This is a genomic window from Thioalkalicoccus limnaeus (genome assembly GCF_041197575.1).
Classification (GTDB): Bacteria; Pseudomonadota; Gammaproteobacteria; order Chromatiales; family Chromatiaceae; genus Thioalkalicoccus; species Thioalkalicoccus limnaeus.
Genome location: NZ_JBDKXB010000024.1, coordinates 1 through 54,115, shown reverse-complemented (window position 1 = coordinate 54,115; position 54,115 = coordinate 1). Strand labels below are relative to the sequence as shown.

Annotated in this window: 54 protein-coding genes and 3 pseudogenes; 32 read left to right on the top strand and 25 right to left on the bottom strand. The window is 63.8% G+C overall.

What is annotated here, in order from left to right; genetic code table 11:
• From ABC977_RS14600 to ABC977_RS14520, 17 genes are all read right to left on the bottom strand, one after another.
• Positions 1 to 249 (bottom strand): AAA family ATPase (locus ABC977_RS14600; protein ID WP_369668004.1); only part of this gene is annotated, 249 nt, incomplete at its 3' end.
• A 586-nt stretch (positions 250 to 835) separates the two neighbouring features.
• The gene (locus ABC977_RS14595; protein WP_369668003.1) at positions 836 to 1,993 is read right to left on the bottom strand and encodes a copper resistance protein NlpE N-terminal domain-containing protein; all 1,158 of its coding nucleotides are present in this window, start codon (positions 1,991 to 1,993) and stop codon (positions 836 to 838) included.
• Positions 1,994 to 2,331: 338 nt separating this feature from the next.
• Positions 2,332 to 3,972: a proton-conducting transporter transmembrane domain-containing protein gene (locus tag ABC977_RS14590; protein ID WP_369668002.1), complete on the bottom strand. Its 1,641-nt coding sequence runs from the start codon at positions 3,970 to 3,972 to the stop codon at positions 2,332 to 2,334.
• Positions 3,973 to 3,994: 22 nt separating this feature from the next.
• Entirely contained in the window at positions 3,995 to 5,506 is a 1,512-nt protein-coding gene (locus tag ABC977_RS14585; RefSeq protein ID WP_369668001.1) for a complex I subunit 5 family protein, read from the bottom strand.
• Positions 5,499 to 5,840: an NADH-quinone oxidoreductase subunit K gene (locus ABC977_RS14580; protein WP_369668007.1), complete on the bottom strand. Its 342-nt coding sequence runs from the start codon at positions 5,838 to 5,840 to the stop codon at positions 5,499 to 5,501. The genes ABC977_RS14585 and ABC977_RS14580 overlap by 8 nt, the downstream gene beginning before the upstream one ends.
• Positions 5,837 to 6,799: a hydrogenase subunit MbhD domain-containing protein gene (locus ABC977_RS14575; protein ID WP_369668000.1), complete on the bottom strand. Its 963-nt coding sequence runs from the start codon at positions 6,797 to 6,799 to the stop codon at positions 5,837 to 5,839. The genes ABC977_RS14580 and ABC977_RS14575 overlap by 4 nt, the downstream gene beginning before the upstream one ends.
• Positions 6,796 to 7,089: a cation:proton antiporter gene (locus ABC977_RS14570; RefSeq protein WP_369667999.1), complete on the bottom strand. Its 294-nt coding sequence runs from the start codon at positions 7,087 to 7,089 to the stop codon at positions 6,796 to 6,798. Before ABC977_RS14570 ends, ABC977_RS14575 begins: the two co-directional genes overlap by 4 nt.
• Entirely contained in the window at positions 7,086 to 7,367 is a 282-nt protein-coding gene (locus tag ABC977_RS14565) for an MrpF/PhaF family protein (RefSeq protein ID WP_369667998.1), read from the bottom strand. Before ABC977_RS14565 ends, ABC977_RS14570 begins: the two co-directional genes overlap by 4 nt.
• Positions 7,360 to 7,923: a Na+/H+ antiporter subunit E gene (locus ABC977_RS14560; protein ID WP_369667997.1), complete on the bottom strand. Its 564-nt coding sequence runs from the start codon at positions 7,921 to 7,923 to the stop codon at positions 7,360 to 7,362. Before ABC977_RS14560 ends, ABC977_RS14565 begins: the two co-directional genes overlap by 8 nt.
• Positions 7,924 to 7,977: 54 nt before the next feature.
• Positions 7,978 to 9,051 (bottom strand): phospholipase A, encoded by a 1,074-nt coding sequence (locus tag ABC977_RS14555; protein WP_369667996.1) that lies wholly within the window; start codon positions 9,049 to 9,051, stop codon positions 7,978 to 7,980.
• Between the two features lie 166 nt (positions 9,052 to 9,217).
• Complete coding sequence (gene gltS / locus ABC977_RS14550) at positions 9,218 to 10,450, bottom strand: sodium/glutamate symporter (protein ID WP_369667995.1); 1,233 nt, start codon at positions 10,448 to 10,450, stop codon at positions 9,218 to 9,220.
• 172 nt (positions 10,451 to 10,622) lie between these two features.
• A complete protein-coding gene (locus ABC977_RS14545) occupies positions 10,623 to 12,077 on the bottom strand; it encodes a GntP family permease (protein WP_369667994.1) in 1,455 nt (484 codons plus the stop codon).
• A gap of 3 nt (positions 12,078 to 12,080) precedes the next feature.
• Positions 12,081 to 13,127 carry a patatin-like phospholipase family protein gene (locus tag ABC977_RS14540; RefSeq protein WP_369667993.1) on the bottom strand — a complete coding sequence of 349 codons (1,047 nt, stop codon included), beginning with the start codon at positions 13,125 to 13,127 and terminating at the stop codon, positions 12,081 to 12,083.
• A 108-nt stretch (positions 13,128 to 13,235) separates the two neighbouring features.
• Positions 13,236 to 13,451, bottom strand: a complete 216-nt coding sequence (locus ABC977_RS14535; RefSeq protein ID WP_439849195.1) for a YMGG-like glycine zipper-containing protein — start codon at positions 13,449 to 13,451, stop codon at positions 13,236 to 13,238.
• Between the two features lie 89 nt (positions 13,452 to 13,540).
• Positions 13,541 to 13,915: a Rap1a/Tai family immunity protein gene (locus ABC977_RS14530; protein WP_369668006.1), complete on the bottom strand. Its 375-nt coding sequence runs from the start codon at positions 13,913 to 13,915 to the stop codon at positions 13,541 to 13,543.
• A 167-nt stretch (positions 13,916 to 14,082) separates the two neighbouring features.
• A complete protein-coding gene (locus ABC977_RS14525; RefSeq protein ID WP_369667991.1) occupies positions 14,083 to 17,211 on the bottom strand; it encodes an efflux RND transporter permease subunit in 3,129 nt (1,042 codons plus the stop codon).
• Positions 17,212 to 17,217: 6 nt separating this feature from the next.
• Positions 17,218 to 18,333 (bottom strand): efflux RND transporter periplasmic adaptor subunit, encoded by a 1,116-nt coding sequence (locus ABC977_RS14520; protein ID WP_369667990.1) that lies wholly within the window; start codon positions 18,331 to 18,333, stop codon positions 17,218 to 17,220.
• A gap of 335 nt (positions 18,334 to 18,668) precedes the next feature.
• Here ABC977_RS14520 and acnA point away from each other — a divergent pair, with 335 nt between their 5' ends.
• The 30 genes and pseudogenes from acnA to ABC977_RS14370 all read left to right on the top strand — a co-directional run bounded on the left by acnA (position 18,669) and on the right by ABC977_RS14370 (position 46,461).
• The gene (acnA, locus tag ABC977_RS14515; protein ID WP_369667989.1) at positions 18,669 to 21,332 is read left to right on the top strand and encodes an aconitate hydratase AcnA; all 2,664 of its coding nucleotides are present in this window, start codon (positions 18,669 to 18,671) and stop codon (positions 21,330 to 21,332) included.
• 30 nt (positions 21,333 to 21,362) lie between these two features.
• A complete protein-coding gene (gene purB, locus ABC977_RS14510) occupies positions 21,363 to 22,730 on the top strand; it encodes an adenylosuccinate lyase (protein WP_369667988.1) in 1,368 nt (455 codons plus the stop codon).
• Positions 22,731 to 22,980: 250 nt separating this feature from the next.
• The gene (locus ABC977_RS14505; protein WP_369667987.1) at positions 22,981 to 23,412 is read left to right on the top strand and encodes a DUF29 domain-containing protein; all 432 of its coding nucleotides are present in this window, start codon (positions 22,981 to 22,983) and stop codon (positions 23,410 to 23,412) included.
• 571 nt (positions 23,413 to 23,983) lie between these two features.
• Positions 23,984 to 24,736: a hypothetical protein gene (locus tag ABC977_RS14500; RefSeq protein WP_369667986.1), complete on the top strand. Its 753-nt coding sequence runs from the start codon at positions 23,984 to 23,986 to the stop codon at positions 24,734 to 24,736.
• A 515-nt stretch (positions 24,737 to 25,251) separates the two neighbouring features.
• Entirely contained in the window at positions 25,252 to 26,079 is an 828-nt protein-coding gene (locus ABC977_RS14495; protein ID WP_369667985.1) for a hypothetical protein, read from the top strand.
• Between the two features lie 175 nt (positions 26,080 to 26,254).
• The gene (locus tag ABC977_RS14490; RefSeq protein WP_369667984.1) at positions 26,255 to 26,854 is read left to right on the top strand and encodes a hypothetical protein; all 600 of its coding nucleotides are present in this window, start codon (positions 26,255 to 26,257) and stop codon (positions 26,852 to 26,854) included.
• Positions 26,851 to 27,363: a hypothetical protein gene (locus ABC977_RS14485; RefSeq protein WP_369667983.1), complete on the top strand. Its 513-nt coding sequence runs from the start codon at positions 26,851 to 26,853 to the stop codon at positions 27,361 to 27,363. The genes ABC977_RS14490 and ABC977_RS14485 overlap by 4 nt, the downstream gene beginning before the upstream one ends.
• A 114-nt stretch (positions 27,364 to 27,477) precedes the next feature.
• Positions 27,478 to 27,570: pseudogene (locus tag ABC977_RS14480) on the top strand (addiction module toxin RelE); the annotation flags it as partial.
• Between the two features lie 177 nt (positions 27,571 to 27,747).
• Positions 27,748 to 27,996, top strand: a complete 249-nt coding sequence (locus tag ABC977_RS14475) for a type II toxin-antitoxin system RelE family toxin (protein WP_369667982.1) — start codon at positions 27,748 to 27,750, stop codon at positions 27,994 to 27,996.
• Between the two features lie 3 nt (positions 27,997 to 27,999).
• Positions 28,000 to 28,203: a type II toxin-antitoxin system Phd/YefM family antitoxin gene (locus tag ABC977_RS14470; RefSeq protein ID WP_369667981.1), complete on the top strand. Its 204-nt coding sequence runs from the start codon at positions 28,000 to 28,002 to the stop codon at positions 28,201 to 28,203.
• 104 nt (positions 28,204 to 28,307) lie between these two features.
• Positions 28,308 to 28,571: pseudogene (locus ABC977_RS14465) on the top strand (transposase); the annotation flags it as partial.
• Between the two features lie 85 nt (positions 28,572 to 28,656).
• Positions 28,657 to 28,890: pseudogene (locus ABC977_RS14460) on the top strand (BrnT family toxin); the annotation flags it as partial.
• A gap of 823 nt (positions 28,891 to 29,713) precedes the next feature.
• Positions 29,714 to 29,980, top strand: a complete 267-nt coding sequence (locus ABC977_RS14455; RefSeq protein ID WP_369667979.1) for a type II toxin-antitoxin system Phd/YefM family antitoxin — start codon at positions 29,714 to 29,716, stop codon at positions 29,978 to 29,980.
• Positions 29,977 to 30,417 (top strand): type II toxin-antitoxin system VapC family toxin, encoded by a 441-nt coding sequence (locus tag ABC977_RS14450; RefSeq protein WP_369667978.1) that lies wholly within the window; start codon positions 29,977 to 29,979, stop codon positions 30,415 to 30,417. The genes ABC977_RS14455 and ABC977_RS14450 overlap by 4 nt, the downstream gene beginning before the upstream one ends.
• A gap of 349 nt (positions 30,418 to 30,766) precedes the next feature.
• The gene (locus ABC977_RS14445) at positions 30,767 to 30,955 is read left to right on the top strand and encodes a DUF4258 domain-containing protein (RefSeq protein ID WP_369667977.1); all 189 of its coding nucleotides are present in this window, start codon (positions 30,767 to 30,769) and stop codon (positions 30,953 to 30,955) included.
• A gap of 58 nt (positions 30,956 to 31,013) precedes the next feature.
• Positions 31,014 to 31,202 (top strand): DUF2283 domain-containing protein, encoded by a 189-nt coding sequence (locus ABC977_RS14440; protein ID WP_369667976.1) that lies wholly within the window; start codon positions 31,014 to 31,016, stop codon positions 31,200 to 31,202.
• A 184-nt stretch (positions 31,203 to 31,386) separates the two neighbouring features.
• Entirely contained in the window at positions 31,387 to 31,629 is a 243-nt protein-coding gene (locus tag ABC977_RS14435) for a BrnT family toxin (RefSeq protein WP_369667975.1), read from the top strand.
• Positions 31,619 to 31,927 (top strand): BrnA antitoxin family protein, encoded by a 309-nt coding sequence (locus tag ABC977_RS14430; protein WP_369667974.1) that lies wholly within the window; start codon positions 31,619 to 31,621, stop codon positions 31,925 to 31,927. The genes ABC977_RS14435 and ABC977_RS14430 overlap by 11 nt, the downstream gene beginning before the upstream one ends.
• The gene (locus tag ABC977_RS14425; protein ID WP_369667973.1) at positions 31,908 to 32,432 is read left to right on the top strand and encodes a transposase; all 525 of its coding nucleotides are present in this window, start codon (positions 31,908 to 31,910) and stop codon (positions 32,430 to 32,432) included. Before ABC977_RS14430 ends, ABC977_RS14425 begins: the two co-directional genes overlap by 20 nt.
• Positions 32,433 to 32,612: 180 nt before the next feature.
• Entirely contained in the window at positions 32,613 to 34,010 is a 1,398-nt protein-coding gene (gene sthA / locus ABC977_RS14420; RefSeq protein WP_369667972.1) for a Si-specific NAD(P)(+) transhydrogenase, read from the top strand.
• 141 nt (positions 34,011 to 34,151) lie between these two features.
• On the top strand, positions 34,152 to 36,281 hold the full coding sequence (locus ABC977_RS14415) for a type I restriction-modification system subunit M (protein WP_369667971.1): 2,130 nt from the start codon (positions 34,152 to 34,154) through the stop codon (positions 36,279 to 36,281).
• Positions 36,278 to 37,747 carry an ATP-binding protein gene (locus tag ABC977_RS14410; RefSeq protein ID WP_369667970.1) on the top strand — a complete coding sequence of 490 codons (1,470 nt, stop codon included), beginning with the start codon at positions 36,278 to 36,280 and terminating at the stop codon, positions 37,745 to 37,747. Before ABC977_RS14415 ends, ABC977_RS14410 begins: the two co-directional genes overlap by 4 nt.
• Positions 37,748 to 37,931: 184 nt before the next feature.
• On the top strand, positions 37,932 to 39,215 hold the full coding sequence (locus ABC977_RS14405) for a restriction endonuclease subunit S (protein ID WP_369667969.1): 1,284 nt from the start codon (positions 37,932 to 37,934) through the stop codon (positions 39,213 to 39,215).
• The gene (locus ABC977_RS14400; RefSeq protein WP_369667968.1) at positions 39,212 to 40,345 is read left to right on the top strand and encodes a Fic family protein; all 1,134 of its coding nucleotides are present in this window, start codon (positions 39,212 to 39,214) and stop codon (positions 40,343 to 40,345) included. The genes ABC977_RS14405 and ABC977_RS14400 overlap by 4 nt, the downstream gene beginning before the upstream one ends.
• 51 nt (positions 40,346 to 40,396) lie before the next feature.
• Complete coding sequence (locus ABC977_RS14395) at positions 40,397 to 40,699, top strand: hypothetical protein (protein WP_369667967.1); 303 nt, start codon at positions 40,397 to 40,399, stop codon at positions 40,697 to 40,699.
• A gap of 4 nt (positions 40,700 to 40,703) precedes the next feature.
• On the top strand, positions 40,704 to 41,279 hold the full coding sequence (locus ABC977_RS14390) for an ATPase (RefSeq protein WP_369667966.1): 576 nt from the start codon (positions 40,704 to 40,706) through the stop codon (positions 41,277 to 41,279).
• A complete protein-coding gene (locus ABC977_RS14385) occupies positions 41,276 to 41,470 on the top strand; it encodes a hypothetical protein (protein WP_369667965.1) in 195 nt (64 codons plus the stop codon). The genes ABC977_RS14390 and ABC977_RS14385 overlap by 4 nt, the downstream gene beginning before the upstream one ends.
• A complete protein-coding gene (locus tag ABC977_RS14380) occupies positions 41,467 to 43,053 on the top strand; it encodes an RNA/DNA-binding domain-containing protein (RefSeq protein WP_369667964.1) in 1,587 nt (528 codons plus the stop codon). Before ABC977_RS14385 ends, ABC977_RS14380 begins: the two co-directional genes overlap by 4 nt.
• A gap of 82 nt (positions 43,054 to 43,135) precedes the next feature.
• Positions 43,136 to 43,351, top strand: coding sequence for a Fic family protein (locus tag ABC977_RS14375; protein ID WP_369667963.1), 216 nt, complete (start codon positions 43,136 to 43,138; stop codon positions 43,349 to 43,351).
• A 32-nt stretch (positions 43,352 to 43,383) separates the two neighbouring features.
• Positions 43,384 to 46,461 (top strand): type I restriction endonuclease subunit R, encoded by a 3,078-nt coding sequence (locus tag ABC977_RS14370; RefSeq protein WP_369667962.1) that lies wholly within the window; start codon positions 43,384 to 43,386, stop codon positions 46,459 to 46,461.
• Between the two features lie 191 nt (positions 46,462 to 46,652).
• Here the strand turns inward: ABC977_RS14370 and frdD are convergent, their stop codons facing one another.
• The 7 genes from frdD to ABC977_RS14335 all read right to left on the bottom strand — a co-directional run bounded on the left by frdD (position 46,653) and on the right by ABC977_RS14335 (position 51,650).
• A complete protein-coding gene (frdD, locus tag ABC977_RS14365) occupies positions 46,653 to 47,006 on the bottom strand; it encodes a fumarate reductase subunit FrdD (protein ID WP_369667961.1) in 354 nt (117 codons plus the stop codon).
• A 70-nt stretch (positions 47,007 to 47,076) separates the two neighbouring features.
• On the bottom strand, positions 47,077 to 47,472 hold the full coding sequence (locus ABC977_RS14360; RefSeq protein WP_369667960.1) for a fumarate reductase subunit C: 396 nt from the start codon (positions 47,470 to 47,472) through the stop codon (positions 47,077 to 47,079).
• Positions 47,469 to 48,245: a succinate dehydrogenase/fumarate reductase iron-sulfur subunit gene (locus tag ABC977_RS14355; protein ID WP_369667959.1), complete on the bottom strand. Its 777-nt coding sequence runs from the start codon at positions 48,243 to 48,245 to the stop codon at positions 47,469 to 47,471. Before ABC977_RS14355 ends, ABC977_RS14360 begins: the two co-directional genes overlap by 4 nt.
• On the bottom strand, positions 48,242 to 50,017 hold the full coding sequence (frdA, locus tag ABC977_RS14350; RefSeq protein WP_369667958.1) for a fumarate reductase (quinol) flavoprotein subunit: 1,776 nt from the start codon (positions 50,015 to 50,017) through the stop codon (positions 48,242 to 48,244). The genes ABC977_RS14355 and frdA overlap by 4 nt, the downstream gene beginning before the upstream one ends.
• Before the next feature lie 571 nt (positions 50,018 to 50,588).
• The gene (locus ABC977_RS14345) at positions 50,589 to 50,753 is read right to left on the bottom strand and encodes a DUF1328 domain-containing protein (protein WP_369667957.1); all 165 of its coding nucleotides are present in this window, start codon (positions 50,751 to 50,753) and stop codon (positions 50,589 to 50,591) included.
• Between the two features lie 151 nt (positions 50,754 to 50,904).
• Positions 50,905 to 51,072: a sll1863 family stress response protein gene (locus ABC977_RS14340; RefSeq protein WP_369667956.1), complete on the bottom strand. Its 168-nt coding sequence runs from the start codon at positions 51,070 to 51,072 to the stop codon at positions 50,905 to 50,907.
• 155 nt (positions 51,073 to 51,227) lie between these two features.
• The gene (locus tag ABC977_RS14335) at positions 51,228 to 51,650 is read right to left on the bottom strand and encodes a BON domain-containing protein (RefSeq protein WP_369667955.1); all 423 of its coding nucleotides are present in this window, start codon (positions 51,648 to 51,650) and stop codon (positions 51,228 to 51,230) included.
• Positions 51,651 to 52,234: 584 nt separating this feature from the next.
• On the opposite strand from ABC977_RS14335, the gene ABC977_RS14330 reads away from it, so the two are divergent.
• Positions 52,235 to 52,444 carry a hypothetical protein gene (locus ABC977_RS14330; RefSeq protein ID WP_369667954.1) on the top strand — a complete coding sequence of 70 codons (210 nt, stop codon included), beginning with the start codon at positions 52,235 to 52,237 and terminating at the stop codon, positions 52,442 to 52,444.
• On the opposite strand, the gene ABC977_RS14325 is transcribed toward ABC977_RS14330, so the two are convergent.
• Positions 52,422 to 52,967: a hypothetical protein gene (locus ABC977_RS14325; RefSeq protein ID WP_369667953.1), complete on the bottom strand. Its 546-nt coding sequence runs from the start codon at positions 52,965 to 52,967 to the stop codon at positions 52,422 to 52,424. The two genes, ABC977_RS14330 and ABC977_RS14325, sit on opposite strands and share 23 nt — an antisense overlap.
• 384 nt (positions 52,968 to 53,351) lie before the next feature.
• Between ABC977_RS14325 and rsxA the strand changes: the two genes are divergently transcribed.
• Positions 53,352 to 53,933, top strand: coding sequence for an electron transport complex subunit RsxA (rsxA, locus tag ABC977_RS14320; RefSeq protein ID WP_369668005.1), 582 nt, complete (start codon positions 53,352 to 53,354; stop codon positions 53,931 to 53,933).
• The last annotated feature ends 182 nt before the right edge of the window (positions 53,934 to 54,115 follow it).

The window sequence follows — 54,115 nt, the reverse complement described above, 5'->3', positions numbered from 1 at the left end:
GGAGAAGAGATCCGGCGCTCGCTGTGCCTCGTCGAGCACCGCCCCGGCAGGACAACGCGCCAGGAAGGCACGGGGATCGTCGACGGCAAGCCGGCGAACATCCGGATCTTCGAGAGAGAGATAGGGCCGGTCCGACAGGATGTGGCGGGACAGCGTGGTCTTGCCGGATTGCCGAGGCCCGGTCAAGGTGACGATGGGAAAGCCTCGCAGAAGGCTATGAACGAGTGATTCTGCGGCACGAGGGATCATGAAACGGAACCATGGTCTTCTATGTTATTTGTAAATTACATTTACAATCTGCATAAGTCCAGGCTGTGCGCTCGACCCGAGCCTCAGCATCCGCGCGTGCGGGGACATCGCCATTTTCGCCTATCCCGACTCGCGGATTCCGTACAACGACCACCGCTGGGCCTGTACTCTGCTGCGCATCGAGGGACTGAACCACCCGCGCCGCTCGCGCCCCGACTGGTCAGGTTTCAGCCGCCGGAATTCGCGGCCTTTGGAGCTTTGATCGCGCTGCTTTAGGCTCCGGTGCTGATCCTCGCCCTGTTGTTCCGGCAACGCATATCAATCGTCCCGAAAGTCATCGGAGGCAGGTCGCGGCGACCGTCGGCGGGAGGGATCCCGCCGTCGAGCTGACACGGACGTCCTTGCCGCGTGTCGCAACGAGCCGTCTGCGATGACTTCTGCAACCCTCGATATCGGACTCGCCGTCCACGGGCACGCGCGTCGGCTGAGCAGTTCGCACGCGCGGAACGCCCTCACCTCCGGGGGCGGGGACAGGTTGATCGATCTGTCCCCGCATGCACCCGTTAGCATCAACGGGCGTAATACGTCACTGAGGTACCACCTCCGATTCGACCACAAGATCCAGAACGTAGATCGGCCCCTCCGGCACGTTTGGACCCGCCGGCGGATCGAAACGCTCGAGGCGCAACACATTCCGGATGCCGGGTTGGTGCTGGTAACCCTCGATGATGCTGGTGAAGGCCTGCCATTCGTCGGGAGTACCCACCCGCAGTCCCTGCTCGTCGAAGCGGATCTCGCGTACCTGCAGGCAGCGGCCATCCTCCAGCAGCGCTGCTTCGCATTCCACGGTCTGCGCGGCGACCTCCATGAACACCCTGGTCGGGGCCCCAAAACGGGCCTCCGGTGTGAGCTCTCCCGTCAGAACCAGGGCATCGCCGGCCGTTGTGAGAAGCACCAGTCTGGGCTCGAGACCCCGGATCAGGACCGTCTCCAACGGTTCGGCCATCAGCGCCGAGAGGGCCGCATCCGCCTCCATCAGCGGGGCCTCACAGGCCATCATCGTGCTCGCCCTGCCCGTCACCTCGAGCATGCCGTCGGCGTCGAATCCGTACGCACCCCGCAACCCGTTGCAACCGCCCTGAACGTGCAGACGCGAGTCAACCAAGTGGAACACGAACGATCGCTCGGCGTTCGGGAACAGGGTGTCGATGCGCCGATTGGCCGCATCGGTCGCATCGACGAGCAACCAGCGATGGTCCACGAGCATGTCGCCCAGATCCTGCCGCGTATCGCGCTGCGCGGGAGACGACTGCGCGAGCGTAGCGTCCGCCCTGCCCCAAGCCGGCTGCGTCTGCCCGGCATCCACCAGCACGAGACGCCCCTCGCCCACGGTAAAGCGCTGCCCGTCTCCATCGGCATCGAGCACGATGCTATTGTCGCCCGGCTCCCATTCGAACTTTCCCTGCGCCGAGGACGGCTCGGCCCCTCGGACCAGTCGCCTGGTCACGATCTCGAAGCGGCCATCCGGTTCGAGGGTCAACTGCGTATGGATGCCCGCGCAATCCGAGCAGCCGAGCAACCCTTCATAGAGACCCGCCCAATCGAGGGCAATGCGGCTGGTGTGCATATCAACGACCGGATCCGTGGCCAGCTCTGGGGGCTGGATTTCCATGGCATCGGCGCTCTTGTCAGGTTGCCAACCCCCAAGGGCGACTGCGAGCAGGGCGAGAGGCAGGTATCGCATGTTGTTTCTCTCCTTAATCCGCGATCCACGGTCTGTTTTTCATGACATTCGGTCCCGGTGAGGCTGTTGATCGGTGACGAAGCGCGGGTGAGTTGGCGTGGGGGTCTTCTCAGAGAAGCCACCGGCTCGCAGTCAGGGCGCCGATCCCACACAATCGACCAACCCTTCATCAACTACGAGGGGTCCGCCACGGCGGTGGCCGATGGCGCGGTCGCCTCGCATCAGCGCGAGGGCCCCACACCACCTCCGCCAACTCCCATCGCGCGACGGGATGGAGCAACCGTCGAATCCGCTGACCGCACTCACCCGATTTCGCTGATCGGCTGGTACGCCGACCATCACGGACCGCCCAGCATGGAAAGCCCGAGCAGCAGCGCGAGAGTGAGCAGGGCCAGGCCCGCCGCCGGCCATTGACGCAGGACGGCATCGAGACGCGCAAGCGGCCGGCCCCAGGCGAAGGTCGCGCGCACGGCCCGCTCGCCCCACACCCCGACATCGCCTTCGGGGATCGGCGGCAGGCGGTTCCCCCACCGTACGAGGATCAGGCCCAGCGCCAGGCCCGCGAGCACGGGTCCGGCCGCCGCCAAGAGGTAGGCCATCGTCAGAACTTCGGTCGGGTCTGCGGCCGCCAGCACCCGCGCATAGAGCACCCAGGGCACGAACAAGGCAGCGACCGCGAGCCCGGCCCAAGGCAGGATCAGCCCGAGCGGCGCCCGGTTCATGGGTTCCACGGCCAGGTTGGCAAGCAGGCGCCGCAGGAAGTGCACCATCAGCATCGTCGTGGCGACCGCCGACAGGGTTGCGACGAGTCCGACGAGGCCCTCGTCGAGCCAGGGCTTGGCCACCAGCTTTGCGAGGAAGCCGCCGGTCAGCGGGAGACCACCGAGGCCGAGCGCCAGGACCGCGGTCGGCAGCAGCACCGGCCACAGGCGACGCCGGCCGGTCGCGGCGACCACGCCAACGGCGAGGAAAAGCGCGCCCTTCACCAGCACGTGGTGAGCCGCGTAAAAGGCCGCTACCAACACCGCGGCCGCCTCGCCCAGCGCCAGCCCCATGCCGAGGATCGCTGTCGCGACACCCATCTGGCTGATGCTCGAATAGGCCAGCACCGTCTTCGGATTGGCCTGGAAGAGACCGATCAAGGCGCCGTACAGGGCCGTGACCAGGCCGACGGTGGTCAACCCCCAGGCCCAGCCGGGGAGTTCGGCGCCGAACGGCAGGAAAATCATCAGCCCGAACAGCCCGGTCTTGATGATGGCGCCACTGAGCACCGCGGAGGCCGGCATCGGCGCGGCCGGATGCGCCAAAGGCAGCCACAGGTGCAGCGGCAGAAGCCCGGCCTTGAGTCCGAATCCGAGCAGCAGGAAGGCCAGGGTCTGGTCGCGCAGCGGCGAACTCGGCAGCGCTGCCACGACATCGCGGATCAGCAGACTCTCGCCTGGCGTCGCCGCGGCCAGCAACACGAAGGCGAGCAGCAGGCAGGCCTCGCCGAAGACGGCCAGCGCGATGTAGACCACCGCCGCATGGCGCGCGCGCGGCGTCCCATCGTGGACCACCAAGCCATAGGCCGCGAGGCTGACGAGCCCGAAGAAGAGGTAGAAGCTGACCAGATCCGCGGCGAGGAAGACGCCGAGACAGCCGGTCAGCGACAGCAACCAGTAGACGACGAAGCGGCCCTCGCTCGAATCGCCGCGCAGGTACCGCCAGGCATAGGCACCCGCAGCGCTCCAGAGCAGGGCCGCGACGCCGAGCAACAGCGCGCCGGGCTGGTCGAGCGCAAGCCCGATCTTTAGACCGGCCTCGTCCAGCACCAGCGGCGGGGCCTCGACCACCAGCAGCGCCGCCGCCAAGGCCGGCAGCGGGGCCACGACGAGCCAGGCGGACAGATGCCGTCGCCACCCCGGGACCAGGCCGGCGATCAGCATGGCCAGCGGCAACGCCAAACTCGCGACGAGCAACCAGGCGTTATCCTCGTTCATCGGTGGAGGCATCCATCTCGATTCAGGGGCGACCGATCGGCACCAGATCGACCGGGGCGAACGCGACGAGACCAAGCAGCACCGAACAGACCGCGAGCACCAAGGGCACGAGCTCTCGCCACCGCGCTATCGGCCTGTACCGGATCGCTGGCTCGGGCGCGGCGGCCAAGGCCGCGACCAGGACCCGATACAGGTAGGCCCCGGTGAGCAGGCCACCGGCCAGCATCACCAAGGCCCACCACCACTGGCCGGCGACGATCGCCGCCGTCAGCAGCAGCCACTTCGCCAGAAAACCACCGCTCGGCGGCAAACCCATCAGCGACAGGCCCGCCAGCGCGAAGGTCGCCAGCGTCAGCGGAAGCGCCCGACCGAGACCGCCGAGGCCAGCGATTCGGTCGTGGCCGAGCGCCTCGGCCATCAGTCCCGCGGCCAGGAACATCGCCGCCTTGGCCAGCGCGTGCGAGACGATCTGGAGGGTGCCGCCGGTCAAGGCGTCGGCGCCGCCGAGACCGGCCATCGCCGGGGCCGCGACCAGCGGAAACATCAGAAACAGGTACCCGATCTGGGCCACCGTCGAATAGGCGATCAGCATCTTGAGCCGCGCCTGGCGCAAGGCCAGGACGCTGCCGAACAGGATCGCCGCGGCCCCGAGCGCCGCAAGGAGTTGCGCCCCCCAGGTCGTCGCCAACCCCGGCAGCAGATCCAACCAAAGCCGCATGACGATGAACAGCGAGGCCTTGACGACCAGGCCCGACAGCACGGCGCTCGCCGCAGCCGGGGCACCGGCATGGGCCGGCGGCAACCAGAGGTAGAGCGGGAACAGCGCAGTCTTCGCGAGCAGCCCGACCGTCATCAGCGCGATCGCGATCAGCGCGGTCGGCTCGGTGCCGATCCGCCCGGCCAGCAGCACGATGTCGAGGGTGCCATAGGCGCCATAGAGCAGCGCCGTTCCGAGCAGGTAGAGCGCCGATCCGACCAGGGCGAAAAGCAGGTAGCGCAGGGCCGCCCCCAGGGTCTCGGCGCGACCGTCGAGGCAGACCAGCGGGATCGCGGTGAAAGTCAACAGCTCCAGGGCCACGTACAGGCTGAACAGGTCATTGCTCAGGAAGACCGCGTTCAACCCACCCCACAGGGCCGGCAGCAGGGTCCAGAAGGCCAATGGCGCGCGGGCCTCCTTGGTGCCGGTCGGCGTGGCAAAGGCGGGCCGCGCATAGAGCCCGATCATCCCGATCACCAGCGCCGAGGTCAGCAACAGCGCCGCCGACAGGCCATCGGCCCGCAGGGCTACACCGAGTGGCGGCGCCCAGCCCCCCAGCAGGTAGAGGAGCGCCGCGTCCGCGCGGACGACGGCGACGACGATGCCGACTGCGACCAGGAGGCCCGCCGGGATCAGCAATAGGAACAGATCCGCCGCCCGCCGGCCGCCGACCAGCGGTGCCGCCACGGCCACGACGACCGGCAGAACCAGCGCCAGCACCAGCAGGTAGCCGTCGGCCGTCGTCGCCATCGTCAGCGTCGGGCCGGGGTCAATCATCGCTGGCCTGGGATTGGTCAGGCGCCGACTCGTCGGGCCGCAAGCTGATCCGTCCCGACGTCTCGAACAGCCGCAGCAGCAATGCGACCGCCAGGGCCGTGGCCGCGAAGGCGACGACAAGCCCCGTGATGACCAGGGCCTGGGGCACCGGATCGCTCCCGAGGCCAGCCCCAGCCCCGCGGCGGGCGATGACGCCAAAGAGCAGGAAGACGCCGCTGCCGAGCAGGTTGAAGGCCAGGATCTTGCGCAGCGGGTGGGGATGGATGATGAGGCCGTACAGACCGAAGCCGACCAACCCCGCCCCGCAGAGGCCAAAGAGGGTCGCCGCGCTCAGGACGGCGGCCCCGGCTGCGGTGGCCCGGCGATCAGCAACGCCAGGGTCGCGGCGATCGACAGCGTCAGCGCCGTCTCGATGATGAGGATCAGCGGTTTGGCTAGGGCTGGCGGATAACCGAGGAAGGCCCCGGCGATCGCGAAGCCCAGAAGCGCGATACCGAGGAACACCGCGGGACCGGCAATCACCAGCCATCGCAGCCAGCGGGCGTCGATCGTCGGCGCCCGCGCGAGACCCGCCAGCATCACGAGCAGCCACATCGCAGCCAGGATGGTGCCGCCCTGGAAGGCGCCGCCGGGCGCGTTGGCCCCGTTCCAGAACAGATAGAGGCCGACGACGATGCCGAACGGCGGCAGCAATTGGGCGAGCAGCGTCAGGGCACCGCCCCGTTCCGGGTGCCACAGCCGCGGGCGACCGCCCCAGGCCCGGTCCGGCGCCAACGACCAGACGGCCACCAGGGCCAGCAGCAGGACCAGGGTCTCGAGCAGCGTATCGAGCGCGCGATAGGCCAGGAGCACACCCGTGACGGCATTGCCCAGTCCCGTCTGCGGCAGGTTGGCTACGGCCTCGGGGGCCAGCGACGGCGCGGGCTCCGGCAGGGTCAGCACGACGCCCGCCAACGCCAACGCGACCAACGCGCTGAACAACGCAGCGAGCCAGTGCTGGGCGCGCGGCGGACGTTCCGGCGGCACGTCGAAGGCCGCCTCGGTCCCTCGCAGTCGCCTGGCCGCACCGAGCAGCAGCAGGCCGGTCAGGCCACTACCGATCGCCGCCTCGGTCAACGCGACATCGGGCGCCGCCAGACGCACCCAGACCAACGCCAACAGCAGACCGTAGGCGACGAAGCCGACGATGGCGGCCTCGCTGCGACCTGTGCCGATGACCCAGGCAGCCAGGCCGAGGGCCGCCAGGGTCAAGCCCAGATCGACCGCGAGCGCCAGGGTCAGACCTTGGTTCATCGGTCGGGTCCACCGCGGCGCATGGCGCGACCCATCAGTTGCGCGACCGTGGCCGCGGCGAGCAGGGCCAACAGCCAGATGGCGACGAGTTGCATCGCGCCGAGGGGCCAGGACACCTGAACCATCAGGCCCGCCACCACCAGGCCCAAGCCGAGGCTGTCGGCCTTGGTCAGTGCATGCAAGCGGCAGAGCGGATCGGGAAAGCGCAGTAGGCCGATGGTCCCGGCCAAGAAGAAGAAGGCCCCGGCGCTGACGGTCAGGATCGTGAACAGGTCGAGCAGGAGCCTCATCGGGCCTCGCCCTCCTCCGGGTCGCGATCGCGCGCCGCCATCTTGACGAAGCCGACGGCGGCAAAGGCCGCGAGCAGGGCCAGCGTCAGCGCGACATCGAGCGCCGCCCGCTGGTCGGTCGCGACCCCGAGCAGCAACAAGGCCGCGATGCCCCCGGTACCAAGCAGTTGCGCGGCCATCATCCGGTCGACGGCGCCGGGACCGCGCAGAACGCGGACCAGGCCCACGGCCACCGCCAGCAGCACGACGCCGGCCGCGCCGAGCAGGAACTCAGTCATCGTCGTCGGACTCGCCCAGCGCCCGCCGCAACAGCGCCTCGTCGGCGGCCAGTTGCGCCGCGATCGGTTGCGTGACATCGAGGCAATGATAGACAAGCGCGCCATCGGCGTCGGAACCGACCGGCAAGGTACCCGGCAGCAGGCTCGTGATGGCGCCGAAGGTGTCGCGGGCCGGACCCGGTCGCAGCCGCGCCGGGTAGGCGATGAATCCGGGCTGCAACCGCAGGCGCGGTTGCAGCGCGAGCCAAGCGACCTGAACCCCGGCGACGACGGCCTGCCAGGACCAGCGCCCGGCGAGCCGGACCAGCGCGGTCAACCGCCAGCGCCGACCGGGACGCGGCGGCAGCAGCCATAGGCTGGCCCAGGTGGCGGCGAGCGCGGCGGCGAGGCCGGTCGCCAAATCGGCCGGCGCCGCACCGGTGAGTAACAGCCAAAAGCCGAAAAGGCCCAGCGCGCGCAGCGCACCGACCGAGACCAGCGGGCGCAGGCGGACGCGGTCGTCCGGAGCCGAATCGGCGGCCGCACGATGCGGGTCGTGATCAGGCTGATGCTTCATCGCCTCGACCATCTCTCCCGGCCGCGCGACGGCACCCGGTACGGGTACCAAACACTAGAGGACATCGTTGAGCGCAACCCCGATGCCGATCGTGTTTTGCCGCCAGTTGTAGTCGATCATGCTATCGCCATACCCGGAAGAACCCTTCACATAGCCGCGCATGGGGCCGATCAGCGGAGGCGACATCCAGCTGAACTTGACGGTCCCCTTTCCGGTGTCGACATTGCCCCGGCCCATCACGCTGAAGCTGTTGCCGCGCCATCTGTAAAAGGCCGTGATATCCCCGTGGCCATAGTAGTCTTCGATATCCGGATTGTCGTCACCGCCATCGCTGATCACGACCCAGGGCCGGATCAACAGGGCGAAATCACCGCGCTCGATGCCGATCTCGGCGACGATACGATCCCAACTGCGCGAGATCGGGTCGGAGCGGCCATTCGACTGATGGTTATAACCGAGGTTCAGGAGTCCCCAGTGGAACCCGCCGAACGAGAGCCCGGGCTTGAAGCTCAGGATCAGTTCGGGTTGGTAATTGGTTTCGCGGAACGGACGCGACAGGTCGTCGTTGTACACCTGCCATTGATTCTGCTGGGTGTAAGCAGCCCAGATCCCGAAACGGCGGTCGTCGGTGGTCCACAAGCGCGCCTTGAAACTGATCTGGAACTGCGCCTCGGTGGAGTCCAACTTCGCGTCCGGGTTATCCAACGCATTGAAGAGCACGTCGAAGGGGGCCTCGTTGGGGCGATCCGAATACCGGCCTAGCAGCAGGTAGTTGGGCCGATACAGACTGATCGCGTAACGATTGGAGTCCGGTTCGAACCCCCAGGCCCGCTCGATCAGCGTGCCTTCGACAGGCGGCCACGCCCTGACCTCGGCCGGCTCGTCGGCTTCGGGCGGGACCACGGGTACCGTCATCGCGGTGCTCACGGGGCCCGGTTCGAGAGCGGTCGGCGCGAGCCGCGTCGCGGCCTGATCGTAGCAGGCCAGGCGCGCCTGATCGTTCGCGATGGCCGCGCAATCGGCAAGGCTCGCCGGCCCCGCCTGAACGAACGCGGAATGACCCAAGGCGCCGCCCCAAGCCACCAACGCCAAGGCGCCCAGCCGTTTCTGTTTCGAGAAGTTCACCATCTGTTCAATGTGCTCCGTGAGTGAAGGATCCGGGCGGAGTGCTCGCCCGACCGGGTCCGATAGCCAGGATGTCGATCTGTGCCGAGCGCGGGGGGCGGCGCGTTGGCCAGGCGCCCGCCCCCGCCGCGACCCGCTCGTTCAAACCGCGCGCCATTCCCCCGCCTCGTCAGAAGGTGTTGAGGAAGAAGGGAATCACCATCGCATTGGTCAGGTCGATGAAGAACGCCGAGACCAAGGGCACGATGATGAAGGCGCGGTGCGAGGCGCCGAAACGCTGGGTCACGGCGGCCATGTTGGCCATCGCGGTCGGCGTCGAACCCAGCGTGACGCCGCCGAATCCGGCCGAAACCACGGCCGCGTCATAGTTGCGCCCCATCAACGGGAAGAGGATGAAGATGGTCACGGTCACCGCGAGGACGAATTGCGCGGCGAGGATCGTGAAGATGGGTGCGGCCAGATCGATCAGCGTCCAGAGTTGCATGCTCATCAGCGACATCGCCAGGAAGGTCCCGAGCGCGACATCGGCGATCAGGGCCATCGCCGGCGTCCGCGTTGGCCATTTCAGCCCGGTCAGCGTCGACAGGTTTTTCGGCACCAGGTTGGTGATCAGGATGCCGGCGAAGAGGCAGGTGACGAACAGCGGCAACTTGAGTCCGAGATCGGCAATGAGGCCGTTCAACATGAAACCGACGATGATGCACAGGTGGATCGCCAGGATGGCGCCGAGAAAGTCCAAGTGGCCGATGCCAGCCTCGCGCTGACGCTCGGACAGACCGACGTCCTGCACCTCTTCGCGGGTGCCGGTGGCCGGCTCGAGTTTATGACGGTTGATCAGGAATTTCGCGATCGGCCCCCCCATCAGGCTGGCCAGGATCAGACCGAAGGTGGCGCTGGCGATACCGATCTCCATCGCGTTCGCGATCCCATGGCTCTCGGCGATCGACGGTGCCCACGCGATCGTGGTGCCATGGCCGCCGATCAACGACACGCTGCCACCGATGACGCCGACCGCGGCCGGCAGATCGAGCAGCGCCGCGACGCCGATCCCGGTCAGGTTCTGCGCCAGCATGAAACAGATCGTGATGGCCAGCAGGATCAACAGCGGTCGACCGCCGGCCAGCAGATCGCGCGCGCTGGCGTTGATGCCGATCGTCGTGAAGAAGTAGACGAGCAGGATGTCGCGTGCGCGAAGCTCGAACTCGACCTCGTAGCCGGATGCGAAATAGAGCACGCCGAAGAGGACCGAGAACAGCAACCCGCCGGTGACCGGCTCGGGAATGCTGAACTCCCGCAGGAAACGGATCTTGTCGTTCAATCGCTTGCCGATGAACAGGACGACGATGCCGATGGTCACGGCCAGGAACGAATCGATGCGCACAACGCTATCAAGCAACTCCACGCCAGCTCCCCCTGGTTTTTGCTCGGACGGACGTCAGCGGCGTCCCATCCCGTGCCCGTTGCAACAGGTCGAGTGAATGGTGAATCCACCCAGTTTCGACGCAGCCGACGTTGATGGCAGCCATCGGCGGACGCCATCCTGTCCCAGCCGTCTCAGACCGCCTCAGACCGCCTCAGAAGGAACCGAACAGAGTTCCCAGGATGATCACCGCGACCAGCGCGATCAGCGCCCCCACGATCGCGACCATCGCGATATCCAGATAGCTTTCGCGATGCGTCGCACCGCATACCGCGAGCAGCGTCACGACCGCGCCGTTGTGCGGCAGGCTGTCGAGCGTGCCGGCCCCGATCACGGCCACCCGGTGCATCAAGGCCGGATCGATGCCCAGTTCCCCGGCCAGCTGCATATAGGTGGCACCGAGCGCCTCGAGCGCGATCGTCATGCCACCGGAGGCCGAGCCGGTCAGCGCAGCCAACACGTTCGTGGAGACGGCCAACGAGACCAGAGGGCCGCCGTCGATCCCGAGCACCCAGTCGCGCACCATCTCGAAGGCCGGCAAGGCCGCCACGACCGCCCCGAAGCCGACGAGACTCGCGACGCTCAGGGCCGGGAGCACCGATGCATTAGCGCCCGCATCCATGCTTTCTCGCAGGTTCGTCAGGCGTTTCCAGTTGAGTGCGATCAGGACCAGGATCGCCGTCATCAAGGCTACGATGACAGCCCACACGCCGCCGACGGCGCTCAGCGAGGTCGGCCCCCACTGGTCCTCGCCCAGGAAAGCCAGGTCGAGGCGCGGCAATACCAACGCGATCATCGTCAGGTTGACGGCGATGACGACGATCAGCGGCAGCACGGCCGCCCAGATCGGCGGGAGCTCGTCGCTCCGGTGGCCATGGCGCATCTCGGCCGGGTCGAAGGACTGGGCCGTCGCACTGCGCTCGCGCACGTTCGGGTCGTCGGCGGCCTGATCCGGGGCAATGCGCACGGGACCGCCGAAACCGATGCCTCGGCGTCGCGCCGCGGCCTCGGCGCGGCCCAGCCACCAGAGTCCGAACATCAGCATGATGGCCGCGGCAATGAGACCCAGGCCCGGCGCCGCGAACGGCGTGGTACCGAAGAAGGGCATCGGGATCGCATTCTGAATCGCCGGGGTGCCGGGCAGGGCGGACATCGTGAAGGTCGAGGTCCCTAGCACGATCGCGGCCGGCATCAGCCGATGCGGGATGTCCGCGTCGCGAAACAGGGCCTGCGCCATCGGCGCCAGCACGAAAAAGGCAACGAACAGGCTGACGCCGCCATAGGTGACCATGGCACCGGCCAGCACCACCGCCAGCACCGCGTGACGCGGTCCCAGCCGCGTGCTCATGAAGCGGGCGATCGACTGCACCGACCCGCTGTCGTCCATCAGCTTGCCGAACAGGGCGCCCAACAGAAACAGCGGAAAGAATTGGGCGAGAAAGCGCGCCGCACCGCCCATGAAGGTCTCGGTCCAATGCGCCAGCATGGGTTCGCCGGACAGCAGGGCCGCGACCAGGGCCGCGAGCGGCGCCAGCAGCAGCACGCTCCAGCTTCGGTAGGCCAACCCGATCAGGAGCGCGAGCCCCAACAAGATGCCAAGTAATCCCATGATCTACATCCCTTCCAACAGATCATCCAGGTCGAACGTCGGCCTGTGGCCCAGATCCTGGCTATGTCGTTCGAGAAACAGTGCGGCGCAGCGTCGGCCCTCGTCCCGCAACATCGTCAAAAAGTCCCACTCGGCGTTGAGCTTCGAAGAATAACCGAGGTCCAGCATCGCCGGGCTCGCGATCCGGTGCAGGCGCATCGCGGCCCACAGGGCGCCTTCGGAGTGACCCGGGTCCGCGACCTGCCGCAGCAGCGCGATCATGCGCAGCTCCTTCAGCAAGGGCGCATTGAACGCGATCTCGTTCTCGCGGTTGAGGATGTCACGCGCCGAGCGCGGGATACCCGGGCGCTCGACCGGGTTGATCTGGACCAGGATGGTGTCGTCGGCGCTGCATTCGCGAACCAGCGGCGAGATCGTTGGATTGCCGGAGAAACCGCCATCCCAGTAGGCATCACCATCGATCTCGATGGCCTGGAACATCATCGGCAGGCAGGCCGAGGCCAGCAGCGCATCGGGGCTGAGGTCCGCATTGCGGAAGATGCGTGGCCGTCCGGTTCGGACGTTGGTCGCGGTCACGAAGACCTTCACCTCCGAACGCGCCAAGCGCGCGAAATCGATCGATTCGGCGAGAATGTCACGCAATGGGTTGAACGCCATCGGATTGATATCGTAGGGCGAAAACAACCGCGAGGTCATGTCGAAGGCGACGAACGCCGGGGAATGATCCATGGTCCAGCGCCCGAGCAGCACATCGAGGGGCGTGCGCCGCAATGGGCTCATCCGGGCCGCGTCGGAAACCCGTCCCCAAAAGGCCCCGAGCGCAGCACGCGCCCCCGCGGCCCCGCCAGCGGCAAAGCCATCGCTGAGCACGGCCGCGTTCATCGCCCCGGCCGAGGTGCCGGACAGGCCGTCCATTTTGAGCCAGGGCTCCTCGAGCAGCCGGTCGAGTACGCCCCAGGTGAAGGCACCGTGAGCACCACCGCCCTGCAGGGCGAGATCGATGGCGATCGGCGGGGATTCGAGTCCAGGAGACTCGGAACTTTCGATCATCGTGGAGACATCCTTGCGAAATCGCGACAAGCGGGGTCAGCGTGCCCCAAGATCTTCCCGATTCGACCGTGGCGCCGCGGATGCGGCGCTACCGGGAGGGCACCAGAATCAGTCGATGTTGCCCTTCTGGTGCTGATCGAACAGGAAGCCTCCAAGCGCTCCGACACCCGCCCCGATCAGGGCACCTGAGCCCGCGTTCCCGCTGATCGAACCGATCGCGGCACCGCCGGCGGCCCCCATCAGGGCGCCACTTCCGGAGCGGCTGGTGGTGGTCGTTCCACAAGCCGTCAGAGATACCGCGGCTACGATGATCAGGGACATCATGGCGGTCGTCGCTAGTCTTTGCATGGTGGTCACCCGGTTTGGTGGAGTGGTGGTCGAAGCCTCTTCGACCCTTACATCAGAGCGGAAGGTCAGCGGCATGGATAGGCCTTGGCCAGCCCCCTGACCAGACCGACGACCGGCACTTCACTCATCCGCTCCTGATCCTCGGCGTTCGCGCGCGCCCAAGCCAGGAAGGCGGCTCGACCATCGGCAATCTTGGTGCCGGTCGGATAGCAGATCAGGCGTTTGAGGTTGCGACGATCGGTCACCGCGTCATGATACTGCACGGTAGCGGTGATGAAGGCGTGGCAAGCCAGCCGCGCCTGCGCGTAATTGGCGTCGCCCTCCTCCACCGCGCACACACGATAGAGATCCTCGGTGGTGGCAAAGCCAAAGTTGCTTTCCTGAACCGCCGCCGCGGGCTGGGCGAAGACGGCGACCGAAATCCCAACAGACAGGAACACGGCCAAGGGGAAAAGGGGACGGAGATGTCTCGACACGATAAAGCTCCTCTCTACTCTCTGGGAAGTAACGCAAAGGCCCGGATTCTCGACGGGCCAGCCTGACACTGGGTAACCAGCACCATCACCTACAGGCGTTCGATGGCATCGCGCCGAGACCGCACGCGACGCTATTCCGCAGACTTGTCAAGGGTTGCAGCACCTACTCCACCCTTGACACGCTCGCGCACCCCTTGGACGAACACATAGAGCGGCGGGACCACGATGATGCCGAGGAAGGTCGCCGCGACCATACCGCCCAGGACCACGACGCCGAGCGAGAGCTGACTGGCCGCCCCGGCGCCGGTCGCCAGCACCAGCGGCAACATGCCGAGGATGAAGCTGACCGCCGTCATCAGCACCGCACGAAAACGGATCCGTGCCGCATCGGCCGCCGCCTGCTGGATCGAGCGACCTTCCTCGCGCAGCTGCTTGGCGAACTCGACGATCAGGATCGCGTTCTTGCTCGCAAGCCCGATCAGCATGACCAGGCCGATCTGGGTGTAGACATTGTTGTCGAGCCCAACGAGCCAGGTCGCCGCCAGCCCCCCCGCGCCGGCAATGACCACCGACAGCACGACCGCGCTCGGCACCGACCAGCTTTCGTACTGCGCGACCAGAAACAGGTAGACGAACAGCAGTGCCAGCATCAACACGATGGCGGCCTCGCCGCCGGCCTGCACCTCCTGGAAGGTGGTACCACTCCAGTCGATCGCGAACCCGGGTGGCAAGGTCGTGGACTCGATCTCGCGCAGCGCCTCGATGCCATCGCCGGTGCTGCCGACCGGCGTGACGTTGACGCTGGCGGCACGGAACATATTGAAACGCCGAGTGCTATCCGGCCCGAGGATCGGGGTCACCGTGACCAGCGACTGGACCGGCACCATCTCGCCCATCGCGTTGCGCACATGCAAACGGTTGATGTCATCCGGGGTCATGCGGAAAGGCCCATCGGCCTGCAAGAAGACCCGGAAGGTGCGCCCGAACAGGTTGAAGTCGTTGATGTAAAGCGAACCCAGATTGGCCTGGAGGGTCAGGAACAGATCCGACAACCGCACCCCGAGGGTCTCGGCCTTCTCGCGGTCGATATCGAGGAAGAGCTGCGGCGTATGGGCGCTGAAGGTCGAGAAGGCGCGAGCGATCTCCGGGTGCTCGTTGGTGTTGCGGGTAAAGGCCTGGAGTGCCTGCGCCAATTCATCCGGGGGCCGGCCAGCCAGATCGAGCAACTCCATCTCGATGCCTCCGGCCGTGCCCAGCCCCTGGATCGGCGGGGCCGCGAAGCCGAAGACGGTCGCCTGCGGCACCGCCAGCAGCTTGGGTTGCACTCGCGCGAGCACCGCATCGGAGGTGCTCTGCGGGCCGGGTCGGTCATCCCAGTGCTTGAGCACCGCGATCGCCAGGCCGCCGCTCGATCGAACGCCGGCGAGCAGACTGAAACCCGCCACCGTCAGCACATGGTCGATCTCCTCCTCGGCCGCGAGCAGCTGCTGGACCTCGGCGAGCACGGCTCCGGTGCGCGCCAACGAGGCAGCATCGGGCAGTGCGATGTCGACGAAGAAGTAGCCGGTGTCCTCGTTCGGAATGAATCCGGTCGGTACCTTGTTGAAGAGCCAGACGGTGCCGACCCCGGTGAGCCCGATGATCAGGACCGCGATGAAGGAACGCCGCCCCAGCGAGGTGACGACACGCGAGTAGCCGTCGCGACTCTTGTCGAGGAAGGTGAAGAACCAGCGCAGCGGCCCGCGCGGTTCGCGCGACGGTCGCAGCAGCAGGCCGCACAGCGCCGGGCTCAGCGTCAAGGCGATGATCGAGGACAGGGTGACGGCGACCGAGATGGTCACCGCGAACTGGAGATAGAGCTGACCCGTGATGCCGGGCAGGAAGGCCGTGGGTACGAAGACCGCGTAGAGCACCAGCGTGGTCGCGACGATCGGCCCGGTCACCTGCTGCATGGCCCGTTTCGCCGCTTCCTTGGCCGATAGCTTTTCCTCGTCGATCAGACGCTGGGTGTTCTCGACCACGACGATCGCGTCGTCGACGACGATGCCGATCGCGAGGATCACCGCGAACATCGAGACGGTGTTGATCGAGAGACCAGCGGCCAGCAGGATCGCGAAGGTCCCGATGATCGACCCGGGGATCGCCAGCACCGGGACCATCGTCGCGCGCCAATCGCCGAGAAAGGCGTAGGTCACCAGGATGACCAGGCTCAGGGCCTGCAACAGCGTGATGACCACGTTGCGCATGCTGATGCGCACGAAGTCGGTGGTGTCGTAATAGATATCGTAGACGAGGTCGTCGGGAAAGCGCTCGGCCAAGCGCTCGAGCGTCGCATAGACCTGATCGGCCGTCTCCAGCGCATTGGCGCCGGGCGAAAGATAGATGCCCAACGCGGCCGTCGGTACGCCATCGATCCAGGCATCTGCATCATAGGTCTGGGCACCCAGCTCGAGGCGCGCGATATCGCCCAGACGGATCACCGAGCCATCCGGATTGGTCCGCACCAGGATGCGCTCGAACTCCGCCGGATCCGTCAACCGCCCCTGCGCCTGAAGCGTGTAAGTGAAGGCCCGGGCCTCGTTGTCGGGTGGCGCGCCGAGGCGCCCCGCGGCGGCCTGGAGGTTCTGGCGCCGGATGGCGTCCGCGACCTCGGCCTCGCTGATACCCAGGGCCGTCATGACCTGCGGGTCGAGCCAGATCCGCATCGCGTAATCGAGCGGACCGAACTGGCTCGCGTCGCCGACCCCGGGCAGGCGGGCCAGCGAATCGCGAATATTGATCTCCATGTAGTTGGAGAGGAACAGCCGGTCGAAGGTGCCGTTCGGTGACAGCAGGTTCACCGTGAGCAGCATGTTCGTCGACTGCTTGCGCACCGACACGCCCTGCTGGGTCACCTCGCTCGGCAGCGTCGGCAGGGCCAGCGCCACGCGATTTTGGACGTTGACGGCCGCGATGTCGGGATCCGTGCCGACGGCGAAGGTCACATCGAGCCGGTAGCGTCCGGAGTTGTCGCTGGTCGACGTCATGTAGAGCATGTCGTCGACGCCATTGACCTCGGCCTCGATCGGCGCGGCGACCGTCTCGGCCACGATTTCGGCATTGGCGCCCGGATAGAAGGCCGCCACCGAGACCTGCGGTGGCACGATATCGGGGAACTGAGCGACCGGCAGCGCGCGGATCGCGATCAGGCCAGCGATGATGATGACCAACGAGATCACCATCGCGAACCGGGCGCGAGAGATGAAGAAGGCGGAGAACATGATGCGTTAGCCTCCGTCGTACAGGCTCGACGGGGTCGGCTGCACCACCATGCCGGGCCTGACCTTCTGCATCCCCTCGACGATCACCTTCTCCCCGGCCTGCAGCCCGCCGAGCACGACCCAGTCGGTGTCGATGCGATCCCCCAGTGCGACCCGCGTCACTTGCACCAGATTGTCCGGCGTTACCGTCAGCACCAGGTGGCCGGCCTGATCCTGCTGCACCGCGACCTGCGGGATCACCAGCACGCTTTCGGGCTCGGCCGCACGGATGCTGACCGTCACGAACTGGCCGGGCAGCAGGATCTCGCGCGCGTTCTCGAAGCGGGCCCGGACCCGGACGGTGTCGGTGGTCGTGGCCACCTCGGGGTCGAAGAAATCGAGCGTGCCGGGTTCGGCCAACTGGGTGCCATCGGCAAGCCGCAGGTAAGGACGAAATCCGCTGGCAGGATCCCGGGTCATGCGAAAGGCGAGCATCGCGCGATCCGTGACCGGAATCGTGACGAAGATCGGGTCGAGCCGCACGAGCCGCGCCAGGGGCCCGGCACCGGGACCGACAACCGCCCCCTCGCTGAAATTGACGCGCCCGATCCGCCCGCTGAAGGGGGCGTATATCTCGGTGTAACCCAGATCGATCTCGGCTTGGCGCAGCGCCGCGCGAGCCGCGTCGCGGACCGCCCGCGCCTCGCCCTCGGCGCCGACCAGCTCATCGAGCCGCGCCTCGGGGGCCGTCCTCTGGGCAACCAGCGTCTCCACGCGCTGGCGCTGGAGTGTGGCGTTCGCGAGCGTCGCCTCGGTGCGGGCCAGATCCGCCTGGCGGGCGGCGACCGCGATCTCGTAGGGCTCCGGCTCGATGCGAAAGAGCAGCTGGCCAGCCTCGACCATCGAGCCTTCCCTGAACTCACGCCCAGCGAGGAAACCGCCGACACGCGCGACCAGGTCGACGGCATCAATCGCCTCGACACGGCCAACGAACTCGAGCGAAGGGGTCATGTCACGGTGCATGGCCGTGGCCACGCCGACCCCCGGTGGCGGTCTCTCCGCCTGCGCCACGGGGCCTGTCTGATCGCAGCCGACGAGCCCCACCACCCACAGCAATACGAAAAGGCCAGAGACGCACCGCATGGTCCTATCCTCGGGCAAGATGCACCGCCAGCGGAAAGGATATCCTGCCAGCCTTGGACGGTACACGAGGCTGGATACTAGACCGACTCCCGGCGGACGACAAGCGAAAAAACGGACCGGCACCGACCGATCAGGGCCGTGTCTCGAGAGCCTCCGACCAGGCGCGCGGCGACGCCATGCGAGGGGGTTTGCCGAACGGCGTAACGACCCGGCCTTGCGCCACGGTAGGAATTCGGTGCGGCCACGTCTTTTTGCAGTGCAGCAGGTGCGCCGGACGGCGCATGCCGCTAAAATTCTGACCTTCCCCTACCGGCTCCAACAGCAGGTTCGTCGTCATGTCAGACAGTTTCAACGCCCGTTCCACCCTTTCCGCCGCCGGCCAGGACTATGAGATGTTCCGCCTCGCGGCCGTGCCGAACAGCACCCGCCTGCCCTTCTCGCTGAAGATCCTGCTCGAAAACCTGTTGCGCAACGAAGACGGCGTCACGGTGACCCGCGACGACATCCTGGCGCTCGCGAACTGGGATCCGCAGGCCGAACCGGATCGCGAGATCCAGTTCCGCCCGGCGCGGGTGCTGATGCAGGACTTCACCGGGGTGCCGGCCGTCGTCGACCTCGCCGCGATGCGCGACGCGATGCAGGCCCTCGGCGGCGATCCGAGCAAGATCAATCCGTTGCAGCCGGTCGAGCTGGTCATCGACCATTCGGTGCAGGTCGACTACTTCGGCAGCGACCAGGCCTTCGCGAAGAACGCCGAGATCGAGTTCGCGCGCAATCAAGAGCGCTACCAGTTCCTGAAGTGGGGCCAGAACGCGCTGGAGGGCTTCAAGGTCGTGCCGCCGGACACCGGCATCGTCCATCAGGTCAACATCGAATACCTGTCCCGCGTGGTCTTTCCGAACCCGGTGAACGGCACCACCCAAGCCTACTTCGATACCTGCGTCGGCACCGATTCGCACACGACCATGGTCAACGGCATCGGCGTGCTCGGCTGGGGCGTCGGCGGCATCGAGGCCGAGGCCTCGATGCTCGGCCAACCGGTGTCGATGCTGGTGCCCAAGGTCGTCGGGTTTCGCCTGACCGGGCAATTGCGCGAGGGGGTCACGGCCACCGACCTGGTCCTGACCATCGTCGAGCAACTGCGCCGCCACGGCGTCGTCGGCAAATTCGTCGAGTTCTATGGCCCGGCCATCGCGACTTTGCCGATGGGCGATCGCGCGACCATCGCGAACATGGGTCCCGAGTACGGGGCGACCTGCGGCCTGTTCCCGATCGATCAGGTCACGCTGGAGTATCTCCGCCTGACCGGCCGCACACCGGAGCAGATCGCACTGGTCGAGGCCTATGCCAAAGCCCAGGGCGTCTTCCACAGCGCCGACGCCCCCGAGGCCGACTACTCCGAGACCCTGGAGCTCGACTTGGGCGAGGTGGTGCCATCGCTGGCCGGCCCCAAGCGGCCCCAGGACCGCGTGGCCCTGACCGAGATGGCCGAGCATTTCCCGCGCGCCCTCGCCGATCTCAAGCGCGAGCGCAACATCCCGGACCAGGGCCCGGCCAAGGCCCTGATCGATGGCCAGGAGGTCGAGATCGCCGACGGCTCGATCGTCGTCGCGGCGATCACCTCCTGCACCAACACCTCGAATCCAGGTGTGATGATTGCCGCCGGCCTGGTCGCGCAGAAGGCGGCCGCGCGCGGGCTGCGCTCGGCCCCCTGGGTCAAGACCTCGCTCGGCCCCGGTTCGATGGCGGTGACCCGTTATCTGGAACGGGCCGGCCTGATCGCGCCGCTCAAGCAGCTCGGTTTCCATAACGTCGGCTACGGCTGCACCGTCTGCATCGGCAACACGGGGCCGCTGCCAGAGCCGGTCTCGAAGGCCATCGCCGAGAAGGACCTGTGCGCCGTCTCGATCCTGTCCGGCAACCGCAACTTCGAGGGCCGGGTGCATGCCGAGGTACGGATGAACTACCTCGCGAGCCCGCCCTTAGTCGTCGCCTACGCGATCGCCGGGCGCATCGGCATCGATCCCTATCGCGATCCGCTCGCAACCGACGCCGCCGGGCAACCGGTCTACCTGCGCGACATCTGGCCGACCCAGCACGAGATCGATGCCGCCATCGCCGCGAACGTCACAGCCGGCGAGTTCACCGCCGCCTATGCCGACGTCTTCGCCGGCGACGAGCGCTGGCAGGCGCTGGCCGCCCCGACCCACCGGACCTACGACTGGCCGGACTCGACCTACATCCGCAAGCCGCCCTACTTCGACGGCATGACCCGCGCGGTCGGCGAGGTCTCGGACATCCGCGGCGCCCGCTGTCTCGCGCTGCTCGGCGACTCGATCACGACCGACCACATCTCGCCGGCCGGCTCCATCAAGCCGAACTCGCCGGCCGGGCAGTACCTGATCGCCCACGGCGTCGACGCGAAGGACTTCAACAGCCTGGGCTCGCGCCGCGGCAATCACGAGGTCATGATGCGCGGCACCTTCGCGAACATCCGGCTGCGCAACCTGATGGCCCCGGGCACCGAGGGCGGCGTGACCCGCCATCTACCCTCCGACGAGGCCCTGACGATCTATGACGCGGCGATGCGTTATCAGGCCGAGGGCGTACCGGCGATCGTGATCGCGGGCAAGGAATACGGCTCCGGCTCATCGCGTGACTGGGCCGCGAAGGGGCCGCGGCTGCTCGGGGTGCGGGCCGTCATCGCCGAGAGCTACGAGCGGATCCACCGCACCAACTTGGTCTGCATGGGGGTCCTGCCGCTTCAGTTCCGCGCGGGCGAGAACGCCCAATCGCTCGGACTGACCGGCGACGAGGTCTTCGACATCGTCGGGCTCGCGAATGGCGAGGCCAAGGAGGTCGAGGTCCGCGCCACCGGGGCCGACGGCACGGTCACGGGCTTCACGGCCCGGGTACGGATCGACACGCCGAACGAGGTCGACTATTACCGCCACGGCGGCATCCTGCACTATGTACTGCGGCGACTCGCCGCGGCCTGAGTGCGACCTTAAGGAGGTCAATCGCCTACCATGGAACTGTCATCCCTGACCGCCGTCTCGCCGATCGACGGCCGCTACGGCGACAAGACCAGCGACCTGCGGGCCATCTTCAGCGAGTACGGCCTGATCCGCCATCGCGTGCTCGTCGAGGTCCGCTGGCTTCAGGCCCTCGCCGAGGACCCGCGGATCGCCGAGGTCCCGCCGCTGTCGGCGCACGCCCGCCGCGTCCTCGACGACCTGGTCGCCGGCTTCGGCGTCGAGGAGGCGCAGCGCGTCAAGGCGATCGAGCGCACGACCAACCACGACGTCAAGGCCGTCGAATACTTCCTGAAGGAACGCATCGCCGGCAACGACGAACTGGAAGCGGTCTCCGAGTTCATTCATTTCGCCTGCACGTCGGAGGACATCAACAACCTGTGCCATGCCCTGATGATCCGCGAGGGGCGCGGCCAGGTGCTGCTGCCGCAGATCGACGCGGTGATCGCCGCGCTGCGCGAGCTGGCCCACCAGTACGCGGACTGGCCGATGCTCGCGCGCACCCACGGCCAGCCGGCGACGCCGACCACCCTCGGCAAGGAACTGGCCAACGTCGTGCACCGGCTGCGCGGCCAGCGCATGGCGATCGCGGCGGTGGCGCTCGCCGGCAAGATCAACGGTGCGGTCGGCAACTACAACGCGCATCTGGCCGCCTACCCGGCGATCGATTGGCCGGCCTTCGCCCGCGGCTTCGTCGAATCCCTCGGCCTGACCTGGAACCCCTACACGACCCAGATCGAGCCGCACGACTACATGGCCGAACTGTTCGACGCGCTGGTCCGTCACAACCTGGTGCTGATCGATTTCTGCCGCGATGCCTGGGGCTACATCGGGCTCGGCTATTTCAAGCAGCGCGTCGTCGCCGGCGAGGTCGGCTCCTCGACGATGCCGCACAAGGTCAACCCGATCGACTTCGAAAACGCCGAAGGCAATCTCGGGGTGGCGAACGCGGTGCTCGAACACCTGGCGTCGAAATTGCCGATCTCCCGCTGGCAGCGCGACTTGACCGACTCGACTGCGTTGCGCAACCTCGGGGTCGGCATCGCCCACACCAGCATCGCGTTGCAATCGCTGTTGCGCGGTCTCGGCAAGCTCGAGGCCGATCGCGAGCGCCTCGCCGAGGACCTCGATGCCAACTGGGAGGTGCTCGCCGAACCCATTCAGATGGTCATGCGCCGCCACGGCGTCGAACAACCCTACGAACGGCTCAAGGCCCTGACCCGCGGCCAACGGATCGGCCGCCAGACCCTCGCGGACTTCATCGCCGGCCTCGAGATCCCCGACGACGCCAAAGCCCGCCTCACGGCCCTGACCCCCGCGACCTACATCGGCAACGCCGCCGAGCAGGCCCGGGCCATCTAGCCGAGCGCCGATCGGCCGGGCTCGTGCGCCCGGCCCGGCGCCCTGGGGTCCTCAGCGCGGCCGGCCCGCTACCCGGCCGCAATCGTCGACTTCCTACTGCCGCGCCCTCCGGTCCTACGCGGACCGCCCGCCCCCACGCTGATCGCTGATCCCACGGCCTCGCACATCGAGCACCACTTGACGCGGTCGCTCGACTAGGCGATGACTGTCGCAGATTCGGGGCACAAGAGATCCGCGAGGAGCGACACCAATGGCGAACACCTACGAATCCGACTTCTACGCCTGGGCAAACACGCAGGCCGCGCTACTGCGCGCCGGAGCACTCGACCGGGCCGACATCGAGCACATCGCCGAGGAGATCGAGAGCCTGGGCAAGGGCGAACTGCGCGAGCTGGAGAATCGGCTAACGGTGCTGTTCACGCACCTGCTCGAATGGCGGTTCCAGCCCACCCTGCGCAGCCGCGGCTGGGAGTTGACGATCAAAGAGCAGCGCCGCCGTCTTCGCCGCCATCTGGCACAAAACCCGAGTCTCAAATCCAAGCTCACCCAGGCAATCGAGGACGCCTATGGCGACGCCATCCTCGAAGCCGCCCGCCAGACCGGCCTCGCCGAGGAAGCCTTCCCGCAAACCTGCCCATTCACCCCCGAACAGGCCATCGACGACGCCTACTGGCCCGCGTAGGGTTGCCGTCGTTACTCGGATTCTCCGGCGGGCGGGAAGCGCGAGGCATCCCGTCGCCGGCAGCTCTTCCGAAAGCAAAGATGGCGGGGCTTCGTCGGGCGGTTTCCGGTGGCACCCGCCGGGAGGAATTCTGCCTATCTCAGTCGGGGCCGATTCTGTCTAGTGCTGGTCCCGGTTCCTGCGCCGTTGCACGTCGCGCCAACGCAAGCAACCGAGCTAGGCCCGAACAGGCCCTGAATCGCGCGATCTCGGGTCCGTTACGGGCAGGACATCAATGCGCAGTCGCGCGGGGTTCGAGCAACAGAAGATCCGCCGCATTGCGCCGAAAACGAGCTTGTGCTAGGTTCCAGAAACCCCACCCGGAGCGTGTGGTCTTTACCAACCGGGGGCGGCCGCATTGAGCGCGGCGGAGGAACTAGGCAGAATCTGTCCATCTCAGTAGGCCGACATTCTGTCTACTCAACTGTTAAGCGAATCAAACCTCGAAGTGAGCATGTCTGCGGATCAAAAAATCGACTATTCTTAATACTACGTTGCTTGTCTCGACGTTCTTGGCTTCAAAAATCTCGTATTGAGCGAGAGGGACGAGGACAAGAAGAGAATTGAAAACTACTTCAATAAGGCAAAAGAAATAATAAGTGAAATTAAGCGCATTAGATCTAAACGTAAAATTGGCGCTATCGTAATAAGCGACGCAATAATTCTTTCTGTTCCTTTTGGCTTAGATTCGCCTGAGAATTATTCTAACCTGCGCCAGCTGTGCATTGCTATTCAAAAAATACAATTTGGATTGTCGCTGGAGGGAATTTGGTTAAGAGGAGCTATTTCTTTTGGAAATGCATATATAAACAACGATGAAAGCCAAATTGTAGGCCCTGCTTACGTAAATGCATACTTGTTAGAGCAGATATCTGCGACACACCCGCGAGTGATCCTGGATAGCAAGCTCATTGGGAAGCTTGGTTTTTCATCAGCCCAAGAACTAATCACCAAGATCAACAATACGCATGACGCTCAAGAATACAGACCTGAAACATCTAATATCTTATATGAATGGTACCATAATGGAACCCTAAAGCATGGGCTTGAAAAAGATATCCCGCTATTCATCGATTATATGGTTTATTGCTTTGTTCAAGAAGGCGCGCTGACAAGAATCGTGAGTAGCGTAGAAGCGAGCATGTACGCGAACAGTGACATTTACTTAAAGTATCGATGGGTTGTTGATTACTTGATATCAAGCTGCATCCATCATAACAATCATATATTATTGATCGACAGCACAGCATTGCACGAGCAGCTTGGCAAATTGAAAAATCTTTAGCTTAACAAGTGGCTCAGCCCGACCCAATACCGCGCCACGAGTTCGACGCACGCCTCCAACTCGGTGCCCGCGCGGCATTGGTCGGGCTAGCCCTACGTTGGCTGAATAAGAAAGGAAACTGAATCGGCAATACCAATCGCTGGTAGGAATCCGCCTTAACAATAAGGAGGCCGACAGAATTCAGAATTTATGATATCAGGAAGGGCGAAGCTGTTTCGGCATGAACTTCGTTATGCCGAAACAGCTTCGCCCTTCCTGATCGGAAAGAATTCTTTCTGCGAATTATTGAGCGGCGGTGAACCGATGATAGGTAATCGGTTCATCGAGTTCCGTGCCAGCCAACAACTCGCCAACCAGAAATCGGCTCCGCTAAGGCTCCGCCGATTGTGGGTAGCTCGACGTTAGGCTCGTACCGATACCTGCTTGGACAGGAAACAGACGTAGCCCAAGTTTTGCCTCATCGCATTTATTTTTTATTCTCGCCTTACTGAGCATCACAGAGCGAACGTGCATACATGCAGAAAGAACAAAACAGCTTCTACGCGTTCCTTACCAGCGGTTCGGGCGCATCGATTTTGGTCGCCGCCCTGGTCTTCGTGGTTGTTTCCCTAGTTCTTTTCCTCTTCGCTAACTTTTTGGAAACCTTAGCTGCGCCGTGGAACACAAGCGCCGGCATGTTTCGGGAAATTGCGAAGCTGCTGCTTACAGTCATAGCGCTTAATTTTCTGCTCCGCACAAAAATCTGGAAAGACGCGATAGACTCGGTCAGCGAGCGCCTGAAACTCAAGGATGCGACGTTACTTTCTGGGCTGAATGACTGCTGGAAGTTTGACGAAGTACCTTGGCCGCAGCTCTTCAAAGAAGCGAAGACCGTTACAATCGTTGCGATCTCCGCTCGTCCCTTGTTGGTACAACGTCTTGCCCTTTTGCGGGACTTCCTTTCAAGAGATGGAACTCGACTTGAACTGGTTCTTTCGGACTTCCGCGAAGATGGTCTGATGTCACGTTTCGACGCTGAGTTCAACGAGCCCGCAGGAACTCGTGCAAAGAAGTCGCGGGAAGCCCTCGAAGAACTGTTCAAGGCGCTCCAGGATCACGACAGTTCCAAAGTCGAGATCTACCTCTCGGCGAGTCGAGTGCCTTACTCGGCCTATCGCTTTGATGAAAGGGTGCTATTTGTGCCTTACATTGCCGAACCAGTTCGCGACGCACGGCGAATTCCCGCGCTGCTCTTCGCGGATGGAAGAATCCGAAACGATTATTTGGAGCCAGACTTGAGATATCTGCTGAAAAGAACACACGTCCCTCATGAGGAACTGAGGGAATTGCTGAATCTTCAGTGACCCGGCGCGCTGTGCTCTACCCCTTCTGGCGGAGGTGCATTGGTGTCGCGCAACCAAATATAGCCGCCTAACTAGCGGCTCGGCCCGCCGCCCGTTGCCGCGCCGTCGCTTCGCTTCCGGCGCGGCAACGGGCGGCGGGCAGCCTTAACGTTATACAAAAACAGACTCAATCAGAATGGAAACACAGGAAACGATTCAATACGCATCTGTCGGGCTCGGGATATTCGGCATTATAATCGCATTTTACCAAGGCATCGAACGAAGGAAGCTAAAGCAATTCATGTATTCGCAGGCATGGAATATCTATTCCATATCTCAGCGTTCCTTCGCCCATTCTCAAAAGGCGCTGAATTTGTACAAAGAGCAACACAAGGAAAATTTAAATCCAGAGGTCTTCGAGCAGCTTGCCAAATGTGAGGCTCACAACGTGGGGCTCTTCGTTGAGTCGATTCGACAAATACAGCTCTCAGAACCCAAATTTGACATTGAGACAATCATTCGATGGAAGATGCAGGGTAGGATCAATGATCAAACTGCAAGCTTTTTCATAAAAGAGATGCCAATGAAATCGCCAAGCATCCCCGCAATGACTTGGCAGGCCATGACATTACAGCTTCGGCGGAGGCTAGCAACGGCGCGGACGGGGTCAGGTCTTGCAATCACGCATAGTCGCCTAACGAACCGGTCAAGCCGACCCCGCGCGGCTGCGTCTTGGGCTAATCTCAAGCATGGCGGCGCGCGGGTCGGCTTACCGCAGCGTTATGTTGCATCATGAATCAGCGTGATCGGGTCCGAGGCGCAGGACTGCTGTGCTGTCATTGCGTGCGAAACTCTGCTTACTATCGCGCGGGTTGGCGAGACGGACACTTCGTCTCTCAATTGGACTTTTGGCGCAATGCTAACGGCAACTTCATAGATATAGCGGTGCTCGAGTGGTGCAAGCTCTTCGCCGACCGTAACGGAAAGCATCACTGGAGAAAGGTGGTCCCAGATCCAGACGGCTTCCTGCCGGGCCTTTTCGGCAGCATCGGCGTTTCGGAGGAGGCCTTTAACAGTCTTTGCGAAGAGACGCGAACATACCGCGATAAGTTCATCGCTCATCTAGACGAGGGTCGTCTGATGCACATTCCTCGGCTGAACGTCATCATCGACTCCTCCATATTTCTTTACGGTCTCATCCGTACCGAATATCAGCAGTTTCTTGGAGACGCTCCTCCGGATTTGCGGCAGTTCTATGAGGAGCGGCTTGCCGAAGCAACGGGAGTATATCCAAATGCAACATAAAGATTAAGGTTAGATAAGAAGCGGGGCCAAGTCTTGCAATCGCGCATTGCGTGCAATGTCGATGTCGACGGGGTCAGGTCTTGCAATCCAGCACCGCCCGACTAAACTTACGCCATGGCCAGACCCCTTCGTATCGAGTTGGCCGGCGGGCTCGACCACGTGACCTCGCGCGGCGATCGGCGTGAGGCCATCTATCGAGGGGAGGAGTCTGGTCTTCCCTTTTGACTTACTCTCGAAGATCGGATGATTCGCCTGACATGAGGCTGCAGGCGATCTAATGCCGCCCCGCGGGTTCTGTGCTAAATTCTACTCAATACGGGGCGGCATTGAATCGCCTGAGCCAAACGTTGGCCAATAACAGATCGGCGGTTTTTCAGTTGTCGCGTGAAGGTCGAACTCAAGCCGCAAGCCATAAAGGACCTGCAGTCCCTCCCGACGAAGGACGGCGGCAGAATCGCCACAAGGCTCAGCGAACTGGAAGGCGGGCTCACAGGAGACATCAAGCGCCTCACGAATTTCACACCTGAGTATCGGCTTCGCGTCGGCAACTACAGGGTGCTGTTTGAGGTGGAAGACGATACAGTCGTCCTCTACCGTGTGATGCATCGAAAGCACGTCTACGCCAAGAGGTAAGCGATGAACTTGCATCCTCAGTTCATAGGCCAAGAGGGCTCGGAGGAGTACGCAGTCCTCCCCATCGAAGAGTTCCGGGCACTGACCGAGGCCCTGGAGGATTATGCGGATTTACAAGACCTTCGCCACGCAAAGGAAGCCGAAGGCCACGCAGTCACAACCTCCTTAGCGAACGTCGTCGCACAACTTGACCTCAAACAAGACTGACAAGAAGCAGAAGAAGGGATCGGAAGGGGATCGGAAGGGGTCAGGTCTTGCAATCGCGCATTGCATGATTGCAAGACTTGACCCCGTACCTCGTACCTGCGTGCGTCAGCCGCCTGCGCCGCGCCGTCGCGGACGGGCACTTGGCACGACTCGATCCCGCTGAGATCGATCGGCTCCTCGACAACCTGATGGCCCGCGACTGGGTGGTCTACTCCAAGCCTTGCCTCACCCACACCGAGACGGTCGTCGACTACCTCGGGCGCTACAGCCACCGCATTGCGCTGAGCGACGCGCGGCTCGTGAACTTCGACGGCGAGCGCGTTGCCTTGCGCTACAAGGACTACCGTGACGGCGCGCGACAGAAGGTCAGGGGATGGGGTCAAGTCTTGTAATCGCGCATTGCGTGATTGCAAGACTTGACCCCGTACCTGCGCTTGACCGAACCTCGCGAAGCACGGTGTGTCCTTCGATGAGGCGCGCAGCGTATTCTCCGATCCATTCGAACTCACGATATCGGACCCGGACCACTCCGAAGGCGAGTATCGCTTTCTCAGTATTGGCAAGACGAGTCACGAGCGAACCGTGGTGGTCGTGTTTACGGAACGACTACCGGACAGTATCCGAATCATCAGCGCAAGAGTCGCTTCCAAGCAAGAAAGGCAGCTCTATGAGTCAAGAATCTACTGACGAGATGCGCGCCGAGTATGATTTCTCGAACGCGGTCCAAGGCAAGCACCACCAAGCGTATGCTCAGGGCACAAATGTTGTTCTTCTGGAACCCGATGTTGCGCGCGTCTTATCGAGATTCCGCGTCGGTGAACAAAGCGCTTCGGTTGCTGATGGAGGTAGCGCGCAATCAAACAGCCAACAGCGCCCAACCAGAGCACCAGCCCGAGCGCATGCTGCCGAAGCGCCGCTGACGCGGGCGGCCCGGCAGCACGCGCCGCAAAGGTCCTGCAAGGTCCTGCAAGGTCCTGCAAGGTCCTGGGGTCAGGTCTTGCAATCACGCATAGTCAGTCACCTAACGAATAAGGTTGGACGAGCCCGTACCGGGGAGCGGTGGGGGAAGCGACGGAGGAGTAGAAAATATCTTCCGCGAGATGCGGGGGCAGCGCGGCTGTAGTGTGTATCGCGGGCCGAGGATCGTGGTGACAGGGAGCCCGCGCAGTGGTGTTCTGCGCCACTGCCACAGCCGGTTGCGATAGCCCGCGAACAAGTCGCCCTTCGGAACGTTCAACGACGACAAACAGCTCAGACTGATCAGCGTCCGGATCTTCGAGCTGTTCCAGCCTAAGCCCGCTACTCCAGGTTGCCGTGAAAGCCGCCCGCAGCCGACGCGTTACCGCCAAATTCCGCTATGTAGGGTGCTGTGACGCACGAACTGCGCCAGTACCAGCTTTGCGAACGGTGCGGCCTGCAAGCTCATCGTCACCTGCGAGCCCGAGCGAGAGACCACAAAAACAGAAAATACGCTAAAATTGTGACCACAACTTATCGGAGGTCACTGACCATGCAGGTCGCCGTCCGCGAACTGAAGGCCCATCTCTCGCGCATCCTGTCCCGCGCCCAAGCCGGGGAGCCGATCGAGGTCACCGCGCACAACAGATTGATCGCCCGTATCGTCGGGATCCCGGCCGACACGGCTGAGGGCCTGCGTGCGCCAATCGCGAGCGGTGCCTTGTCCTGGAGCGGCCGCAAACCGCAGCCGGCGGCACCGATCGAATTGACCGCGCAGGGCACCCCCGTCAGCCGAATGGTCTCGGAGGATCGCGGTTGATCCTGTTTTGCGACACCTCGGCACTGGTCAAGCTCTACGTTCGCGAGGCGTTTACCGACGAGATGCTCGCCGCGGTGGCAACCGTCTCAGCAACCGCGGTCTGCCGGATCGCTTGGGCCGAAACGATGGCCGCACTGGCCAGGCGCTCGCGCGAATCCCCCGCCGATGCCGACGCCATCGCCACCGTCCGTGAACGCTTGTGCGCGGATTGGAGCGATTACGCGATCGTCGAGGTCACCCAGACACTCGTCGAGCGCGCCGGCGAGTATGCCGACACCTTCGCCCTGCGTGCCTACGACAGTGTCCAACTCGCCGCAGCGCACATCTTGTCCGACGCAAGTCCAGAACCGGTCCAGTTCGCCTGCTTCGATCGCCGCCTGAGCAACGCCGCACGGGTACTCGGCCTGGAATCGCCCTTCGCCGCCGGTCCGGGCTGACAACAGCGAGCGCGAGGCCGCTGATGCACGATCGGGGACCCCGGTGCTGCGTGAAGGAGGGGTTTTGAGTAGGCCGGGCACTCCCCGGACGGTAGGGCGATGTTTGTGTTCTCTGTTGGCCGCCTGGTTTCCCGGCGGTGCCACATGATCTCGCCCGTGGTCCCAGTTGCGACCCGGCCCCTCTCAGAACCGGACAAGCGGCTTTCCCACATTTATGTGCTGCAGCACATAAGGACACACTATGTTAGATTCGGCCAACACGGTGCTCCAGCCGAAGCCGGTTTCGCTCTCGCTCAACCGCCTCGGCTGAGCGTGGCGTTGGGCGTAGTGAGAATCGTCGCGATCCGTTGTGAAGTTCACTGTCACCGGACATGCTCGGAAGCGTTGCGCTCGACGCGGCATTGATCTTCAATGGATCTCGGAAGCCATACAGAATCCACGGGAAACTTTTCCGGATCTTGTTGATCCAGATGCAACGTCATCTGCGCTACGACGTTCCGCAGCGCGGATCTCGAACACTCAGGGTTGTGGTGAATGACTCGGTTAAACCCCCTCGGATTATCACAGCGTTTTTCGAAAGTTAAGAGAATCCGCCCATGAAACTCGAGTTTGACCCTATCGCCGATGCCGCTTACTTCGAGATCGCCCGGGGCGAAATCGCCGCCACCCGCGAGATTGAGCCAGGCATTAACGGAGACTACGACGCCGAAGGCCACCTAATTGGCATTGAGGTTTTGGGCGTAAGCAAGCGATCCGATGTCGAAGGCGTTGCCAAGGCAGCCTGAAAGGTTGATCGCCCAACAGGCCCGCCAGCCGCGACGCCAAACTGCGGCCGGCGAGAGGAAGAATGGGGTCATGGGGTCACCCATTAGCCGCCCCGTGACAAGCGCCACTAGGAGGGGGCCAGGTCTTGCAATCACGCATAGTCACCTAACGAACCGGTCAAGCCGACCCCGCGCGGCAGCGTCTTTGGCTAATCTCAAGCATGGCTTGGACTTTGCCGAGGCCGAGGCGGTCTTCGACGGGCCGGTATTCACGATGGAGGACACGCGTGAGGGCTACGGTGAGCAGCGCTCGAGGACGCTGGGCCTCCTTGCTGGGCGAGTAGTGGTGCTGATCTGGACGGAACGGGAGGCAGGACCCCACCTCATTTCCTTGCGATACGGTGACAAGCGTGAGACCCAAGGCTTCTTCATGCAACTTGAGCCCTGAGGAGATCGCGGCGGCCATCGCTGCCGCGCCTGACGAGGCTGTCCCCGATCCCGACAGCCCGCCGACGAGGCCGGAGGACTGGGAGGATGTTGTCTTTGTCCCAGGAGGAGGCTATCCGGCCGTCAAAGCCGCCTTGGACGAGCGCCGCCACACGCGGGGCTCGCAGAAGGCACCCCCCAAGGAGGCGGTTTCGATCGGACTCTCCCCAAAGGTGGTGGCCTTCTTCAAGGCCGGCGGCCCCGGCTGGCAGACACGCATCGATGCGGTGCTGCGCGAGGATGTCGAAACGCACCGGTGATCGCCGTTCGTCCTGGAAGCGCGTCGGGCAACGCGATGTCCAGTCTGTCAACCGGACCTATCGCCGTACCGGCGGGCTGTTCGAGGGCCGTTTCCGCTCCGCCGTGATCGAGGCCGATACCTATCTGTTGGCCTGTCAGCGCGACATCGAGCTGAACCCGGTCCGGGCGGCCATGGTCGAGGCGCCCGGTGATTTTCCCTGGTCCAGCTATCGGGCCAATGCCCTGGGTGCGTGCGACCCCGTGGTCACGCCGCATCCCTTGTACCGCGACCTCGGCGGTTCTGACGAGGCGCGCCTGGCCGTCTATCGCTGGTTGTTCACCGACGAACTCGACATCGAGCTGCTCCAACGCCTGCGCGACGGCACCAATGGCGGTTTTGTCATCGGTCGCCCCCAGTTCGAGCGCCAGATCGCCGCCCTGGTTGGCCGGCGCACTTGGAAGGCGTCCCCGGGACGACCGCCCAAGGAGACCGAGGTTGGAGCGCAATCGGAATCGGCTTTCTAGAAAACGTCGTCTGGCCCGGTTTGCCGCTCGAAGGCGAGACGTAGTCCCAGTAATGGGGCAAAGCAGCGCTTCGCGACCAGAGAGCGCGCAGCAAGGGGTAGACTAGCGGCGAAGCCGCCCCGCGAGCCGTCGTACCGAAGGCCGGGGCCAATCCCTCCCCGCCCCGATCAGGAACCGCCCATGTCCACCAATGTACTCGACTGTATCGTCATCGGCACCGGACCTGGCGGTGAGGGGGCGGCGATGAAGCTCGCCAAATCCGGTCTGCGGGTCGCCGTCGTCGAGGCCCACACGAGCGTCGGCGGGGGCTGCACCCACTGGGGCACCATCCCGAGCAAGGCGCTGCGCCACTCGATCGAGATGCTCGCCGACTACCGGCGCAACCCTCTCTTCCAGCGCACCCGCAATCAGCTCGAGGTCGAGTTTCCGGACCTCTTGCGGGCCGCCGATGGGGTCATCAACGACCAGGTCCGCACCCGCTACCGTTACTACCAGCGCAACCGGGTACGGCTAGTCTTCGGTCGCGCCCGCTTCGTCGCGCCGGAGCGGATCCTCGTGGAGCGCCCCGGCGGGGGCACCGAGGAGCTCGCGGCGCGCCACTTCGTCATCGCCACCGGCTCACGCCCCTATCATCCGCCGGACATCGACTTCAGCCACCCCAGGATCCTCGACAGCGACACCATCCTTGGCCTCCAGCACACGCCGCGCTCGATCACCATCTACGGCGCCGGCGTCATCGGCTGCGAATACGCGTCGATCATGAGCAACCTCGACGTCAAGGTGAATCTGGTCAACACCCGCGACCGGCTGCTGTCGTTCCTCGATGACGAGATCACCGACGCCCTCTCCTATCACCTGCGCAGCGGCGGGGTCGTGATCCGCAACGACGAGGCCTACACGGCCGTCGAGCCGAGCGACGACGGTGTCGTGCTGCACTGCCGCTCTGGCAAGAAACTCAAGACCGAGGTCCTGCTCTGGGCCAACGGGCGCAGCGGCAACACCCGGGACATGGGCCTGGAGGAGATCGGCCTGGTGCCGAACGGCCGCGGCCAGTTGGAGGTCGACGAGCGTTACCGCACCGCTCTGCCGCACATCTACGCGGTCGGTGACCTGGTCGGCGCGCCGGCGCTGGCAAGCGCGAGCTACGACCAGGGCCGCTTCGTCGGCGCCCAGATCGCCGACGGGGAAAGCGACTGGTCGCTGATCGAAGAATTCCCGAGCGGCATCTATACGGTCCCGGAGATCAGCTCGATCGGGCGCACCGAGCGCGAGCTGACTGCCGGCCAAGTCCCCTACGAGGTCGCCGAGGCCGACTTCCAGTCGATCGCCCGCGCCCAGATCACCGGCCACACCGTTGGCATGCTCAAGATCCTCTTCCATCGCGAGACACTCGCGATCCTCGGCATCCACTGCTTCGGCGCCCAGGCCGCCGAGATCGTCCACATCGGCCAGGCCATCATGTCGCAGAAGGGCTCGGCCAACAGCCTGCGCTATTTTACGGAGACCACCTTCAACTACCCGACCATGGCCGAGGCCTACCGCGTCGCCGCCCTCAACGGGCTCAACCGGTTGTTCTGAGCAGGAAACCAGGGACAGTGCGGCCTTGCCAGGCCGCACTGTCCCCGTTTGCTTATATCATCAAAGCTTTCTATCGATCACCACTGGCTCGACATGGTCGGTCGCCACACAACAAAACCCATTGCAGTCCAGGACGCACCCGTGAGCGCCAGCTTCCAACAACTCGCCAACTTCATCTGGTCCGTCGCCGACCTGCTGCGCGGCCCCTACCGCCCGCCGCAGTACGAGCGCGTGATGCTGCCGCTCACCGTGCTGCGCCGTTTCGATGCCGTACTGGCGCCGAGCAAAACCGCCGTGCTCAAGCGCTACGCCGAGCTGAGCAGCAAGGGCATCCCCAATATCGACGCCATCCTCAACCACCTGGCCAAGGGCGAGGACGGCGCCCCGCTGGGCTTTCACAACCACAGCCAGCTCGATTTCCAGAAGCTCAAGGGGGACCCCGACAACATCGGCCGCCACCTGGCCGATTACATCGCTGGCTTCTCCGAGAACATTCGCAAGATCTTCGAGCGCTTCGAGTTCGACAAGGAGATCGAGAAACTCGAAGAGTCCAACCGCCTGTATCAAGTGGTTGCCCAGTTCGCCGAGATCGACCTGCACCCCCGCAAGGTCGACAACATCACCATGGGTCTGGTGTTCGAGGACCTGATCCGCCGCTTCAACGAAGCCGCCAACGAAACGGCCGGCGATCACTTCACCCCGCGCGAAGTCATCCAGCTCATGGTCAACCTGCTGCTGGAGCCCGACACCAGCGTGCTGACCCAGGCCGGTGTCATCGTGACCATCTGCGACCCCGCCTGCGGCACCGGCGGCATGCTGGCCGAGGCGCAGAACTGGATTCGCGCCCACAACGACCAGGCCACGGTCAAGGTCTTCGGCCAGGACTACAACCCGCGCTCCTACGCCGTGGCCGCCTCCGACCTGCTGATCAAGGGCCACAAGGACGGCCAGGTGGTGCTGGGCAACACCCTCACCGACGACCCGTTCCCGGATCACCGCTTCGATTACCTGCTGGCCAACCCACCCTTCGGCGTGGACTGGAAGGCAGAAAAGAAGATCATCGACCGCTGGCCCAACTTCCGTGGCTACAGCGGCAAGCTGCCGCGCATCAACGACGGCGCCTTGCTGTTCCTGATCTACATGATGAGCAAGTTCCAGGACTACAAAGCGGGCGACCGCGACAAGCCCGGCTCGCGCACCGCCATCGTGTTCAACGGCTCGCCGCTCTTCACGGGCGGCGCCGGCAGCGGCGAGAGCGAGATCCGCCGCTGGATCATCGAGCGCGATCAGCTCGAAGCCATCGTCGCCCTGCCCGAGCAGATGTTCTACAACACCGGCATCGGAACCTTCATCTGGGTGGTCACCAACCGGAAGAGCCATCACCGCAAGGGCAAGATCCAGCTCATCGACGCCCGCGAGCGCTACACGCCGATGAAGCGCAGCCTGGGCGACAAGCGCCGCTATCTGGATCAGGCCGCGCTGGACACCATCACCCGCGAACACGGCGCGATGGAAAACAGCCAGACCAGCCGCGTGTTCGACAACGGCGACTTCGGCTATCGCCGCATCACCGTGCTGCGCCCATTGCGCCTGCGCTTCCAGATCACAGAAGACGCGCGCGAACGCTTTCTCAACACCTGTCCCGAGCTGTTCGACGCCCTGCAGGCCGTGCAGGACGCACTCGGCACCGAGCCGCTGCTGGACTGGAACGACACCTGGGATACCGTACAGCAGGTGTTCAAGACCCTACCGGACGATGTCGAAGGCTGGGCCAAAGGCGCCAAGGGCGCGGCGCAGAAGAAGATCTTCCGCGACTGCTTCACCATAGTGGACCCCGAGGCCGCGCCGGTCATTGCCAGGCACCACAAGGTCGAGCCGCTGGACCGATCCGCCCTGTTCCCCGGCCAGACCTTGCCCGCCGACATCACCAACGATGAGCTCCATGTCCTGCTGGGCCTGCACCCCGACGGCAAGGGCAAACACATCGAGTACGAACCCGACCCGGCGCTGAAGGACTTCGAAAACATCCCGCTGAAAGAGGACATCGTCAGCTACGTGTTGCGCGAGGTACGGCCCTATGTGGCTGATGCCTGGATCGATCGCGAGACAAGGGACGAGCAGGACGGACGCCTAGGCAAGGTCGGCTACGAGATCAACTTCAACCGCGTGTTTTTCCGGTACCAGCCGCCAAGGCCGCTGGCCGAGATCGATGCCGAGCTGGCCGAGGTGGAAAAACGGATCCTGGGCTTGCTGCGGGAGGTGACGGAGTGAGTATTCGCCGCCCGGAAGACGAAATGCGCGGCATCTTGGCCGAGCTGCGCAAACTGCCTCGCGAAACCGAGTGGGTCGAGTTCAAGCACAACCGCGCCGATCCGGAGGATATCGGCGAATACCTTTCTGCCCTTGCGAACTCCGCCGCGCTGGCTGGCAAGGTCAGCGCTTGGTCGGTATGGGGTCTGGATGACAAGAGCCACGATATTCTCGGCACCACCTTCGACCCGGCATCCGTCAAGATCGGCAATGAGGAGCTGGAAAGCTGGCTGCTGCGCCTGCTCTCACCCAAGATCAACTTCCGCTTCCACACACTGCAGGCGGAGGGCGCAAGCGTGGTGCTATTGGAGATCGGCGCGGCGTTCCGTCATCCGGTGCAGTTCAAGGGCACCGAGTTCATCCGCGTCGGCTCCTACAAGAAGAAACTGAAGGACTTTCCGGAGAAAGAGCGGGAGCTGTGGCGGGTATTCGACCGCATCCCGTTCGAAAGGGAGATCGCCGCCGACGACGTTGCCGCCGAAGAGGTGCTCCGGCTGCTGGACTACCCGGCCTATTTCGACTTGCTTTCCCTGCCGCTTCCCGAGGGACGGGATGCCATCCTATCAGCTTTGGAGGCCGACACCCTCGTCGCACGCGGCAACGCCGGCCGATGGAATATCACCAATTTGGGTGCCGTGCTGTTCGCCAAGCGCCTGGCCGACTTCCGCGTTCTGGCCCGTAAAGCGGTGCGGGTCGTGCTCTACAAGGGTGAAACGCGGGTCGAAACCGTGCGCGAGCAGGAAGGCAGCAAGGGGTACGCGGCCGGTTTCGATGGGCTGATTGGCTTCATTACCCAGCTGCTGCCCAGCAACGAGGTCATCGGCCGGGCCCTGCGCAAGCAGGTGCCCATGTTCCCCGAACTGGCGATCCGCGAGCTCGTGGCCAACGCCCTGATCCACCAGGATTTCCACCAGACAGGTACTGGTCCCATGGTGGAAATTTTCGCCAGCCGCATGGAAGTCACCAATCCCGGTTTGCCGCTGGTTCAGACCGACCGCTTTCTCGACAGCCCTCCACGCTCCCGCAACGAAGCGCTGGCCTCCTTCATGCGCCGCATCGGTGTTTGCGAGGAGCGTGGCAGTGGCGTGGACAAGGTGGTCTCCCAGACCGAGCTCTACCAGCTCCCTGCCCCCTTGTTCGAAACCACGCAGGAACATACCCGCGCCGTGTTGTTCGCCCACCGGGCGTTCAAGGACATGGACAAGGCCGATCGCATCCGCGCCTGCTATCTGCACGCCTGTCTGCGCTACGTCCAGCGGGACCACATGACCAACACCACCCTGCGCGAGCGCTTCGGCATCGACGAAAAGAACAGCTCCATGGTCTCCCGCATCATCAGGGACACCCTCGAAGCGAAGCTGATTGTTCCATATGACGAGGAAGCCGGGCGAAAGTACATGAAATACCTACCATGGTGGGCCAGATGAGCACGGCAATCTTATTTGACGGTCATTTGACTGGGTACCCATTCGCAAGGGACTGCCGTCAAGACAAGTCTCATGATTTCAATACTTTGCAAACCTCTGGCTTTTTTGACCGTTGTTTGACTGGCCGACTCATGGCCTGGATGGTGGAAACGCGGATGCTGCGCTTGCTGCGGGAGGTGACAGAGTGACGCTCTCTATTCCTGTCGGCCTCGAAGCGCGGCGCCTTCGCTTTCTATTCCAAACCACGTCGGGGGCGACGCCTTCGAGCAGCGTTGAAGAGTACTGGAATGGCGATATCAACTGGGTGACGCCGGAAGATCTCGGCAAGCTCTCGGGTCGCTACGTCCGCGAAACTCGCCGTCGCATCACCGAAGAGGGCTACAAGAACAGCGGGGTCAACCTCGCCCCACCGGGTTCAATTGTCCTCTCTAAGCGTGCCCCGATTGGGCAGACTGCAATTCTTGGTGTGCCGTCGACCTGCAATCAGGGCTGTTTTCTATTGACCAAGCTGGACGGTGTAGACGAGCGCTTCTACTTCTACAGCCTGATTCACTTGCGACCGGCACTGGAAGCCTTGGGGCGCGGCTCGACCTTCATGGAGCTGTCAGCCGACGATCTGCGTTCGATCTTGTTGCCGTTCCCGAACGAGGAGCGGCAGCGCCTTATCGCCAACTATCTCGACCGCGAAACCGCCCGCATCGACGGACTGATCGCCGAGAAGGAACGCATGCTGACGCTGCTGGAAGAAAAGCGCGCCGCCCTCATCAGCCGCGTCGTCACCCGCGGCCTCGACTCCAACGCCCCGCTCAAACCCTCCGGCCAGGAATGGCTGGGCGAGATTCCGGCGCATTGGAGGATTCGGCCGATCAAATACTTGGCAATCGTAGGAAATGGCTCAACTCCTTCAGTCGAGAACGCCGACTATTGGGACGACGATGGCTACCCTTGGCTAAACAGTTCAGTTGTCAACGTGTCACCGGTCACTGACGCAAGTCGATTTGTGACAGAGACAGCCCTGCGCGAATGTCACCTGCCAAAGCTTCAACCGCCCGCCGTGCTCGTCGGGATCACTGGCCAAGGTAAGACCCGAGGGATGGCCGCAGTGTTGGGAATCGAAGCCACCATCAACCAGCACGTTGCGTTCATCAAGCCACGCTCACGCGAGCTCGACACTGAATACTTATGTCATTTGTTGGGGCATGCGTACAATTTTCTTCGCAGCGATAGCGATGGAGCAGGCAGCACCAAGGGAGCTATTACCTGTGAGCAATTGGCGACCATGAAGATTCCTGTACCGCCAAGAAGTGAGCAAATCGAAATTTGCGACCGCATAAGGCAGTCGCTCGATATCTCGGAGCCACTTCGCGCGGAGATCCAGCACTCCCTCGAGCTGCTGGCAGAAAGACGCGCCGCTCTGATCACCGCCGCCGTCACCGGCCAGATCCCGCTGGAGACAATGAGCTTATGAAATTTGAAACCTTCAAGGCGGGCCAGTGGGTAAAGCGCTATCAATACAAGAGCTTCGAGCCGGTTTTGGTCAACCATAACTGGACTTGGGAAGACCCCACCATCAATGCGCTATTGGAGCAGGCCACCCGCGCGCTGGGTGAATTGAACGCATTTTCTCTGATCGTGCCGGATATTGACCTGTTTATCGAAATGCATGTGGTCAAGGAGGCTCAGACCTCCAGCAAGATCGAAGGCACGCAAACCGGCATCGACGAGGCGCTGATGCCGGAGGAGCAGATTCGTCCTGACAAACGCGATGACTGGCGGGAAGTGCGCAATTATGTGCAGGCGGTGAACACGGCCACTACGGAGCTGAACACGTTGCCGCTTTCCAATCGTCTTCTCAAGCAGACCCACGCCATTCTGATGCAAGGAGTGCGCGGTGAGCACAAGCTGCCGGGGGAGTTCCGCCGAAGCCAGAACTGGATCGGTGGCTCCAGTCTGGCTGATGCCACGTTCATTCCGCCTCATCACGACAGCGTGCCGGAGTTGATGGGTGATCTGGAGAAGTTCTGGCACAACGAGGACGTGGTGGTGCCTCATCTGATCAGGGCAGCCATCAGCCATTACCAGTTCGAGACCATACACCCCTTTCTGGATGGTAACGGTCGGATCGGGCGGTTGATGATCCCGCTCTACCTGATCAGCCATGGCCTGCTGGCTAAACCGTCGCTGTACCTGTCTGATTTCTTCGAGCGCAACCGGGCCAGCTATTACGACGCGCTGATGCGTGTGCGGGTGAGCAACGATCTGATCCACTGGGTGCGCTTCTTTCTCAACGGTGTAGCCCAGACGGCTACCAAGGGGCGGGACGTGTTTCGCCAGATACTGTCCCTGCGCACTCAGGCCGAGCAGACGGCGGCATCGTTGGGCAAGCGGGCGGGCAGTGCGCGCTTGGCGCTGAATCTGCTCTATCGCAAGCCGGTCATCGAGGCCGCAGACCTGGAACGGGCCTTGGGGGTCTCGACTCCAACTGCCAATTCCTTGATCAAGTCACTGATTGAAAAAGGCATATTGACGGAGATCACCGGCCAGCAACGGGGCAGGATATACTCGTTCGAACCTTACCTAAGGCTCTTTTTAAGTTAAATAAAAGCGGCTAACCTTAACTAAAATAACTACTAAGTAAAGGATGACGCCATGAAGTCCACATCCGAAGCCGCCTTCGAAACCGCCATCGAAACGATCTTGCTGGGTGACGGATACACGCGGGTCGATGCCAAAGGCTTCGACCGCGAGCGCGCGATCTTCCCCGACGAGGCACTGGTCTTCATCCGCGCCACCCGGGGCAAGGTCTGGGAGAAGCTGGAAGCGCTGCACGGCGAGCAGACCAGGGCGCGCGTGCTGGAATCGCTGTGCAAGTGGCTGGACACCCATGGCGCACTGGCGACGCTGCGCCACGGGTTCAAGTCGTCAACCGTCAAAGCCTGCTGGAGGAGATGACTGGGTGACCCCGACCTGCTGGATCATCGCCGGCCCGAACGGCGCGGGCAAGACCACCTTCGCGCTGGAATACCTGCCCACGGTTGCGGGCTGTTCCCGGTTCATCAACGCCGACCTGATCGCCGCCGGGCTTGCGCCGCTCGCCCCCGAGCGCGAACTGTTGGCAGCCAGCCGGATTTTCCTGCGCGAGATCGAGGTGCGGGTCAGGGCGCGCGAGGATTTCGCTTTCGAGACCACCCTGGCGGGGCGAACCTATATGCGACTGGTAGATCTTATGCGCCGAGACGGCTGGCGTGTCGAGCTGATCTACCTGGCGCTGCCCAGCGCCGAAATGTCGAAGCTGCGGGTCGCCGAGCGCGTGGCCCATGGCGGGCATGCCATCCCGCTGTCGGATATCGAGCGGCGCTTTCCCCGCAGCCTCCGCCACCTGCTCGATGATTTCAGCCATCAGGTCGATCGCTGCACCTGTTTCATGAACGATGGGGAAAATCCGGTGCTGGTTTTCGAGCAACGCGGGGAAAACCGCGATACCTTGCACCAGGTCTATTATCAGCTTCTGATTGAAGAGGCCGAACGATGAACGCCTCACGAAGGACGATTCCATCCGCTGAAGGGCAAAGGCAACTGGATGCGCTTCACCGAGCCGTCACCAAGGCGCTGGAGAAAAAGCGGCGTCTGGGTCAGTACGCTGTGACCTGGCAAAACGGCAAGCCACTGGTGACCGGGGAGGATGCGCCCGATGTCGAGTTGCGGGGCGCAAGGCACTCATGAACCCCGCTCCCATCAACCCCCTCGACATCCTCCTCCAGCTCGACTGGGCCGAGGGTGACGATCTGGAGTTCAAATCCGCGCAGGGCGGGTTGCCGAAGAGTCTGTGGGAGACCTACAGCGCCATGGCCAACAGCCATGGCGGGGTGATCCTGCTGGGGGTGGAGGACGATGGTCGGGTCAGCGGTGTGCGGGAGGCGCGCAAGCTGAAAAAGGCCTTTTGGGACACGGTCAACAACCGGGGCAAGGTCAGCATCAATCTCTGCGGTGACGGCGATCTGGCGGAGGTGAAGCACCCGAACGGGCCGATCCTCGCCATCCGCGTTCCTCAGGCATCACGCTATCAACGCCCGGTCTTTCTCGGGCAAAACCCGCTGACCGGCACCTACCGACGCAATTTCGAGGGCGATTACCGCTGCACGGAACAGGAAGTCGGCCGCATGCTCTCCGACCGGGCCGAGGAGCCGGCGGACAGCCGGATACTGGACGGGTTCGGGCTAGAGGATCTGGACCTACCCAGCCTGCACCAGTATCGGCAACGTCTGGCCTCGCACAAGCCGACGCATCCCTGGCTGAGCGAAGACGATCTGGCGCTGCTGGCCAAGCTCGGTGGCTGGCGGCGCGACCGCAAGACCGGCGCCGAAGGTCTGACGCTCGCCGGTTTGTTGATGTTTGGTCGCGATGAGTCGTTACGCGAGGCCGTGCCCGGCTATCACGTCGACTATCGGGAACGGCTATCCCATGATCCTGCCGAGCGCTGGAGCGACCGGCTCACCGCAGACGGCACCTGGCACCCCAATCTGTTCCAGTTCTACCTGCGCGCAGCACAACGCCTGCTCGCCGATCTGAAGCTGCCTTTCCAGCTCGACGCCGACCTGTTCCGCAAGGGTGAAACCGAGGTGCACGAGGCGATCCGCGAAGCGCTGGTCAATGCCCTGATCCACGCCGACTATCGCGGGCAGGGTGGCATTGTGGTGGAAAAATTCCGTGATGCCTTCGAGTTCTCCAATCCCGGCACCCTGCTGATCTCCTTCGACCAGTTGTTGCGTGGCAATGTCAGCGAGTGCCGCAACAAGGCGCTGCAAACCATGTTCATGCTGATCGGGGGCGCAGAGAAGGCCGGTTCCGGGGTGGACAAGATACGCCGGGGGTGGGCCTCGCAGCACTGGCGTTCGCCGATGGTCCAGGAGCAGGTACAGCCGGATCGGGTCAGTTGGCGTCTGCCGATGGTCAGCCTGATTCCCGACGAGTCGCTGGCGCGGCTGAAGTTGCTTTTCGGCAGCCAGTTCGAGCAGTTCAGCAAGAGCGAGGTGCAGGCACTGGTCACTGCCGATACCGAGGGAACGGTGGACAACGCCCGCATGCGGCAAATCTGTACATTGCACGCTGCGGACTTGACCCGGCTGCTACAGGGGCTGGTGGCCAAGGGCGCGTTGATCCAGGAAGGGCAGGCGCGCTGGAGTCGCTACAGGCTACCCGCCCAGGGGCACTCCGAACATGTGGGGGGGGACTCCGAACATGTAGGGGGGCACTCCGAACATGTGGGGGGGACTCCGAACATGTGGGGGGGGGGACTCCCTACATAAGGCGGCCGACCCGACAGGCGATCCGGAATTGATAGCCATCGCGGCCCCCGCGCGACGGAAGAGAAACCTGCCCCCACCCAAAATGGAAAAGATCCTGCTCAACCTCTGTGAAAACCGCTGGTTGACGCGCAATCAATTGGCTGAGCTCTTGACCCGTCACCCGGACGGGCTGCGCCAGCGTTTCCTGACCCCGATGGTGGAGCATGGCCTTCTTCGATTGCGCTATCCCGACAAGCCAAATCGGACCGATCAGGCCTATACCACCAACGACTTGATCAAAGAAAGCGCCGTTTCTTAAACGAACGGAACGAACAAGTAACGGATGACGCCATGAAGTCCACATCCGAAGCCGCCTTCGAAACCGCCATCGAAACGATCTTGCTGGGTGACGGATACACGCGGGTCGATGCCAAAGGCTTCGACCGCGAGCGCGCGATCTTCCCCGACGAGGCGCTGGCCTTCATCCGCGCCACTCAGGGCAAGGTATGGGAGAAGCTGGAAGCGCTGCACGGCGAGCAGACCGGCGCGCGTGTGCTGGAGGCGCTGTGCAAGTGGCTGGATACCCATGGCGCGCTGGCGACCCTGCGCCACGGCTTCAAATGCTTCGGGCGCACGCTGCGGATCGCCTTCTTTCGCCCCGCCCACGGTTTGAACCCGGAACTGGAGGCCCGCTACCAGGCCAATCGGCTGGGGCTGACCCGGCAGTTGCGCTTCAGCCCGAAGTCGGAAAAGTCGCTCGATGTCGTGCTGTCAGTCAACGGCATGCCGGTGGTGACACTGGAGCTGAAGAATCCCCTGAGCGGCCAGACGGCGGCGAACGCGATCCACCAGTACCGCCACGACCGCGACCCGCGCGAACCCATCTTCGTGTTCGCCAAGCGCAGCCTGGTGCACTTTGCGGTCGACACCGAAGAGGCCCACATGGCCACGCGGCTGGCGGGTTCATCCACCTATTTCCTGCCCTTCAACCGGGGCCTGGACGGCGGCGCCGGCAACCCTCCCGACCGGGAGGGGCGCAACTACAAGACGGCGTACGTCTGGGAAGAGGTCCTGCAACGCGACAGTCTGCTCGACCTGCTCGCCCGCTTCCTGCATCTGGATGTGGAGGAAAAAACCACGGACGAGGGCAAGAAGGTACGCAAGGAGAGCCTGATCTTCCCGCGCTATCACCAGTTGCAAGCCGTGCGCCAAATGGTGACGGCCGCTGCCACCGAGGGCTTGGGTCATAATTACCTGATCGAGCACTCGGCTGGCAGCGGCAAGAGCAACACCATCGCCTGGCTGGCGCACCGGCTGTCCAGCCTGCACAACGAGCGCGATGAGCGGCTGTTCGACAGCGTGGTCGTCATCACCGACCGCGTGGTGCTCGACCGCCAGTTGCAGAACACCATCTACCAGTTCGACCACCGCCAGGGCGTGGTCCAGAAGATCGACGAGGATTCGCGCCAGCTGGCCGAAGCGCTGGAAGCCGGCGTGCCGATCATCATCGCCACGCTGCAAAAGTTTCCCTTCGTGTCCGGGCAGCTGGCCAAGCTCAACGAGGAACGTGGGGAAGGAGGCAAGGGCCATCTGCCCACGCGCAAGTACGCGGTGATCGTCGATGAAGCGCACAGCTCGCAGTCGGGCGAGACGGCTACGGAATTGAAGGCCGTTCTAGGTGGTCTCGGACTCGTTGAAAGAGCGCAAGAGTTGGCCGAGGAGGAAAGCCAATTGCTGGGTTACGCCGCGCTAACCCAACCGACGCGCCTGTTCCGGTCCATGGCCAAGCGGGGTCGGCAGCCGAACATGAGCTTCTTCGCCTTCACCGCCACGCCCAAGCACAAGACGCTGGCAATCTTCGGCCGCAACGGCGAACCCTTCCACCGCTACACGATGCGCCAGGCCATCGAGGAAGGTTTCATCGAGGATGTTCTGAAGAACTACGTCACCTACAAGACCTACTACAAGCTGATCAAGAAGGCCGAGGACGACCCCAACGTCGAGCGCAAGAAGGCGGCCAAGGCGCTGGCCCGCTTCATGCGCCTGCATCCGCACAACATCGGTCAGAAGACCGAGGTCATGATCGAGCATTTTCAGCGCTTCACCCGCCACAAGATCGGCGGTCATGCCAAGGCGATGGTGGTGACCGGCTCGCGGCTGGAGGCGGTACGCTACAAGCAGGAGTTCGACCGCTACATCCAGGAGAAGGGCTACCCGATCAGGAGCCTGGTGGCGTTCTCGGGCACGGTGGAGGACGACAAGATCCCGGAGAAGTCATACACCGAGGTCGAGATGAATGGCGGCATCAAGGAGAAGAAACTGCCCGACACCTTCGCCAAACCGGAGTATCGCGTACTGTTGGTGGCCGAGAAATACCAGACCGGTTTCGATCAACCGCTGCTGCACACCATGTACGTGGACAAGCGCCTGGCGGGCATTCAGGCCGTGCAGACGCTCTCGCGCCTGAACCGTACCCACCCGCTCAAGGACGACACCTTCGTACTGGACTTCGTCAATGATCCGGCTGAGATCCAGGAGGCCTTCCGCCAGTACTACGAAGGCTCGGTCATGGGCGAGCAGGTCGATCCCGACAAGCTCTATGAGGTCAAGGCCGAGCTCGATGCCTCGGGCATCTACCTGCAAACCGAGGTCGCCGAGTTCGCGCGCGTGTTCTTTGCGCCGAAGCGTCGCCAGAGCCCCGGCGATCATAAGAGGATGAACGCGATTCTCGATCAGGCGGTCGCGCGCTTCGTGCAGTTGCAAAACACGGAAGAAGAGGAAGCCGAGCTATGGCGCGGCAAGGTGCAGGCCTTCCACAATCTCTACGGCTTCCTGAGCCAGGTGATCCCCTACCAGGACAGTGATCTGGAGAAGCTGTTCACCTACCTGCGCCACCTCGCGCTGAAGCTGCCCAGACGCAAGAGCGGACCGGGCTACCAGTTCGACGAGGAGGTCGAGCTCGACTACTACCGCTTGCAGAAGATCAGTGAAGGCTCGATCAGCCTGAACGAGGGTTACGCCAAGCCGCTGGACGGCCCACGCGAGGTCGGCACCGGCCTGGTGCGGGAAGAGCACGTATCACTTTCGCGCCTGATCGACATCATCAACGAGCGTTTCGGCAGCGAACTCAACGAAGCCGATCAGCTGTTCTTCGACCAGATCGCCGAGGTGGCCAGCCAGAACGAAGCGCTGCAGAAGGCCGCCGAGGTCAACTCGCTGGACAAATTCCAGCTGGTGTTCCGGCAGGTGCTGGAATCACTGTTCATCGAGCGCATGGAGCTGAACGAGGAACTGTTCACCGACTACATGGGCAAGCCGGACATGCAGGAACTGGTGTCGAAATGGCTCGGTAACCAAGTCTATGAACGGCTATCATCCCGAGGCCCGAAGTCACAGGGCCATACGGCCCCGCAAGGACGATACGAATAGAACCAGCCGCGTACGAGCGTTGCCTTCTTTGTCCCGCCCACGGCCCCGTCATAGCGCGCGAACCTCCTTGGCGATGTCTCGGGGCGCATCGCTGCGGTCATCGCCGGGGATATCCTGCTTGGTCTCGACCACCATGGCTCCTGCTCGGGATTCACGGACACTCGTCGCGGTTCGTAGGGCAGCGGCCGGCGTCAGGCGAACCAGACCAGGTAGCCGCTGTAGAGCGTGATGACGAAGGCGAAGCCGTAACAAAGCGCGGACGTCAGCCGGGGGGCACCGACCTGCAGATCGCGCAGGCCGTGGGAGAGGCGATGGGCGGCGTGCCACAGTGGCAACGCGATCAGCGCCCACAGGATCAGTCCTCCGAGCGGATGGTCGAGAAAGGCGCGGACCCGGTCGAACGACAGGCCATCCTCGAGGACGCCGAGCGGCGCAAGCAACGCGGTCGCGAGCAGCAGCGCCGGCGTGACGAAGGCGGCAAGCAGGCCGCCGGCGGCGAAGAGGGACCAGGTCAGGGGCTCATTGGATCGGCGATCGCTTTTCATCTTCTGTCGTCCGGTCTTATCCGTTGGCGAACGGCCGATGCGCGGGCGGCACGGCAAGTCGTTCCGCCGTTCAGGGCCATCCGGCTGCGAGCAGCAGGATCACGAGGCTGCACAGGGCGAAGAGACCATAGTGCGCGGCCTTGACCCAACGGGCCGGAATCGGGCGGTTGCCGATCCGCGAAGGCATCAGCTTGGGCGTCAGCGCGAACCAGGTGGCCGTGTGGTACAGGGCCATCGCCAGCGCGAGCGTGTGGAAGGCGAGCGCCAGGGGATGCGACAGCGCGTCCAGATAGGCCAGCCAGGCGCCCTCCCCTCGTCTGAGCGCGGAGAGTCCCCACAGCAGCACGAGGCCGTAACCGCCGATGAAGAGGGCCGTCGCCTCGCGCAGCATATAGCGGCGGAAAACGCGGTTGCGTAGCCACCAGGTCCTCGGCATCGGCCGGATGTAGGGCCGGCGCGCGCTCATCCTTCAGCCTCCCGGGTCGCGTCTGGTCCGGACCTGGCCGGGCTCAGGCCGACCAGGTGCCGAACATAGTCGATCAGGCTCGTGATCTTGCCCTGGTTGATCGCCGCGGCCGGGTCGACGCCCTTCGGGCAGACCTGCGAACAGTAGCCGACGAAGGTGCAGCCCCAAACCCCATCCTCGCTGTTCATCACCGGCAGCCGCTCGGCGCGGCCCTGATCGCGGCTGTCGCGGTTGTAGCGGTGCAGCAGGGCCAGCGCGGCCGGGCCGAAGAAGCGGTTGTCCAGCCCGTACTCGGGGCACGCGGCGTAGCAGAGGCCGCAGCTGATGCACTGCGCAAACGGCAGGAAACGGGCCAACTGCGTCGGGGTCTGGCGCCGTGGCTCGCTCGGCTGTTCGTCTTGCGCGGCGCGAATCAGATAGGGTTTGACCGCGGCGAGCTTGTCGACGAAGTCGCGCAGATCGACGATCAGGTCGCGCTCGATCGGAAAATGGGCGAGCGGCCCGAGCCGGATGCTGTTCGGGTAGTAGTCGCGCAGGAAGGTCTTGCAGCCGAGCCGCGGCACGCCGTCGACCATCAGGCCGCAACTGCCGCAGATCGCCATGCGGCAGCTCCAGCGATAGGCGAGTCCGCTGTCGTGACGATCCTTGATCCGGTGCAGCGCGTCGAGTACCGACATCTCGGGCAGGTAGTCCAGCTCGAATGACTGCCACCAGGGGTGCGGGTCCTGTTCGGGCCGATAGCGCTGGACCTCGATGACGATGGTCTGGTTCACGGCTCGCTGGATCCTTGTCCGTCGTCGCCGTAGGACCGCCGTGCCGGTGGGCTCGTCGTGATCGTGACCGGCGTGTGCTGGATCTCCGGCGGTCCATCGGCACGGAAGCGGGCCAGCGTGTGTTTGAGGAACTGCTCGTCGTCACGGGTCCGGTAGGCATCGAGCCGATGGTGGGCGCCGCGCGATTCGCGTCGCGCCAGCGCCGAGTGGGCCATCGCCTCGGCGACATCGAGCAGGAAGCCGAGCTCGAGCGCCTGGAGCCACTCGGTGTTGAAGACGCTCGATGGATCGGTCACGCGGGCCGCCCGGTAACGGTGCTTCAGGCTCGCGATCTGGTCCGTGGTCTGTTGCATGCCCTCTTCGGTGCGGAAGATCCCGAGACCGGCCTCCATGGCCTCGCCGAGCTCGTCCCGAAGCGCCGGGATGGATTCCTGCCCATCCGGGTTGATGATGGAACGCGCCCGCGCCGCGATCGCGTCGGCCTCGCGCAGCAGTGCTGGGCTCTTGTCGAGGGTTGTCGTCGCGGCGACCTGGGCGGCCTCCTCGCCGGCCAGGCGGCCGAAGACCAGCAGTTCGGTCAGCGAATTGGAGCCGAGCCGATTCGCGCCATGCAGGCCGGTGCTCGCGCATTCGCCGACCGCGAAGAGCCCCGGCAACCGGGTCGCGGCGCGGCGGTCCGTCTCGATACCGCCCATCGTGTAGTGGACCGCCGGGCGCACCGGGATCGGCTCGTGAACCGGGTCGACATTCGCATAGGCGCGGGCCAGTTCGCGGACGAACGGCAACCGCTCGTCGATCCGCGCCGCGCCCAGGTGGCGCAGGTCCAGCTGCACGACATCGCCCCAAACCGGGTGCGTCAGGGTCCGGCCCTTCTGTTGCTCGAACCAGAAGGCCTGCGACAGGCGGTCGCGCGGCCCCAGTTCCATCGTCCGGTTGCGCGGTTGGCCGACCGGCGTCTCGGGGCCGAGGCCGTAATCCTGGAGGTAACGGTAACCGTCGCGATTGAGCAGGATGCCGCCCTCGCCGCGGCAGCCCTCGGTGACCAGCACACCGGTGCCAGGCAGCCCGGTCGGGTGATACTGGACGAATTCCATGTCGCGCAGCGGGACGCCGTGGCGATAGGCCAGGGCCAGGCCGTCGCCGGTGACGATGCCGCCGTTGGTGTTGAACCGGTAGACGCGACCGGCACCGCCGGTAGCCAGGATCACGGCCTTGGCCTGGATCAGGCGCATCGTGCCGGCTGCGAGATCGAGCGCGACGACGCCCTGGACTCGCCCGTCGGCGACCAGCAGATCGAGGCAGAAGTGTTCGTCGAAGCGCCGGATGCCGGGGTGGCGCAGCGCGGTCTGGAACAGGGTCGTGAGCATGTGGAAGCCGGTCTTGTCGGCCGCGTACCAGGTCCGCTCGATCCGCATCGCGCCGAAGGCCCGCACCGCGACACGGCCGTCGGCCTGGCGCGACCAGGGGCAGCCCCAATGTTCCAGCCGGGTCAATTCGGCGGCCGCGTGGCGCACGAAGAAGTCGACGACATCCTGCTCGCACAGCCAGTCGCCGCCAGCGACCGTGTCCTCGAAATGGTCTTCGAACCGGTCATGGTCCTGCGCGACTCCGGCCGCGCCGCCCTCGGCAGCGACCGTGTGGCTGCGCATCGGGTAGACCTTCGAGATCAACGCGATCTCGAGATCCGGGCGCGCCTCGGCCGCGGCGATTGCGGCACGCAGGCCGGCCCCGCCAGCGCCGACGATCGCGATGTCGGTTGTGATTCTATCCACGATGGCAACAGAGTCCGAACGGGGTCGATCAGTTCCCGACGTGGCGGCATCCCAGGGCAACGGCGACCAGCGACGGTCCATTGCTGCCGCCAGCTGATCGGGCCGGAAAGCAGAGGCTCCCAGGAGGCCATTGACCACGATGGGCGAGGCGGCAACTGCTGGCGCACCCGAGTGCCACGCGCTAAGCGCACGGTAAGCGAAGGATACACGCGATCGCGTCGAAGGGGTACCCGAACCGTCACCGGCCGCGCCACTGGCCTCTCGTTCGCCAAAACCCTGCGGACTTTGCGAAAGAGGGCTCGAGCGGCCACCGAACCAATGTCGGGATCGCGACAGACGTCGCCATGGAGCTCGCGTTTCCCGCGCAAGGCAAGACGTGGCACCCCAATTGCATCACGAGCTCGACGATTGGGACACGACGAGGTCTGTACGAGAGGAAAACGGGGAGGCAAACGGGGACAGTGCGGCCTGGCAAGGCCGCACTGTCCCCGTTTGCCTCCGTTTGCCCTCGTCCCCGTTTGCCATCTGAATCGAGCCGGCATATCCCGGCCGGCCCGTCGAGAAAGAATGTTCACAGCGGGGGACGGCGGCCTGTCAGGAAAAAGATCAAAGCCAAGATCAGGCCCACTACGAACAGTATCCATGCGATGTTGGTCGCTACGCCGGCAATCCCCGTCAGACCGAGAACGCCAGCGATAATCGCGACAATCAAGAATGCTAGAGCTAATGAAATCATCTCGAATACCTCTTTTATCAAGGGCTCTGCGTCATCTGCATGATGATGCAGACTCTGCTCAGGGGCCGTGCACCGGACAGTGTCGAATCGGCAGCCTCCCGCCGGCCCAAAGCGTGCAACCGCACGATGACGGCTCGCGCGCAAAATGGCCCTACTTGAACCGGTCCTTGGCCGACTTCATTGCGTCGCTGAGCGAAGCCCACGCCTTGGTGATGCCGTCTTCCAAATCTTTCCAGGCATCGTCGCTCGTCGCCTTGAGTTCCGCCAGCTTCTCGTTCGCAGCATCGCGTCCCGAGAGCCAGGCGTGGCGATGAATCATGGCCGGTTCTATGGCGAGGAGCCGCAACACCTCTATCGGGTGCGAGAGTCGTGCATCGCGGCGGAAAATCCCTGTGCGACGGGTACATGGTGCCACGGCCCCGGATCTCCGCGCCCGGGGCCGGGGCCGTGGACTGTTCTGGTTGAGGGAATCGGTTAGCCTTCTTCTTTGACAACCAGTTTGTCGTCGTTCACTTCTTTGACGTTATCCACCGCTTCCGCGATGGAGATGATCCGATCACGCAGTTCCTCGCTTTCGACCTCTCCGGCCAAATGGACGACGCCGCGCTTCGTGCTGACCTGGACTTCTAGGCCCTTGATCTCATCGTCGAGCAGCAAACGAGTCTTGACGTTGCCGGCAATGGCTGCGTCCTCGAGGTATTCGCCGGGTGTGCGGCGCTCCTCGTCAATGGCCTCCCGGTATCGCTCCTGCGCACCTGGCGACGCGGCCTCGCGGTCGCCTTGTAACCCCTGCATCGATTCGTCGGCGTGGGCCGATGCGACAAGCAGCGCGATGCTGAAAAGGCCAGCACCGGCGGCCGGAAAAAGACGAACATACAAAGGATGCTGGTTGGTCATGATGTGCTCCTTAGGGTGATTTGTCGTGAAGCGATGTGGAGCGCGGGTCTTGCCCGCGATAGAGAACTAGCACATGTCGTGCCATCTCTTGAATTTCACTTTAAAACAAACAATTAGGAGCGGTTTGCCGGAGGCCGGCTTAGAACCTCGCCGTCGAAGGCGGCGAAAACGTCTCCTCATCACGACGCTTCGATCCGCTGAGGCTTCAAGATATTGATGTGTAATGGTCTTGCTTAGTCGTCTGGTGACGACAGGGCGGCGGTTCAAGCCAGGTGCGACGCGCGTTCACTCACTCGGAGCCAGAATCGGTGTTCGCTCGGGTAACGGACAGGGTTGCCGCGAGTCATCGTCGCCCGAGTTGGCCCGCTACCGAGATGGTGCCGAGGCCGCGTGGATCGGCGGCGGCCGTGAAACGGCCATCGGGTTCGACCACGACGGCCTGGCTGTTGCCCCATGGCCGGTCGGCGACCTGCAGTACTAAACCGGGACGGACCGTTTTCCGCCAGACCTCATGTATTCCTCGTTGGCGGCTTGATCCCGTTCTCATGCCCAGACGCGCCCGGATCGTCGCCGCTGGTTACCCAATGCACGTGAACCTGCGCGGGATCGATCGGTCCGCGGTGTTCTTCGACGAGGCGGATCGGCAGCGCTTCTTGGCGTGGCTGGGCGCGGCGGCGGCTCAGGAGTCGGTGGCGGGGCATGCGTACGCTACTGTCACCCCGGAAAAGCCGGGGGATTACCTTTTTTATTTATGCCGCGCTGCCGGGAAGGTTATGGGAATGGCATCCAGTTGAACGGCATCATCCGGTGCATGTCGCGCGTCATGCTGCCCGTATCGGCGGACATCTTGTGCACCGCTGGGGTCATCGTGGACAAGATGCCGACGGATCGGGACATCGCGTCCACGTTCACCGACATCTGTTCCACCGAGGCGGTCATGCGCCGCACGTCCGGCCCCATCGTGTCCATCGTCTGCATGACCTGCGACATGGTCGCAACGTCGGTACGCATACCGCCCATGTGCTCGGACATAGCCCCGATGTCCGTGTGCATCGAAGCCATGTAGAGCTTCATCAGCGCCATGTCCCTGGACATCGACTCCATATCGTCGTTCATCGCCTCGACCAGGCGCCAGACGTTGCCGCCGGCCGCAACGAGACCGATACCGGCCACGACGAGGATGAGGTAGATGCGCAACCGATCGCGCCGGCTGTCCTCGGCAAACGCCTTGGTCAGCGAACGGACCTCCTTCGCGATGTCTCGAAGCGCATCGTTGCGGTCGCCGCCGGGGCTATCCATCTTGGTTTCGGCCATCATTGTTCTCCTACTCGGGATGCACGGTTACTCGTCGCGGTCTATGCGTATGTGGCCGGCCTGACTCCCAGGTGAGGCTCGCCCGGCTGGCGCCTCGAAATCATCATTTTATTACCTTCTTAGCCGTCCGCACATGCACTGCGTGACGGCACGGCTTGAAGAGCCCATAGCACCCAGTTTTGACCCGCCAGGCAGGGATCTAGCCCTCGCCCCTCCAAAGCCTGTGGGCTTTGCGACAAAGGGACGGAACGGCCACCGAGGCATTGTCGGGATCGTGACAGGCACCGCGGCAGCGCCTGCGGCGGCGGCGCAAGAACAGGCATGGCGCGCTACTTGCTTGACCCCATCGACGATTGGGACACGACGAGGTCTGTACGGGTCGCATCCATGGCCGATTATCTGATGCTCATCCTCGGCACCGCACTGGTCAACAACGTAGTGCTGGTCAAGTTTCTCGGGCTCTGCCCCTTCATGGGCGTGTCCGGCAAGCTCGATTCCGCGATCGGCATGGGCCTGGCGACGACCTTCGTGTTGACGCTGGCCGCGGTCGCGAGCTGGCTGCTCGAACACTATGTGCTGCAACCGCTCGGGATCGGCTTCCTGCGGATCCTGACCTTCATCCTGGTCATCGCCGCCGTGGTTCAGTTCACCGAGATGGCGGTGCGCCGGATCTCGCCGGTGCTCTATCAGGTGCTCGGCATCTTCTTGCCGCTGATCACGACCAATTGCGCCGTGCTCGGCGTCGCGCTGCTCAACATCCAGGGCGAGCACGGATTCATCGAGAGCCTGCTGTTCGGCTTCGGCTCGGCACTGGGTTTCACGCTGGTCATGGTCCTGTTCGCCGGGATGCGCGAACGCCTCGCGCTGGCCCAGGTCCCGGCGGCCTTCGCCGGCGCGCCGATCGCCTTCATCGCCGCGGGCTTGCTCTCGTTGGCCTTCATGGGCTTCGCTGGCCTGACCAGCTACTGACCCCGACCGATGACACCAAGACCCGAACGGAGCCGTTGACGATGATCACCGCCATCCTCAGTCTGAGCCTGCTGGGAACGACCCTCGGGGCCTTGCTCGGGCTCGCTGCGCGCTATCTGAAGGTCGACCAGAACCCGCTCCAGGCCGAGATCGAGGGCCTGCTGCCGGGTTCGCAATGCGGT

Coding starts and splice junctions, on each gene's coding strand:
- ABC977_RS14595 (WP_369668003.1), bottom strand. CDS start 1,993: ATGCGATACCTGCCTCTCGCCCTGCTCGCAGTCGCCCTTGGGGGTTGG.
- ABC977_RS14590 (WP_369668002.1), bottom strand. CDS start 3,972: ATGAACGAGGATAACGCCTGGTTGCTCGTCGCGAGTTTGGCGTTGCCG.
- ABC977_RS14585 (WP_369668001.1), bottom strand. CDS start 5,506: ATGATTGACCCCGGCCCGACGCTGACGATGGCGACGACGGCCGACGGC.
- ABC977_RS14575 (WP_369668000.1), bottom strand. CDS start 6,799: ATGAACCAAGGTCTGACCCTGGCGCTCGCGGTCGATCTGGGCTTGACC.
- ABC977_RS14570 (WP_369667999.1), bottom strand. CDS start 7,089: ATGAGGCTCCTGCTCGACCTGTTCACGATCCTGACCGTCAGCGCCGGG.
- ABC977_RS14565 (WP_369667998.1), bottom strand. CDS start 7,367: ATGACTGAGTTCCTGCTCGGCGCGGCCGGCGTCGTGCTGCTGGCGGTG.
- ABC977_RS14560 (WP_369667997.1), bottom strand. CDS start 7,923: ATGAAGCATCAGCCTGATCACGACCCGCATCGTGCGGCCGCCGATTCG.
- ABC977_RS14555 (WP_369667996.1), bottom strand. CDS start 9,051: ATGGTGAACTTCTCGAAACAGAAACGGCTGGGCGCCTTGGCGTTGGTG.
- ABC977_RS14545 (WP_369667994.1), bottom strand. CDS start 12,077: ATGGGATTACTTGGCATCTTGTTGGGGCTCGCGCTCCTGATCGGGTTG.
- ABC977_RS14540 (WP_369667993.1), bottom strand. CDS start 13,127: ATGATCGAAAGTTCCGAGTCTCCTGGACTCGAATCCCCGCCGATCGCC.
- ABC977_RS14535 (WP_439849195.1), bottom strand. CDS start 13,451: ATGATGTCCCTGATCATCGTAGCCGCGGTATCTCTGACGGCTTGTGGA.
- ABC977_RS14525 (WP_369667991.1), bottom strand. CDS start 17,211: ATGTTCTCCGCCTTCTTCATCTCTCGCGCCCGGTTCGCGATGGTGATC.
- ABC977_RS14520 (WP_369667990.1), bottom strand. CDS start 18,333: ATGCGGTGCGTCTCTGGCCTTTTCGTATTGCTGTGGGTGGTGGGGCTC.
- acnA (WP_369667989.1), top strand. CDS start 18,669: ATGTCAGACAGTTTCAACGCCCGTTCCACCCTTTCCGCCGCCGGCCAG.
- purB (WP_369667988.1), top strand. CDS start 21,363: ATGGAACTGTCATCCCTGACCGCCGTCTCGCCGATCGACGGCCGCTAC.
- ABC977_RS14505 (WP_369667987.1), top strand. CDS start 22,981: ATGGCGAACACCTACGAATCCGACTTCTACGCCTGGGCAAACACGCAG.
- ABC977_RS14495 (WP_369667985.1), top strand. CDS start 25,252: ATGCAGAAAGAACAAAACAGCTTCTACGCGTTCCTTACCAGCGGTTCG.
- ABC977_RS14490 (WP_369667984.1), top strand. CDS start 26,255: ATGGAAACACAGGAAACGATTCAATACGCATCTGTCGGGCTCGGGATA.
- ABC977_RS14485 (WP_369667983.1), top strand. CDS start 26,851: ATGAATCAGCGTGATCGGGTCCGAGGCGCAGGACTGCTGTGCTGTCAT.
- ABC977_RS14470 (WP_369667981.1), top strand. CDS start 28,000: ATGAACTTGCATCCTCAGTTCATAGGCCAAGAGGGCTCGGAGGAGTAC.
- ABC977_RS14455 (WP_369667979.1), top strand. CDS start 29,714: ATGCAGGTCGCCGTCCGCGAACTGAAGGCCCATCTCTCGCGCATCCTG.
- ABC977_RS14440 (WP_369667976.1), top strand. CDS start 31,014: ATGAAACTCGAGTTTGACCCTATCGCCGATGCCGCTTACTTCGAGATC.
- ABC977_RS14425 (WP_369667973.1), top strand. CDS start 31,908: ATGTCGAAACGCACCGGTGATCGCCGTTCGTCCTGGAAGCGCGTCGGG.
- sthA (WP_369667972.1), top strand. CDS start 32,613: ATGTCCACCAATGTACTCGACTGTATCGTCATCGGCACCGGACCTGGC.
- ABC977_RS14400 (WP_369667968.1), top strand. CDS start 39,212: ATGAAATTTGAAACCTTCAAGGCGGGCCAGTGGGTAAAGCGCTATCAA.
- ABC977_RS14395 (WP_369667967.1), top strand. CDS start 40,397: ATGAAGTCCACATCCGAAGCCGCCTTCGAAACCGCCATCGAAACGATC.
- ABC977_RS14385 (WP_369667965.1), top strand. CDS start 41,276: ATGAACGCCTCACGAAGGACGATTCCATCCGCTGAAGGGCAAAGGCAA.
- ABC977_RS14380 (WP_369667964.1), top strand. CDS start 41,467: ATGAACCCCGCTCCCATCAACCCCCTCGACATCCTCCTCCAGCTCGAC.
- ABC977_RS14375 (WP_369667963.1), top strand. CDS start 43,136: ATGGAAAAGATCCTGCTCAACCTCTGTGAAAACCGCTGGTTGACGCGC.
- ABC977_RS14370 (WP_369667962.1), top strand. CDS start 43,384: ATGAAGTCCACATCCGAAGCCGCCTTCGAAACCGCCATCGAAACGATC.
- frdD (WP_369667961.1), bottom strand. CDS start 47,006: ATGAAAAGCGATCGCCGATCCAATGAGCCCCTGACCTGGTCCCTCTTC.
- ABC977_RS14360 (WP_369667960.1), bottom strand. CDS start 47,472: ATGAGCGCGCGCCGGCCCTACATCCGGCCGATGCCGAGGACCTGGTGG.
- ABC977_RS14345 (WP_369667957.1), bottom strand. CDS start 50,753: ATGATTTCATTAGCTCTAGCATTCTTGATTGTCGCGATTATCGCTGGC.
- ABC977_RS14340 (WP_369667956.1), bottom strand. CDS start 51,072: ATGATTCATCGCCACGCCTGGCTCTCGGGACGCGATGCTGCGAACGAG.
- ABC977_RS14335 (WP_369667955.1), bottom strand. CDS start 51,650: ATGACCAACCAGCATCCTTTGTATGTTCGTCTTTTTCCGGCCGCCGGT.
- ABC977_RS14330 (WP_369667954.1), top strand. CDS start 52,235: ATGCACGTGAACCTGCGCGGGATCGATCGGTCCGCGGTGTTCTTCGAC.
- ABC977_RS14325 (WP_369667953.1), bottom strand. CDS start 52,967: ATGATGGCCGAAACCAAGATGGATAGCCCCGGCGGCGACCGCAACGAT.
- rsxA (WP_369668005.1), top strand. CDS start 53,352: ATGGCCGATTATCTGATGCTCATCCTCGGCACCGCACTGGTCAACAAC.